The 57671-nt window shown below is 47.1% G+C and carries 39 protein-coding genes (1 of these 39 running past the window's edge); 36 read left to right on the forward strand and 3 right to left on the reverse strand.

Annotation, left to right across the window (positions count from 1 at the left end; genetic code table 11):
• The first annotated feature begins 313 nt into the window (after window positions 1-313).
• From BMX84_RS12500 to spxB, 9 genes are all read left to right on the forward strand, one after another.
• Window positions 314-487 carry a hypothetical protein gene (locus tag BMX84_RS12500; RefSeq protein WP_177165496.1) on the forward strand — a complete coding sequence of 58 codons (174 nt, stop codon included), beginning with the start codon at window positions 314-316 and terminating at the stop codon, window positions 485-487.
• Between the two features lie 235 nt (window positions 488-722).
• Complete coding sequence (locus BMX84_RS06850; protein ID WP_143058689.1) at window positions 723-1901, forward strand: hypothetical protein; 1179 nt, start codon at window positions 723-725, stop codon at window positions 1899-1901.
• An 11-nt stretch (window positions 1902-1912) separates the two neighbouring features.
• Complete coding sequence (locus BMX84_RS06855; protein ID WP_091488349.1) at window positions 1913-3106, forward strand: hypothetical protein; 1194 nt, start codon at window positions 1913-1915, stop codon at window positions 3104-3106.
• Entirely contained in the window at window positions 3103-4050 is a 948-nt protein-coding gene (locus tag BMX84_RS06860; RefSeq protein ID WP_091488351.1) for an ABC transporter ATP-binding protein, read from the forward strand. The genes BMX84_RS06855 and BMX84_RS06860 overlap by 4 nt, the downstream gene beginning before the upstream one ends.
• The gene (locus tag BMX84_RS06865) at window positions 4028-4951 is read left to right on the forward strand and encodes a hypothetical protein (RefSeq protein ID WP_091488353.1); all 924 of its coding nucleotides are present in this window, start codon (window positions 4028-4030) and stop codon (window positions 4949-4951) included. Before BMX84_RS06860 ends, BMX84_RS06865 begins: the two co-directional genes overlap by 23 nt.
• 12 nt (window positions 4952-4963) lie before the next feature.
• Complete coding sequence (locus BMX84_RS06870; protein ID WP_091488354.1) at window positions 4964-5659, forward strand: hypothetical protein; 696 nt, start codon at window positions 4964-4966, stop codon at window positions 5657-5659.
• A gap of 95 nt (window positions 5660-5754) precedes the next feature.
• Window positions 5755-6084: a hypothetical protein gene (locus BMX84_RS06875; RefSeq protein WP_091488356.1), complete on the forward strand. Its 330-nt coding sequence runs from the start codon at window positions 5755-5757 to the stop codon at window positions 6082-6084.
• Between the two features lie 987 nt (window positions 6085-7071).
• Window positions 7072-8778: a purple acid phosphatase family protein gene (locus tag BMX84_RS06880; RefSeq protein WP_218142346.1), complete on the forward strand. Its 1707-nt coding sequence runs from the start codon at window positions 7072-7074 to the stop codon at window positions 8776-8778.
• A 128-nt stretch (window positions 8779-8906) separates the two neighbouring features.
• A complete protein-coding gene (spxB, locus tag BMX84_RS06885; protein WP_091488358.1) occupies window positions 8907-10700 on the forward strand; it encodes a pyruvate oxidase in 1794 nt (597 codons plus the stop codon).
• Window positions 10701-10834: 134 nt separating this feature from the next.
• On the opposite strand, the gene BMX84_RS06890 is transcribed toward spxB, so the two are convergent.
• The gene (locus BMX84_RS06890; RefSeq protein WP_143058690.1) at window positions 10835-13072 is read right to left on the reverse strand and encodes a S8 family peptidase; all 2238 of its coding nucleotides are present in this window, start codon (window positions 13070-13072) and stop codon (window positions 10835-10837) included.
• A gap of 241 nt (window positions 13073-13313) precedes the next feature.
• Here BMX84_RS06890 and BMX84_RS06895 point away from each other — a divergent pair, with 241 nt between their 5' ends.
• The 20 genes from BMX84_RS06895 (at window position 13314) to BMX84_RS06985 (ending at window position 47652) form a co-directional block, all read left to right on the forward strand.
• Window positions 13314-14285, forward strand: a complete 972-nt coding sequence (locus BMX84_RS06895; RefSeq protein ID WP_091488361.1) for a DUF2399 domain-containing protein — start codon at window positions 13314-13316, stop codon at window positions 14283-14285.
• Window positions 14286-14306: 21 nt separating this feature from the next.
• Window positions 14307-16355, forward strand: coding sequence for a beta-galactosidase (locus BMX84_RS06900; RefSeq protein WP_091488362.1), 2049 nt, complete (start codon window positions 14307-14309; stop codon window positions 16353-16355).
• Window positions 16356-16486: 131 nt separating this feature from the next.
• Window positions 16487-17434: a LacI family DNA-binding transcriptional regulator gene (locus BMX84_RS06905; protein ID WP_091488365.1), complete on the forward strand. Its 948-nt coding sequence runs from the start codon at window positions 16487-16489 to the stop codon at window positions 17432-17434.
• A 701-nt stretch (window positions 17435-18135) separates the two neighbouring features.
• A complete protein-coding gene (locus BMX84_RS06910) occupies window positions 18136-20013 on the forward strand; it encodes a glycoside hydrolase family 13 protein (protein WP_091488366.1) in 1878 nt (625 codons plus the stop codon).
• A gap of 33 nt (window positions 20014-20046) precedes the next feature.
• Window positions 20047-22323, forward strand: coding sequence for a glycoside hydrolase family 65 protein (locus BMX84_RS06915; RefSeq protein WP_091488368.1), 2277 nt, complete (start codon window positions 20047-20049; stop codon window positions 22321-22323).
• Between the two features lie 492 nt (window positions 22324-22815).
• Window positions 22816-23478 (forward strand): beta-phosphoglucomutase, encoded by a 663-nt coding sequence (gene pgmB / locus BMX84_RS06920; RefSeq protein WP_091488369.1) that lies wholly within the window; start codon window positions 22816-22818, stop codon window positions 23476-23478.
• 27 nt (window positions 23479-23505) lie between these two features.
• Window positions 23506-25128 (forward strand): glycoside hydrolase family 13 protein, encoded by a 1623-nt coding sequence (locus BMX84_RS06925; protein ID WP_091488370.1) that lies wholly within the window; start codon window positions 23506-23508, stop codon window positions 25126-25128.
• Between the two features lie 210 nt (window positions 25129-25338).
• Window positions 25339-26649, forward strand: coding sequence for a sugar ABC transporter substrate-binding protein (locus tag BMX84_RS06930; protein ID WP_091488371.1), 1311 nt, complete (start codon window positions 25339-25341; stop codon window positions 26647-26649).
• A gap of 160 nt (window positions 26650-26809) precedes the next feature.
• A complete protein-coding gene (locus tag BMX84_RS06935) occupies window positions 26810-28126 on the forward strand; it encodes a sugar ABC transporter permease (RefSeq protein ID WP_091488372.1) in 1317 nt (438 codons plus the stop codon).
• Window positions 28126-29004, forward strand: coding sequence for a sugar ABC transporter permease (locus tag BMX84_RS06940; protein WP_246119121.1), 879 nt, complete (start codon window positions 28126-28128; stop codon window positions 29002-29004). The genes BMX84_RS06935 and BMX84_RS06940 overlap by 1 nt, the downstream gene beginning before the upstream one ends.
• 103 nt (window positions 29005-29107) lie before the next feature.
• A complete protein-coding gene (locus BMX84_RS06945) occupies window positions 29108-34897 on the forward strand; it encodes a pullulanase (RefSeq protein WP_091488373.1) in 5790 nt (1929 codons plus the stop codon).
• Between the two features lie 527 nt (window positions 34898-35424).
• Window positions 35425-37098 (forward strand): glycoside hydrolase family 13 protein, encoded by a 1674-nt coding sequence (locus BMX84_RS06950; protein ID WP_091488377.1) that lies wholly within the window; start codon window positions 35425-35427, stop codon window positions 37096-37098.
• A gap of 404 nt (window positions 37099-37502) precedes the next feature.
• Window positions 37503-39047: a flavocytochrome c gene (locus BMX84_RS06955; RefSeq protein ID WP_091488380.1), complete on the forward strand. Its 1545-nt coding sequence runs from the start codon at window positions 37503-37505 to the stop codon at window positions 39045-39047.
• 427 nt (window positions 39048-39474) lie between these two features.
• Window positions 39475-41181 (forward strand): glycoside hydrolase family 13 protein, encoded by a 1707-nt coding sequence (locus BMX84_RS06960; RefSeq protein ID WP_091488382.1) that lies wholly within the window; start codon window positions 39475-39477, stop codon window positions 41179-41181.
• Between the two features lie 23 nt (window positions 41182-41204).
• Window positions 41205-43388, forward strand: a complete 2184-nt coding sequence (locus BMX84_RS06965) for a PTS transporter subunit IIBC (RefSeq protein ID WP_091488384.1) — start codon at window positions 41205-41207, stop codon at window positions 43386-43388.
• Window positions 43389-43409: 21 nt separating this feature from the next.
• A complete protein-coding gene (locus tag BMX84_RS06970; protein WP_091488386.1) occupies window positions 43410-44258 on the forward strand; it encodes an endonuclease/exonuclease/phosphatase family protein in 849 nt (282 codons plus the stop codon).
• A 304-nt stretch (window positions 44259-44562) separates the two neighbouring features.
• Entirely contained in the window at window positions 44563-44691 is a 129-nt protein-coding gene (locus tag BMX84_RS12505) for a hypothetical protein (protein WP_143058692.1), read from the forward strand.
• A 255-nt stretch (window positions 44692-44946) separates the two neighbouring features.
• Window positions 44947-45258, forward strand: coding sequence for a toxin-antitoxin system YwqK family antitoxin (locus tag BMX84_RS06975; protein WP_143058693.1), 312 nt, complete (start codon window positions 44947-44949; stop codon window positions 45256-45258).
• 197 nt (window positions 45259-45455) lie between these two features.
• Window positions 45456-46934, forward strand: coding sequence for an ABC transporter substrate-binding protein/permease (locus BMX84_RS06980; protein ID WP_177165497.1), 1479 nt, complete (start codon window positions 45456-45458; stop codon window positions 46932-46934).
• Window positions 46927-47652 carry an amino acid ABC transporter ATP-binding protein gene (locus BMX84_RS06985; protein ID WP_091488396.1) on the forward strand — a complete coding sequence of 242 codons (726 nt, stop codon included), beginning with the start codon at window positions 46927-46929 and terminating at the stop codon, window positions 47650-47652. The genes BMX84_RS06980 and BMX84_RS06985 overlap by 8 nt, the downstream gene beginning before the upstream one ends.
• 463 nt (window positions 47653-48115) lie before the next feature.
• Here BMX84_RS06985 and BMX84_RS06990 read toward each other — a convergent pair whose 3' ends face one another.
• Window positions 48116-48745: a trimeric intracellular cation channel family protein gene (locus BMX84_RS06990; RefSeq protein WP_091488398.1), complete on the reverse strand. Its 630-nt coding sequence runs from the start codon at window positions 48743-48745 to the stop codon at window positions 48116-48118.
• A 319-nt stretch (window positions 48746-49064) separates the two neighbouring features.
• Here BMX84_RS06990 and BMX84_RS06995 point away from each other — a divergent pair, with 319 nt between their 5' ends.
• The 7 genes from BMX84_RS06995 (at window position 49065) to BMX84_RS07025 (ending at window position 57045) form a co-directional block, all read left to right on the forward strand.
• Entirely contained in the window at window positions 49065-49349 is a 285-nt protein-coding gene (locus BMX84_RS06995) for a YkvA family protein (protein WP_177165498.1), read from the forward strand.
• 481 nt (window positions 49350-49830) lie between these two features.
• On the forward strand, window positions 49831-50667 hold the full coding sequence (gene licT / locus BMX84_RS07000; protein ID WP_091488401.1) for a BglG family transcription antiterminator LicT: 837 nt from the start codon (window positions 49831-49833) through the stop codon (window positions 50665-50667).
• A gap of 167 nt (window positions 50668-50834) precedes the next feature.
• A complete protein-coding gene (locus tag BMX84_RS07005) occupies window positions 50835-52787 on the forward strand; it encodes a beta-glucoside-specific PTS transporter subunit IIABC (RefSeq protein ID WP_091488403.1) in 1953 nt (650 codons plus the stop codon).
• Window positions 52788-52865: 78 nt separating this feature from the next.
• Entirely contained in the window at window positions 52866-54305 is a 1440-nt protein-coding gene (locus BMX84_RS07010) for a glycoside hydrolase family 1 protein (RefSeq protein WP_091488405.1), read from the forward strand.
• Between the two features lie 388 nt (window positions 54306-54693).
• On the forward strand, window positions 54694-55689 hold the full coding sequence (locus BMX84_RS07015) for an aldo/keto reductase (RefSeq protein WP_091488406.1): 996 nt from the start codon (window positions 54694-54696) through the stop codon (window positions 55687-55689).
• Window positions 55690-55725: 36 nt separating this feature from the next.
• Window positions 55726-56595 (forward strand): aldo/keto reductase, encoded by an 870-nt coding sequence (locus tag BMX84_RS07020; RefSeq protein ID WP_091488408.1) that lies wholly within the window; start codon window positions 55726-55728, stop codon window positions 56593-56595.
• 60 nt (window positions 56596-56655) lie between these two features.
• Window positions 56656-57045 carry a MerR family transcriptional regulator gene (locus tag BMX84_RS07025; RefSeq protein ID WP_091488409.1) on the forward strand — a complete coding sequence of 130 codons (390 nt, stop codon included), beginning with the start codon at window positions 56656-56658 and terminating at the stop codon, window positions 57043-57045.
• 477 nt (window positions 57046-57522) lie between these two features.
• Here BMX84_RS07025 and BMX84_RS07030 read toward each other — a convergent pair.
• Window positions 57523-57671: part of a transposase coding region (locus tag BMX84_RS07030; protein ID WP_177165499.1), annotated on the reverse strand (this coding region is incomplete at its 5' end). 60 nt of the annotated region lie beyond the right edge of the window; the window shows 149 of its 209 annotated nt.

Here is a 57671-nt window from a genome sequence, read left to right on the forward strand (position 1 = left end):
CGCAATAGCATTACTCACTCGTAAAATGACGCGAGTACGTCGAATGAAGGGCGTAAAGGCATTACTCAACTGAGAAATCGCGTGAGTACGTCGAAAGAAGGGCACAATGGCAGTACTCACTCGCAAAACTGCGTGGGTACACCGAAAGAGCACAGCAATAGCCCTGCTCTAAAGCAATCGTCTTTGAGTGAGCGTTAAGAATGATCAACGTATGGTAAGAAAGCTTTAGATCGGAAGATCCTCGTCGCAGGACGAGGATCACCTCTAAATAAAATAAAATTTCACCATACGTGAAAAAGAAAGGAGGGTCAAAATGACGAATTTATGGTTCTCAGTTTTTCCGCTTATAATGATGCTCTTCAGTCTCTTGATTGCTGGGGTGTTCATCTACGCTTTACTGTCTTTGGCACAAAGCAACCGTCAGCAGGCAGAGTCGTTAAGAGAAATCGAAAGAACGCTGAAACGCATGACAAATGTCAAAGACTGATGTAGACGTTCAATAATGATCTTTGCAGGACTTTGTATAAAATATAATCCGATTAATAAAAAACTGATGAGCTTACTGTTCTGCAGTTTTTTTGCGTTATAACCGCTCATATTATGAAGAAAGTATGAAATCCCCTTGAGATTAGAAAAAAATGATAAAATGTCGGTCTTTTATGATTTTTCTGTGATAAACTAGTTAGACAAGTGAAAAAACTATACAAACAAAGGGCGATCGTATGATAAGGCAAGTAATGAGTGAAACGGTCACGTACATGTGGCGGAACAAGAAGAACAGGTTAGTCATGATCTTATGCCTGGGTGCTGTTCTTTTACATAGTTTATTTATTCTACCGAATACTCCGGGAAATGAGGAAGTGAATCTAACGCAGCTGGAACGACAGATGGAAGCGAACCGGCAGACGTTCGAAGATCAGCTGGCCAAAGGGCTCACGGTCCCGACCTTCTTCACCGGGACGAGTGCGTATGAAACAGCACGTAATGAATATGTCAATCAGCGGGAGCTTCTGACAGCTCTGAATAACGGAGACGTCAGACGGTATCTGGAGATCCCTTACCGGCCGACAGCTCAAGGCTCGGAAGAGGGAGGCGGGAATGCGTTCAGTGTGCCCTTTAGAGTCCTCGGAAATGCGAAAGAAATGTTCTTTTCCAGCCAGAAAACAGATTATTACTTGAATGAAGCGGAACCGCTGACCTTTCATATGGTACATGAGCGGACGAGCCTGCAGCAGCTCCATCTCTTTCTGATCGGACAGGGACCATATATACTGCTTCTACTTCTGCTGTTCATGATCAGCGACGTCATTACCAAAGACCGGTCACTGCGGACACAAAAAGCCGGGGTCCCTCTAAACTGGTTTGGCTATCTGTTCATCCAGTCGGTGACGGCACTCGGTTTCGTCACACTGTTTTTTGTGGCATTATCGGGTTTCTTCATTCTCCTGAATGGCCTGCTCCACGGCTTCGGTTCGATAGCCATGCCGGTCGGAGCTCTGGGTGAAGCCGAAAATGCGTATGCCATGCTGCCGTATATCACGATGGAAGTCGGGACTTTCCTGCTTCGAAGCCTGCCGTATGTGCTCCTTTTGATGTACGGCTTTACACGATTGAACACGCTGTTCAGTCTGATATTCAGGCACGATATCGTGACGTTTATTGCATCGGTGTTCGTTCTTTTGTTCCCGCAGCTTTATTACAGCCCCGGAACAGAAGAACTGCTCGGCATCAATCTGTCTTTCTACCCGCAGACCTATTACCATTTCGGTGATGTGGTGACGAGCAGACTGAACGTGCCTTATGACAGAGGCCTGTTGGTCCTGGCAGTCACTGTCTTAGTGATCGAACTGCTGAACGTTGGTGCCACCAAAGTGATCAAACGCCAGAGCTTCGTGAGATAAGGAGGAGAAAAATGAAACGTGTACTGAAATGGAACGGACGGCTGTTACTGCGTGACTGGAAAACGCGCCTGCTGCTCATTGGCTTTTTTCTTTTCCTGGGGACGTTTTCCCTGCTCTACCGCCAGCAGAATGTGGTTTTGCCGGAAACCCAATTGCGTTCGGAATATAGTGACGCGCATAACATATTCCGGCTGATCCCGGATGCTCATTTTGAAGGTGAACTGGGGGAAGAAGTCCAGCAACGTCTCGGACGGAATTCCACATTGATCGGACTGAACCGTTACATACTCACGCAGCGTGAAGGGAATACGGTCGACGGACTGGAAGACGTCGTGTCTGATTACCTTGATAATGGAAGAACCATGGCTGAAAACAATCTGTTTTTACTTGAAGCCACAGAATTTGAATCGCATGACCTTCTGACCTCCGTTTATTTACCGTCTAGAAGTGAAATCGAGCGCGAGATCGCTTTTTACGATGCTTTAGAAGAAAGTGACTTGCCGATCGAATGGAATCCTTATGCGTCGTCTCAGATCCTGGAACAGCAGCTGGAACTGTTCGTGTCGGTCGTCCTGTTTATTGCGATCGCACTTTTAGCCGGCGATCACTTTACAAAGGATCAGGAAAATAATTACAGTGTCACACAGGGCCTGCCTTTGCCGATGAAAACGCAGTGGCGCGGACGAAGCTTTCTGCTCTGGCTGATGACCTGGCTGGCCGCCCTCCTGGGGATCGGTGTGAGCTACGGTCTGTCTTTATTCTTTGAAACGACCGGCAGTCTGAACTATCCGGTGGAACTTTATGTCGACCAGGCTGTCACCTACATCCCGTTATGGCAATACGGCTTACTGCTGACCGGACTCGGTATGATCGTCAGTTATTTGTTCCTTTTGATCATCACCGGACTCAGCTGGATGATCCGAAACATTTACCTGACACTCTTTATTGTCGCCGCGTTCGTCTTTCTGCCTCAAGTATGGACCCTGCTGGACCCTTGGACCTCCTGGCAGCCGTCCTTTTATACTGAAGTGGTTGCGGTAGTCTCAGGACAAAGTGCCATGCAGTTTGATTTGCCAGGGATCGTCTACTGGAAACTGCCGATCGTCGCACTGGGTGTCTGGCTGGCCCTTGAAGGCGTCTTCCACATCATCTTTAAACTGATACCGACCCAGCGTTCCGGACTGAAAAGGAGAGTGATCGAATGACTTTAGAAGTAAAAAATATAACCGTTGCTTATGGCGAGCGGGAAGTGTTGAGCGATATCTCGTTCAAACTCGACAACAGTCAGATCATCGGCCTGGTCGCACCCAACGGGACCGGAAAAACGACTTTATTCAATGCCATCATGCGCTTTATTCCTGTGAAAGCCGGGCATGTGTATGTCGATGATCAAGAATACACGGCAAAAGACAAAGATGTGTTAAAACTGCATCAGCTCATCACCTTTTTCCCGGATCAGGCAGACCTGCATGAGAACTTCAGCGGGACCGAACACATCGAGATGTATGCGGATATGTGGGCCGGCAAAAAGGATCATGTGAGAGACATCATTAATCGGCTGGAAATGGATGATTATGTCGACCGCAAAGTCAGCACCTATTCTTTAGGCATGCGCCAGCGTCTGTGTTTTGCCATGGTGATCGCTTCCGACACACCGATCATGTTCATGGATGAAGTGATGAACGGTCTGGATCCCGAGAACGTTTCTTTAGTCTCCGATATTCTGATCGAACTGAGAGATGAAGGCAAGATCATCATCGTTGCGTCCCATTTGCTGGACAATCTGGATGAGTATGCCAATAAAGTCTTTTTCCTGAAAGACAAGAAACTGCATTTCGTTTTCGATCACAGCGATGAAAAGATTGATTACTTCAAACTCTTATGCACGGAAGAACAGGTGCAGTATCTGGAAACACACGTCACCCTGCCGGAAGAAACGATCCATTTGGGCAACAATGTCTTGTGTATCCCGCTCAACGACCTGAGCGAAGCCGAACAGCTGGCGATCTATAAACATCTGCGTCATTTAAAGGATGTTGAGATCACCGTCGGACCTTTAGGTACATCCGAATATTATTCTCATTTGTATGGGCTGAAAATCCATTCATTCAACAGGGGGCACCAGCATGACGAACCTGTTTCAAAGTAAAAAGTATCTGATCCTGTCACCTTTGCTGCTTCTTATTTTGTCAGGCTGTTCAAATTTTGCCGGTATAAGAACGCCGTTATATGACGGCGAACCGGTCGAACCGAATGAAGAAGCCATCGAAGAGTACGCAAAGACCCAGAAGATCAATGAAGAAAACGAAGCCCATTATTTCAGGTATCCGTTGAGCGAGACATTGTTCGAACCGTCATTGGACTTTTCCGATGAAGAGATGGTCACTCTGGAAAAAGGGATGTATACTGTAGGAGAAGACCTGCCTTCAGGACGGGTCATTTTCGAAGGCCATCCAAGTGACTTCAGCCCCGACGTCTTTATCATCCGGGCCGGGAATGTCACCGTTTATGACACAGAAGGAGTGGTGACCTTTGAAAACCACTTTCAGGAAAACAGCGGAGTGATGCAGGCGGTCGTTGATCTGCGCGAAGGCCAGACCATTCAAGTCGAAGGCGAGACCCCTGAGATCTTTGTACACTATAATGAAGACGCCGCCGGAACTGATCCGGAATCTGAAACGGAAATGGAAGCAGAACCTGACTCGTCCCGGACCGTCGCTTTAATGGCGGGACACTATGAAGTGGGCAGACATCTTGATGCAGGGACATATACTCTGGAGACGATCGAAGCGCCACGTACACCAGTCCTCTATCACTTCACAGACGGGGACATCGAAGTCGTCGAACTCACCCAAAATAGAGGGGCGAGCCCGAGGGTTCCTCCCGATGTCCTGGAAGAGTGGTTCGAACTGGGCCGTATCACGGAAGATGAATATGAACAGAACAAAGAGCTGATCGAAAATAAGCCGGACAAAGCGGTCATCGAATTGACCGACGGAGATAAACTATACCTTCCGATGCTGAACCGGCTGGAACTGGAAAAACACTGAGGAGATAAAAAGATGTATGCATTTTGGATGAGAGCCGAGCAGTTTTATACGTATACGATGCCATTGATCGTCATGATTCTATTGTTTTTAGCGATCGTGTTCGTCTTTGCCTATTCCTATATTGATCCCAACAAGCCTGTGCGCAAATATGTGACAAGAGGCTTTTTGGGTCTGATCGGTCTCTGCGCCCTTTATTTTCTGTGGGGGCATTTGACCTATAATCACTGGGTCGAGCAGAACGAGTATATCACGCCCGGCATCCGTTCCTATCAGACGATATTAGGCATCAGAACTTCGGAAGACCCGTCGATCGTCAAATCATACCGCCGTTCGGATTCTTTGAAAGAGAATCTGCTGGCGCTTGAAATGTATGAAGCGGAACGAGTCACCAGGCCATTCGACTATACCTACGCGGGATCACTGGAGAATAATCACTACTTTACTTACGGTGACGAAGACCAGTATGTGTTCACTCTGCAGGGTGACATCAACTGGACGGACAGTACGCGCGAACTGGTGGGGCTTGAATTCAGCCTGACCGATGAACGGTTTGCAGATATCGGTTTCTATAACGAACCGGATATCATTTTTGATTCCCTTTCCCTGCCGGAATCGGAACAGAAAGAATTATCGGACATCGATACGAACGATGCGTTATCGATCAATGACATGATCGGTGGCTGGAACTTTGGACGCCAGTTCTATTAAAGGCTGTGAAGCGAAAGTGAATAGTGATATAGGCGTTGTGTTTTGCCTTTGAGGCTTGTAAAATAGGAAGAGAAATAAAATCAAAGGAGATCACTATGAATATAGAAGTATTTACACAATTTCGTTTAGTTTTTGGACTCATTCTTGTTTTTCTCGGCCTCTTTCTCGTCTTATCTATTCTGCCAAAAGGACGCGACGCTATCGTTACTTTCTTTTCGGTCCTGGCCGTCTCCGTTACGCACGCGCTGATAGCCATCGCCTTGATCATCACAGAAAACATGTTCCTGGAAGACTTTGCCCTGGAAGGGGATTCCATCACGTTTTACATGTTTCTGGCCATACTGGCACTGGCCATCATTAATCCGATCGTCTATAAATTGCGCAATAGATCAAATCGTCGAGGATCATCCTACTCGTTTAGATAATAGAAAATATAATTTCAAGCGAACGTTTCTCTCACTGTATTGTGAGAGGGACGTTCGTTTTTTTGTCTAGATAAAATGTATCACTGAATTGGAAATATTTAAATAGAATCGCCCTTATAACATTACCAGGGAGCGTCTTTAACCGTAACTCAAAAGGTTTTAAGCGCTTGAGATCCTATTAGTGCGACTGATAACTATAACTCAATAGATTGCTGGCCAACGAGTTCCTGTTATAACGCGCATTAACCCCAACTGGTGAGTTCTAAAGGGGCCAGGTTCCTATTATAAGAGACGATAGCCGGAACTCGCGGACGCTTTGAGTTCTGAGATCCTGCTATAGCGGCCTATAACCTGAACTCGCAAGGCTTTAGGGCTTTGAGTTCCTGGAATAGAACGGTATTCCCTGAAGTGGGAGAGGCAGCAGCGTTTGAGTTCCTGGAATAGAACGGTATTCCCTGAAGTGGGAGAGGCAGCAGCGTTTGAGTTCCTGGAATAGGGCGGTATTTCCGGAAGTGGGAGAGGTAGCAGCGCTTGAGTTCCGTTAATATGACGGTATTCCCGGAAGTGGGAGAGGCAGTAGCGTTTGAGTTCTTGGAATAGAGCCGTATTCCCTGAAGTGGAAGTAACTGTAGGTCTGGAGTTCCGGGAATAAGGACACATTCCCGAAACTGGGACTGACCCCGGTTTACGAGTTACTGTAATAGGCAACAAAACAGCACAGTTACAGCATAATCCTATCTTTTTCAAAGAAAGGATTGAAGGATCACCGGAAAAAGAAAGAAGCAATAAGGATAGAGGTTGAGCCAGCTGGCTCAACCTCTTCATTTCTTGTTCGATCAAAATGAATAGGACATTGACCTTGCTTTCAAGGTGCTATCCTTTTAGAAAAACAGCCATTTTGAGTAAGATATATGTAACGTTAATATGAAGAAATAGAGGTTTTCCATCCTTAGCGACTGATGGCAGAAGGAACAAGGGAGGGCAGTCATGCGGCCTAAAAAAATCTCACATAAAATTTTTCTGGGAAGTGGTGTAACAACGGTGTTGCTGCTGGGTATCGCTGTCTTTGAACACCTGACCAACTCGCCAGATTCTTCCATAGAATTTATGGAAAACAAGCCGGAAGTGGCAGAGGTCCAACCGACTACTGTTCCGAACAGAATAAGCGTGACCTTTAACGGAGACACCCGGACCCGGATGGGGTTTAACTGGTACACCGGAAATCACTATGAAGATGCCAGCGTATGGATCAGCACATCTGACGATCTTCAGGATCCTATCGTTTTTGATGCAGAAGGCGAAGCGGTGACGAGCCGGTATGCTGAACGAACGGAAGACGGTTTTTTTATCTTTTTTGACGATGAACTGGGTTACTATACAGATCAGGATAAAAAAGGACCGGAATGGACAAGCGGAGTAGCGGTAGGCTATCTGGAACTTACAGACGAAACGGAATATGTCTATAAAGCACTGGCGACCGACTTGGAGCCGGACACGACCTATTATTATCAGGTGGGGAGCGAGAGTAGTGGGAAAAGTGCTGTCGGGAAGTTCACGACCTCAGGTGAGACAGGAGATGACTTCACATTCGTTCAATACACAGACACGCAAAATGCCTACTGGAACGAGCATGTGCATAATGAAGCCATTTATGGGGCCGATACACTGGAAAAGGCCATCGACACCGCTGATGGCCCAGAATTTATCCTCCACACTGGGGATGTCGTGGAAACGGCAGAAGTGGAAGACGAATGGGTAGATATCTTCTCAAAATCTCAGCGGCTCTGGATGCAGCAGCCACTGGCCGTCGCTCCCGGCAATCATGATGAGCACGCCTTGCATGAAGGCACACCACTCCAAATCGATGCATTTAATGCCCATTTCAATGTACCGGTCACGAATGATGCCATAGATGGGGGTTCGTACTACTCGTTTGACTATAACGGTGTGCACTTTGTCGTAGCCAACACGAATGACAATAAAGTATCCGCGGACAATCCCGAAGGTCAAGCCTTAGGAGAAGAGCAGCTGAACTGGATCAGAACAGATATAAAGCGGGCCAGAGATGCGGGAGCTGAGTGGGTCATATTGAGCTTTCATAAACCCCTGTACTCCAGATCCTATCATTCACTAGCGGATAATGATGTCCAGAAAGTCAGGGATGAGTTCATGCAGACGATAGACGAATTGGACGTCGATTTAGCATTACAGGGCCATGATCATGTATTTTCTAGAACCGAGCCGCTTGCTTACGTGTCGAGTGAAGAATCTGTGTTCAACGCTAGGGTGAGTGAAGCCGGTGAAATCATAGAAGAGGAGAATAAGTCGACGTATATCAGCCCCGAGGGGACGATTTTTGTGCTGCCTCATGCCGCCGGGACCAAGGCTTACGTCGATTTGTATAGCCGATCACTGGCATACATTCATGATATGCGTACGGATCTACGGTGGATGACACAGGAAAACGTGAATGCGTATAATGATTTATTCGCTTTCGGCGGGCAGCCGCAACAAGAAGAAGTGTTTTCAGACTCTTATGCCAATGAACGGCAGTCACTAGTGCAGAGTTTTGCTGTCTATCATGTTGAAGATAAAATACTTACAGTAGAGATGTATGAAGTGAGTGGGGACCTTTCAGAAAATGTGGAACGATCTGTCGATAAAGTGCATGAATTTGAAATCATCAAAGAGTAATGAATCAAAACCAAATAATTTTATTGAATAAACAGTCATGCTACAGTTGAATTATAGAGCAGTTTATAGAATAGACTTTAAAAGTTTGATCAGACACTAATTAAATCTAACGAAAAGGGTGAAGACATATGACTGAACAGAAGAAAACGATCGAAGCAGGGGTCGCCGCAGTCAAGGTGATGGAAAAATGGGGTGTGAAAAATATCTACGGGTTGCCGGCAGGCACACTGAACTCGTGGATGGATGCTCTAAAAAAAGAAGAAGAGAACATCCGCTTTATCCAGGTCAGACATGAAGAAGTGGGTGCTCTGGCCGCTTCGATGCACGCCAAGTTCACCGGCGAGATCGGTGTGGCCTTAGGATCAGCCGGCCCAGGTGCGACCCATTTAATGAACGGTCTGTATGATGCCCGTGAAGACGGGGTACCCGTTCTTGCGATCATTGGTCAGCGTGCAGAAAAAGAAATCAATATGGACGCTTTTCAGGAGATGAACCACAATCCGCTGTTTGCCGATGTCACGGTGTATAACCGCCGTGTCGCTTATCCTGAACAGCTGCCTAAAATCATTGATGAAGCGATCCGTACGGCTGTTGCCAGAAAAGGGATAGCGGCTGTGGAAGTGCCTGTGGACTATGGCTGGGTCGAGATCGACGAGGACAGCTGGTATGCTTCCGCGGACTCGTATAAAGAGCTGCCGCATCCAGTCCTGAATGAAACAGATATAGACGAAGCTGTAAAGCTTCTTGAAAACGCTGAACGACCGGTCATTTATGCAGGGATCGGCACGCGAGGCAATGGAGAAGCCGTGATGGCCTTGTCCCGTAAATTGAAAGCACCCGTCGCCATCACTGGGATCAATTACGATACCTTCCCGTATGACTTTGAAGCCTTTTTAGGATCAGCTCACCGGGTGTCCAGAAAACCGGCTGTGGAAGTGTTTGAAGAAGCCGATGTGGTCCTCTTTGCCGGGAGTAACTATCCGTTCTCGGAAGTCACGGATATCTTCGACGGGATCGATAAATTCATCCAGATCGACATCGATCCGCACAAACTCGGGAAACGGCACAAAACAGACGTGGCGATTTTAGGTGATGCAGGGGAAGCAATCCGGCTGATGACAGACAAGCTGCCAGAAAAAGAAGAAACGGCCTGGTACCGTGCGAACCTGAAAAATATAGAAAACTGGAAGACCTATACAGACAAACTGGAACAGAAAACAGAAGGCGAGCTGCAGTTCTATCAGGCGTATCACGTCATCAATCAGGTGGCGGACGACGATGCCATTTATTCTGTGGACGTCGGCAATACCACACAGACGTCTGTACGCCACTTGCATATGACACCGAAAAATATGTGGCGGACCTCAGGTGTATTTGCCACGATGGGTAATGGACTGCCGGGTGCGATCGCGGCCAAGGCCGATTTCCCTGAGCGGCAGGTCTGGAACCTGACTGGTGACGGAGCCTTCTCGATGGTCATGCAGGACATCATCACGACCAGACAGTATCAGCTGCCCATGATCAATGTCGTCTTCTCGAATACGGAATATGCCTTTATCAAAGATGAACAGGAAGACACGAATCATGCCTACTTTGGCGTTGACTTCAAAGGGGTGGATTATGCGAAAATCGCTGAAGCCCAAGGAGCCATCGGGTACACGGTGAGAGAGATCGGTGAACTGAAAAAGACATTCAAGAAAGCCGTTGAACATGAAAAAGCGGGCCGTACCGTCGTGATCGATGTGAAAGTCAGTACGGATCGGCCGATCCCTGTGGAAGCACTGGAACTGGATCCGAGACGTTTTTCTGAAGAAGAGATCCGAGCCTTCAAGGAACGGTTTGAAGCAGAAGAGCTGGAACCGTTCCTCACGTTCCTTGAACAGGAAGGTCTTGAGTCAAGAGCACTTAAAGACAACAGTTAAGGAATGAAAAAGAGAACTGCCGCCGGCAGTTCTCTTTTTTATACAAAAAAATGCTCTTAAAAAGCAGGAGAGACAGTTTTCACGTCCCCTTGACTTAGTAAGAGCTTATTTCTTATTCAGTTTATGAGAAGGTGTTACTTAGCTTTGCCGCCAAAGAAGTAAAAACCACCTGACACAGAGAGGATAACGACGACGACACTGCTCAATACAACAGGTAAGCCGGAAGAATTCCCGTCGAGAAAGGCAGATTCATCTTCTTCCTCGGTCTCGACCGGTTCTGTCTCCGGTTGTTCCGGTTCACTGACAGCAGGTTCTTCCTTCTCTGCTTCAGCATCTGCTCGTGCGGACCCCAGTTCTTCCGGGTTGAAGACGGCAAGCGTCGGTGTCTCAGTCGTCACCCCTACGACACCGCCTTTGGTATAGGCATCTCCAAGCAGTTCCCACGATTCATCGGTTTCGTTCCATTGGTATAAGTTGTCCTGATTATATTCCGCTGCCGGGGTAAAGAAGCGGTAAGTCATATGTGACGGGAAGGAAGCCAGTTGCTGGCCTTCCTGTTCGATACCGAAAGTCAGGATCTTGCCTTTCGTGATCTCTTCAAAAGTCACGGCCTGTCGTGTCGGTTCGAAGGTCAGCAGCGCATTGCCTTCTGAGAGATTACTGGTCGGAATGACCCATTCCAGATCGACACGTGCGACTAAAAGGGCGACATTCTTCTCTTTAAGCGTCTGGATCTGATCGCTTGACAAACTGATGCGATCGATATGTCCAAGTGAAGCATCGAAAGATACAGCGAGCACGCCATTTTCAGCAACGGCTTGGATATCTTCTTCCACTATGGTAGCGACACCATTGGTTTCTGACGGACGGATCCAGACTGTTCTTTGTGGTGCCGGTTCTTCGGTTTCTTCACTGTCTTCAGCCGGTGCTTCATCATCAGATGAATCCGCTGGTTCATCTTCGTCAATTTCTTCTTCCTGCTCAGTATCATCACTGCCGGCAGGCTCTTCTTCAGCAGCCTCTTCGGTTTCGGAACTGTCCTCATCCGCCGTCTCTTCAGGAGCAGGGTCCTCGGTGCTGTCTTCTTGTTGAGATCCCTCTGTTTCTTCAGAACCGGTTTCGCCTTCAACCGGCGTCTCATTGTCGGATTCAGGAGCTGGTTCTTCTTCAGAAGGTTCTTCAGTCGGCTCTTCTTCAGGCACCGTTTCGTCAGGGATCTGTTCGGCATACTGAACGAGTCCGTAGCCATAAATGACGTCACGACCGGTTTCGCCCAGGTCAAGGGCCTGATCGGTCATGCGCTGGCGGATAGCACTGGCGCTTTCATTCGGATATTTATCCATTAAAAGGGCTGCCACACCGGCAACGTGCGGAACGGCCTGAGAGGTGCCGGACATTGGGACGTGTGAACCGTCTGTGCTTAAACTTAATATATTCTGACCGGGAGCGGCCAGTTCATTTTCAGAGGCTAGCATGGAATCACTGACATGGGCCTGACTCTGATTGACACCAGAAACGGCAATCACTTCAGGGTGGGCAGCCGGATAATCGATCGATGCATTATCTTCGGTCATATTCCCGCTGGCCGCAATCGTCAGGATGCCCTGACTGGCTGCCAGTTGGATCATTTCGTGGACTTCGTTATTGGGTTCGGCATAGCCTGAACTGATGACGATGATGTCACTCTCGTTTTGAATTGCCCATTCAAGACCGGACAATAAATTTCCGACGCGTGTTTTGCCGCCGTTATCTTCGTGATACACCTTAACACCGTAAAGGTCGATACCTGGAGCTATGCCCTGCGCGCGGGTCCCTTGCTCTGCGCCCAGGATACCGGCGACATGGGTGCCGTGTCCGGAGTGGTCATTCGTCCAGGGGTCCGGGCCCATCTCGTCATCTTCACCGAAAATACTGTAGCCACCGGCATAGGTGATCTCTGGATGCTGATAAAAACCTGTATCCAGTACGGCCACATTCACGTTCTGACCGGTATAGCCGTCTTCCCAGGCATCGAATGTCCCGATCATGTCCTGGTTCCAGTCATCGATGGAGACGTCATAAGTGGATTGGCTTGTTTCCACTTCCTGATTATAGGTGATGCGTCTGACGTTTTCCTGGAGACTTACTTCCTTGACTGCTGATACTGGGACCGACATGGTCTGGATCGGCAGGACGTCCATCGTTTCGATATTTTTAAAACGGGGATCCAAAGAGGCTTCATCTGGCACCGTCTCTTCATAGCGAACGATGATTTCTAAATAGTCTTCATTATCTGTGCGGTCGTCTTCGGCAAAAATTTGTCCGGCCGGTAAAACCGTGGATAAGAGGAATATAAGCAGCGTTCCGACTGCCCCTCTTTTAATATGCTTCATTCTCACTCGATCGGTCTCCTTCTTGTTTTATTGGGTTTTAATTGATCCGTTAGTTGTTTATCTTTGATTCATTTTGCAACATTAATAACATAGTATCATAAGCACAGATGACAGGCGTGTCAAAAGGCCTTCTAAAAGAGGAATACTTGTCGGGAATGTCACATTTTGTTAAAAATCTGAGATATTCACTTAAAAATGGTAGAATAAAAGAGACAGAACAGAGAAGGAAGTGCTTGGAAAGATGTTTAGCCGTGAACACCTCCTCAATGAATTACAAGAGGAATTTCCGCTGGTCAGAGACTGGCTGATTTATATAAGAGACAACGAGGAAGACACCAAATGGATCCATGACTTGATCGATGCGTCTCCGAAACAGTTTGAGCAATGGGTACTTTATTTATCCGAAGGAATCCGCCTGCTCCCGACACGCCCGGTCCGGCTGTCTGTATTCAGCCAGATCATTACACTGGATGCGAATGCCTTTGATCCGGCGTCGTCTTTAGGAAAACTGTGGCTCCACGTCTTAGCTGAGACCAAACGTGTCCATTCGAAAGAACATATTGTTATGCCGACCGATCAGAAAGCTGTCAGCGATCTGCTGGAAGATTATCATTTGTACCGGGAAGATATCTCCGATTCTGTGACAGCCGTGAATTTATTCGCTGAAACAGCCTCCGGTTATCATCCAGTATGGGAAGCGGCAGTCCACAGCCATAGTGTGCTCACCGTTCCTCTGCGAGAAGTCGTGAAGCTGCGTGCCGTTTATCCTGCTCATGAGCAGCCGATCGTATGGATCATCGACAATGCCGAAGTGTTCAGCCGGATCGCCGACAGAGTGCCGACACTGCCGATGATCTGTACGAAAGAGAAATGGACACGTACAGCCTGGGGAGTGTTCGACCGTCTCATCGCCAATGGTGCCGAGCTGCGGTTCGTGGGTGATCTGACTCCACAGGGCATCGTTAGAGCTGAAGAACTGCTGCTGCGTTACCCGGACAGGACACGGACGTGGCAGATGGATGTCGAAACCTATCTCAAGGCCAAAGACGAAACACTGGACCTGACTGACTCAGATTATGCCTTACTCGACAAGCAGCATGTCGACTATCTGGCTTGTCTGAAAGATGAAATGCGCGATCAGGGACATCCGGGACACCTTATGACAGTTATTGATGAATTAATAGAAAAATTGAATCATTATTACCGAAAATAATGAAACGAGAGGACGATTCATATGACTAAGAAACGTGTAACAGATGAACAGCGCCTGCTTCACGGGGGAGATTACAACCCGGATCAGTGGCTGGCTTATCCCGAAATACTGAAAGAAGATGTGGTCCTGATGCAGAAAGCCCACACGAATACCTTCTCCATCGGCATTTTTGCCTGGGCAGCTTTGGAGCCTGAAGAAGGAAAGTATGACTTCGAGTGGCTGGATGAGGTCATCGAACGCATTCATTCTTTCGGCGGCCGTTTTATTCTGGCAACGCCAAGTGGGGCACGTCCGGCCTGGATGTCCAAAGCGCATCCTGAAGTCCTGCGTGTGGATGCCAGCCGCAGGAAACAGCTGCACGGTGGGCGCCACAATCACTGTTTTTCTTCTCCTTATTACAGGGAGAAAACGCAGGAAATGAATACAAAACTGGCTGAGCGCTACGGAGAGCATCCGGCACTACTCATGTGGCATATCTCCAATGAGTTCGGCGGCGAATGCCACTGTGACTTGTGCCAGCAGAATTTCAGAGATTACTTGAAAGATAAATACGAGAATGACTTGGATCAGCTGAATGATTCCTGGTGGGGACCTTTCTGGAGTCACACGATCAGTGACTGGGAACAGATCGAATCACCCTCGCCGATCGGGGAAAGTGCTGTACATGGGATGAACCTTGACTGGCGCCGTTTCGTTTCGCATCAGACGATCGACTTCTATAAAAATGAGATCGAACCATTGCGAGACATCACACCCGAGATACCGATAACGACGAACTTCATGTCGGACAATCCTGAGTTCACGCCTTTTACGGGACTGGATTACAGCAAATTCGCCAAAGAAGTGGATGTCATCAGCTGGGACGCTTATCCGGCCTGGCACAATGATAAGGAAGACACCGCCACGCTGGCTTCAAAAGTGGGCTTTTTGAACGATCATTTCTACGCGATGAAAGATCAGCCTTTTCTTTTAATGGAGTCGACACCAAGTGGCGTGAACTGGCACGACGTCAATAAAGCCAAGCGTCCGGGGATGCACTACTTGTCATCCATGCAGATGCTGGCCCATGGATCGGACAGTGTGCTGTATTTCCAGTGGCGTAAATCACGTGGGTCTTCTGAAAAATTTCACGGGGCCGTCGTCGATCATGACCGTTCGCCTGAAAACCGCGTCTTTAAAGAAGTCGCGCGACTTGGTAAAGCGATGGAAGACATTTCGGATAAAGTCGTCGGTTATCAGCGTAAGGCAAAAGTAGCCATCATTTATGATGTTGAAAACGAATGGGCACTGAACGATGCGCAGGGATTCGGCTTGAAGACGAAGCAGTACGGCGAAACCCTCGAGAAGCATTATCAGGCTTTCTGGGATAAAAATATTCAAGTGGATGTCATTTCAAAAGAAGCGGATTTGAGTAAATATGACTTGGTGATCGCCCCGATGCTGTATATGATGTCAGAAAAAACAGCTGAAAAACTACAGGACTATGTGAAAAGTGGCGGCACGCTGGTGTCTACTTACATCACTGGCCTTGTGAACGAGTCGGATCTGACACATATGGGTGGCTGGCTGGCACCTTTGAAAGAAACCTTTGGTATGGCGCCTCTGGAAACCGATACGTATTATCCTTCTGATGAGAACAGCTTGGAGTATAACGGTAAAATCTATGCTATCAACGATTACGCAACTGTGATCGAAGCGAATGCGGCCAGCGAATTGGCTGTCTACCAGAGTGACTTTTACGCGGGCAAACCGGCCGTTACAGTCCATGCGTATGGGAAAGGGCAGGCGTATTACATTGGCGCACGCCTGGAAGAATCGTTTTTAGAGGATTTTTACGGTGAACTGATCACAGATTTGGATCTGAAACCGGCACTTGACGTCACACATGAACACGGTGTTTCCGTGCAGGCCAGAGAAGCTGATGGACTGAAAACTGTCTTCATCATGAACTTTACAGAGGATCTGCAGGTCATCGAGATCAACGAAGAAGTGACGGACATTCAGTCCGGTGAAACTGTGCATGGGCGCCTTGTTTTGCATCCCTATGAAGTAAGGATCGTTGAAAAGTAAGTGTGATTTTTAGATGGATTTATCCTGAATAATGACGGATCAGCATGAATCAAGCCACGGTTACATGATATAATCGAATGGACAAGTAATGAGACACCCCTGTGCACGAGCAGGTTGAAAGGAGAAAACGTTTGGCTACATTAAACGATGTTGCAAAGAAGGCGAATGTCTCGAAAATGACGGTATCGCGAGTCATCAATCATCCCGAACAGGTCACGGATGAACTGAAAGAACTTGTGTACGAAGCCATGAGAGAACTGAATTATCGCCCGAATGCAGCCGCAAAAGCGCTGGCGAACAATCGCACGCAGATCATCAAGTTACTGATATTAGAAGAAATGGATACCACTGAACCCTATTACATGTTCCTCCTGACAGGGATAGCCAATGAACTGGACAAGCACGCCTACAGTCTGCAGCTTCTGACACATCAGAACGTGCAGATCGGGGATTCCGACGGGTTCATCGTCTGCGGCATGCGTCAGGAAGATGAAGAATTGATCAAGTCTCTGGACAAACCGACCGTGCTTTTCGGCCAGAATGAGATGGGGATCGATTTTGTGGACAGCAATAATGAAGAGAGTATGGCGAAAGCGACGGAATATGCCATTGAAAAAGGTTATGAGAAGATCGTTTATCTCGGTATCGATGTCGATGAGCCTTTCGCCCGTTCTAGAGAAAAGGGCTATACAACGGTAATGAGTAATCACGGAAAAGAACCGTGCATCTTTAACCTTGAAAACCGCTCACGCTACTCGGCGGCCTTCATCCGAGACAACTGGGACAAATTTCCGGCGAACACGCTCTTTTTGTGCGCCTCGGACCGGTTAGGCCTTGGCGTCATCCGTGAAATCAAAGAGCACGATGGTGATATTCCGGGCGATTACGGTGTCATCGGTCATGACGGCGTCTTTCTGGACCAGATCGCCTACCCGAACCTGACGACATTGAAACAGTCGATCACGGAGATGGGGGCGGCCTGTGCCAGGATGGTCCTGAAAAAAGTTAATGAGAACGGGAAACCGCAGGGGGATCAGCTGTTTGAAACAGAACTGAAACTCGGCGGCACGACCCGCTGATAGAATAAAACGTCCAAGCCTGACTGCTCCAGTTGTCAGGCCTGGACGTTTTTGGTTTACAGTTTTGGTGATGGTTCGGTCATTAGAAATAATGGTGGAAAACGTAATAGCCGAAGATTTGAAAATTCGGTCGTTTCAACAGGACGCGCCGATCTAACTTACCGAAGTAGGGCCTGGTTCGGCAGTTTAGATTGGTGCATGTCCGCCTACTTACCGAAGAGGAGCTTCTTCGGTAAGTAGGTGAGGTACAGATGTATCTAAGTGTCGAATAACCGTCAACTTCGGTAAGTTGATCAGAGTGAAGGGAAGCTAAGTGCTGAAGTTAGGGAACTTCGGTCGGTTCGAAAACTGGGCGCCGTCGAATCGACCGAACCTCGGAAAAGTTCAGTTTGTCTGTGAAAAGAATACGGACGAATAAGCCGAACCTTCTGTAGTTCGGCTCATTCAACTGGAACAACACCTTATATGAATAAGCCGAACCGGTTCAATTCCAGCCAGCCGAAACAGTCAACCCGGCAACCGGAGGAAACGAGCTGCAGCTCGTTTCTTCTTAACTAGTCATTCTGTTACCGATAACACCGCGATTAGCCTTGTATAATTCTCTCCAAGTGCTAGAATCAGAGTGAAACCGCTTTAAGATGAATATATAGAAAAATAAATTAATCATAGCGAGAAAACTTAATAGAAGAAGGGGTATTTTTATGGATACAGCAGCAATTTATCACCGTTCCGAGAGTGAATATGCTTACTTATACGAACGCGGGCATTACCATATCCGTATTCGGACGAAAGCCAAAGACGTGGACAGCGTCGAGCTGATCAGTGGCGATCCTTACGCTCTGGATGAACAGAAATGGTATACAGACGGCAAAGAAATGAAGAAAGTCGCTACAACGAACATGCATGATTACTGGATGATCGATACACATGAGCCGACCAAACGCATGGCTTACGGTTTCCGTGTGATCGGCAAAGACGGCATTGAGATTTTTTATTCCGATCAGGGCGTCTATCCGTTTGAAGAGACATTTCTTGAGCAGATGAACTTTTATTTCCGTGTGCCTTACATCCACGAGATCGACGCCTTCCGGGCACCGAAATGGGCCAGCGAGACGATCTGGTATCAGATCTTTCCGGAACGTTTCAGAAATGGTGACGAAAGCAATAACCCGGAAGGAACCCTTCCGTGGGCGAGCAAGGAACATCCTTCCCGTGATGATTTTTACGGCGGGGATCTTCAGGGTGTCCTGGACGGTCTGGATTATCTGGAAGAACTGGGGATCAACGGCATCTACTTCACCCCCGTCTTTGAAGCGCACTCCAACCATAAATATGACACCATCGACTATAAAGAGATCGATCCGGATTTTGGTGACAAGGAACTCTTTAAAAAAGTCGTGGATGAAGCACACAATCGCGGCATGCGTGTCATGATCGATGCCGTTTTCAATCATGTCGGCATCCAGTCGGGACAGTGGCAGGATGTGCTTTTAAATCAGGAAAACTCAAAATATAAAGACTGGTTTTATATACATTCCTTCCCGGTCGAAGACGTCAGCGACCTGAGCACGGAAGAACTGGAAAATGTCGGACGTGTGAATTACGATACCTTTGCCTTTACCGGCCACATGCCTAAACTGAATACAGCCAATCCGGAAGTACAGGAATATCTACTGGATATCGCAACGTATTGGATCAAGGAATTCGATATCGATGCCTGGCGTCTGGATGTCGCCAACGAAGTGGACCATTTCTTCTGGAAGCGATTCTTCAAGGAAACCACAAACATCAAAGAAGACTTGTATATCCTGGGAGAGATCTGGCACTCCTCACAGAACTGGCTGAACGGCGACGAATTCCATGCCGTTATGAACTATGCCTTTACGGATAATATCGAGAACTATTTCTTCAAGAAGATTCTGTCTCCGACGCGTCTGGTGTCCAGCCTGAACAGTCAGCTGATGCTTTACCGTAAGCAGACGACCGAAGTCATGTTCAATCTGCTGGATTCCCATGACACGCCGCGACTATTGACCAAAGCCGGTGGGGATAAAAGCCTCGTGAAATCAGCGATGGCCTTCCTTTATTCACAACCCGGTGCACCGTGTATGTATTACGGGACGGAAGTGGGACTCGATGGCGAAGGGGATCCGGACTGCCGCAAGTGTATGATCTGGGATGAGAACAAACAGGATCATGATATGCTGCGTTTTTCAAAAGACCTGATCCGTTTCCGTAAAAAATATCAGCCGATCTTAAGTTATGGCGAAACCGAGTGGCACGACGTGAGAGACGATGAGCAGTTCCTTGGCTTCAAGCGTAAACTGGGCAATCAGGAACTTTACTTCTTCTTTAATCAGGATGAAGACGAGGCCTTCCTGCCGCTTCTGCCACATGGCGCACATAAAGTGTTCGGTTTTAATGACGAGTCGTATGAAGAGGACGAGATTTTGCATCAGAATGGTTTTTCTGTTTATTACTATGTCGATAACGAAGAAGAGAAGAAACAGCGTCTGATGAAAAAACGCAAGCGTGCGAAAAAACGTAAAGTCCTGCTTGAAGCGATCAAAAGCAGCTAGTTTAAAATAGAGAAAATATAGATTGGGATGTGTATGAGAATGAAGAGAATAGCAAAAATCGACCCGTGGAAAGTCATCACCACCGAGGTAAAGAAAGACAAGCGTGTACAGGAAAGTCTGACGGCCATCGGCAACGGCTATATGGGGCTGCGCGGAAACTTTGAAGAAGGATATTCCGGCGAGTCACATATCGGTACGTACCTGGCTGGTGTTTGGTATCCGGACAAAACACGTGTCGGCTGGTGGAAGATGGGCTATCCCGAATATTTCGGTAAAGTGATCAACGCCACGAACTTTATCCCCGTAACGATCCAAGTCGACGGACACAAAGTCGACCTGGCCGTAGATGACGTGAAAGAGTACCGTTTGGAACTGGATATGAAAGAGGGTGTTCTGAACCGTTCTTTCGTCTGGTCAAAAGACGATACAGAGATCGCCTTCACCTTTGCCCGCTTCGTGAGTGTAGCAACGAAAGAACTGGCGGTCATCCATATCGAAGCAAACGTTTTGAAAGGCAGTCCTGTCATCGAAATGACACCTCACCTGGACGGGGATGTCGAGAATGAAGACAGCAATTACGATGAACAGTTCTGGATCGAGCGTGACCGCGGGTTGACGCCGTATCCTTACTTAACGACCAAAACAGTGGAAAACAATTTTGGTACTGACCGCTTTACTGTGACGACGATGATGAACAGCGACGTTTCTGGCCTTGCTAAAGCAGACAGCAGCGAATCCGACATGCTGGTCGCTGAAAACTATAAAGGCACCGTTTCAGAAGGCGAGACCGTCAGTTTGACTAAACTGGTCTCGGTCATCACCAGTCGTGACGTCGAAGAAACCGATCAGGTCAAAGCGGCCGAAGCTATTTTAGCTGAAGCAAACGCATCGACGTATGCTGATTTGAAAGATGCCCATGTGAGCGAATGGGAAAACCGCTGGAACAATGCCGACGTCGTAATCGAAGGCGACGAAGCCAGCCAGCAGGGTGTCCGCTTCAATATTTTCCAGCTCTTTTCAACCTATTACGGCGAAGATCCGCGTTTGAATGTCGGACCGAAAGGCTTCACTGGAGAGAAATACGGCGGTGCGACTTACTGGGATACCGAATCCTGCATCCTGCCGATGTATCTGTCGATCACTGACGAAGAAGTGTCCAAGCAGCTTTTAGTCTACCGTCATAACCAGCTGGAAGAAGCGCATGTCAATGCATCCAAGCAGGGACTGGAAGGCGCACTGTATCCAATGGTGACCTTCACCGGGATCGAGTGCCATAATGAATGGGAAATCACGTTTGAAGAGATCCACCGTAACGGCGCGATCGCTCATGCGATCTTCAACTACTCGACTTATTTCGGAGACGAATCCTATCTCTTGGACAAGGGGATCGAAGTCCTGACTGGTATTTCCCGCTTCTGGGCCGACCGCGTGCATTACTCAAAACGTAATGAAAAATACATGATCCACGGCGTAACGGGTCCGAACGAGTATGAAAACAACATCAACAACAACTGGTACACCAACACGATGGCCGCCTGGACCCTGCGCTATACTTTGGAATCTCTTGAAAAAGTATCTGACGAGAAAAAAGCGAGCTTAAATATTGGATCCGAAGAACTAGACAAATGGAAAGACATCGTAGAAAATATGTACTTCCCTAAAGACGATGAGCTGGATGTCTTTGTTCAGCACGATACCTTCCTGGACAAAGATCTGCGTCCGGTGGATTCGCTGAAACCGGAAGAGCGTCCGATCAACCAGAACTGGTCATGGGACAAGATCCTGCGTTCACCGTTCATCAAGCAGGCGGATGTCCTGCAGGGCTTGTACTTCCTGAATCATGAATACAGTCAGGGTGAGAAAGAACGCAACTTTGACTTCTATGAGCCGATGACTGTTCACGAGTCTTCGCTTTCGCCATTGGTCCACTCGATCCTGGCTTCAGAATTAGGCAAGAAGGAAAAGGCGTTTGAAATGTATGAGCGTACAGCGCGCCTGGACCTGGACAACTACAACAATGATACGGAAGACGGCCTGCACATCACATCGATGAGCGGCGGCTGGCTATCCATTGTTCACGGCTTTGCCGGCATGCGCACCTTGACGGGTGAACTGTCCTTTGAACCGTACTGCCCTGAAAAGTGGGACGGCTACGAATTCAAGCTGAAGTACCGCGGCCGACTCATCAAAGTCATCGTGGACAAGGAAAACGTTGAATTTGCACTGCAGGAAGGCGATGCTTTAGACTTCAACCTTTACGGGGAATCAGTGACGCTTACAGACAGCGTCAAGCAAGCCATCCGAAAATAAAAGAAGGCGAGATCATCCGCGGATGATCTCTTCATTCTTGAAGTGCTTTGGTTTGGTGTTCGCTGGGTAAAGGGTATGGGATCGAGTGAACAGTTTGTGGTCTGAAATGTCGCACTGGGGAGGTGCTGACTCGCTGAGTGAACAATTTTTGGGCCGAGATGTCGCACTGATGATATACCGGCCTAATGAGTGAACAGTTTGTGGTCTGAAATGTCGCACTCGCGGAGCACCGATCTGGTGAGTGAACAGTTTGTGGGCCAGAATGTCGTGCTCATGAAGCACCGACCCAGTGAGTGGACAATTATCGAACACTGATGTCGTACTCGCAAAGCACTGACCCCGCGAGTGAACATCTTACCTACCCGAGCGCTTAACACCAACCAGAAAGCGCTAAAAATTTAAAACCCCTAAAAGCAGTGATAAAATAAGGAAGAGAGATGGCCATCTCTCTTTTTTCATTATGAAGCAGGCAGACATTATAAGGAGGACATTATGATTAAAGGATTAATATTTGATTTAGACGGCGTGATCACGGATACAGCAGAATATCACTACCTGGCATGGAAAAGTCTGGCGAAAAAGCTGGGTATCGAAATGGACAGAGAATTCAATGAACAGCTTAAAGGCATCAGCCGCATGGAATCGCTGGACTTGATATTAAAACACGGCAATAAAGAAAACGATTATACGGAAGAAGAGAAACAGGAACTGGCCACACAGAAAAATGAAGAATACCAGCACTATATCGAAGAAATCACACATAATGATCTGCTTCCAGGCATCGAAACACTTCTTAAAGAAGCTAAAGAGAAAGGGATCGGGATGGCCCTCGCTTCTGCCAGTAAAAACGGACCCAAAATAATCAGACAGCTGGAGATCGACGAGTTGTTTGACGGAACAGTGGTTGACCCGGCTTCTTTAAGTGCAGGCAAACCGGACCCTGAAATATTTATCAAAGGTGCAGAGGTACTAGGCTTGAAACCAGAGGAATGTGTGGGACTGGAAGATGCCGAAGCAGGCGTTGAATCGATCAATGCGGCGGGCATGTTTTCTGTCGGTGTCGGTTCGGAAGCGGCGATGCACAAAGCGGACTATATCGTTAAAGATACGAAAGAGCTGACACTGGATAAGATCCTGGAAGCAGCAGAGAAATAAATTTTGGATCATTGAGAGGAGCATTCTATGAAGTGGTGGCAGAACGCGGTGATCTATCAGATCTATCCGCGCAGTTTCAAGGACAGTAATGGTGACGGTATCGGGGACATCCCCGGTATCATCAGTCGCCTGGATTATTTAAAAGAGCTGGGGATCGATGCCATCTGGCTGAGTCCAGTTTATGAATCCCCGAATGATGACAATGGCTATGATATCAGTGACTACCAGGCGATCCATCCGGACTTCGGTACGATGGCAGATATGGACCGGTTGATCGAAGAAGCGAAAAGCCGCGGCATACGGATCGTTATGGACCTTGTCGTCAATCACACGAGCGACGAACACCAGTGGTTCGTCGAGGGAAGGAAAAGTAAAGATAACGAGTACCGGGATTACTATATCTGGCGCGATCCGGTAAACGGCGAAGCGCCTAATGACTTGACGTCGACCTTCGGCGGTTCGGCCTGGGAATATGACGAAAAAACAGCGCAGTATTATCTTCATCTTTTCAGTAAAAAGCAGCCTGACCTGAACTGGGAAAACGAAAAAGTCCGTCAGTCGGTCTATGACATGATGAACTTCTGGCTGGATAAAGGGATCGGCGGTTTCCGCATGGACGTGATCGATTTGATCGGTAAAAAGCCGGATGAAGGGATCACCGGGAACGGACCTAAGCTGCATCACTATCTTCAGGAGCTGCATCAGGAAACCCTATTAAATAGAGATGTCATGACCGTCGGCGAAACCTGGGGCGCGACACCTGAAACGGCAATGCTCTATTCCGATCCTCTGCGTCAGGAACTGTCTATGGTCTTCCAGTTTGAACACATGCAGCTGGATGAACAGCCGGGTGGAACGAAATGGGATCTCAAACCACTCGATCTGACTGAACTGAAAAGGGTCCTTTCAAAGTGGCAGGTGGAACTGAAAGACAGTGGCTGGAACAGCTTGTTCTGGAACAACCACGACCTTCCGCGGATCGTCTCCCGTTTTGGAAACGATACAGACTACCGGGTCGAAAGCGCCAAGCTGTTCGCGATCCTGCTTCACCTGATGAAAGGGACACCGTATATCTATCAGGGTGAAGAGATCGGGATGACCAACCGGAAGATCGAATCGATCGATGAAGTGGATGATATTGAAAGCATCAATATGTATCACGAGCGATTAAGTGAAGGGTATAGAAAAGACGCACTGATTCATGCGATCAATGTCAAAGGGCGGGATAATGCCAGAACCCCTATGCATTGGGACGATTCTGAACAGGCCGGATTCACGACCGGGACCCCCTGGCTGCCTGTCCAGTCCAACTATAAACATATTAACGTCAAAGAGTCTCTTGATTCTGAGGACTCTATCTTCAGCATGTACAAAAAGCTGATCCAGCTGCGTAAAGACAATCCGCTTGTCGTCTGGGGCGATTATGAGCTGCTTCTGCCGGATCATCCGTCCATCTTTGCCTATACGCGCAGTTATCAAGGAAACACGTGGCTGGTTGCCGCGAATGTCAGTGGACAGGAAGAAAGATTAGAATTGGATGAGGATAGACGTGTCGGTAAAGTGATCGTCTCAAACTACGGTAAAGAGGAAATCGATTTAGAAATGGCAGTCCTGCAACCTTTCGAAGCCACCGTGGTCGAAATTGCCTAATAGTTAAAATATAAACAAACTATTGGATAAATCCTGATACCGGTAACATTGAAAAAACGATTGAAACCGTTATTAAAAGCTTATATAGTTAGAATGTAATCACTTACAACACCTTTTCTAAACAAACTGGATTTTGGAAAGCCTTTTCCTTTTGTTTGGCAAACTGATGTAAGGAACGAGAAACAAATATAAAAAATAGGAGGCAACACAATGATAGATAAGAAGTTATGGTACAAAGGAATGTTACTGCTTTCAACAGCTGGGGTCCTTGCAGCATGCGGAACAGGCGACAACACGGATTCAGAAGATACTTCAGGAGACACAACTGAAGAAACCTCAGAAGATACAACCACAGAAGGCGAAACAGCAAGCCAGGACACTCCTGAAAAACCTGAATCGCTACATATTTGGGTCAACGATGAAGAAGCACAATTGAACGCCTACGAAGAAATCACTTCAAACTTCACTGAAGAACATGGTATTGAAGTCGAGATCACACCTTACAGCATGCTTGAACAGACAGAAGGAATGAGCTTGGATGCACCAAGTGGACAAGGTCCAGACCTGTTCTTCCAGCCGCATGACCGTATGGGCGATATCCATCTGCAAGGTTTAGCTGCAGAACTTGAGCTGACCGATGATCAGATGGAACGTCTAGGCGAGTATAACGAAGATGCTGTGACAGCATTCAGTTATGAAGGCGCACAGTACGGTATTCCAGCGGTTGTTGAAACTTACGGCCTGTTCATCAATACAGATTTAGTTGATGAAGTACCGGAAACAATGGAAGAGCTGACACAAACAGCAGCTGAACTGACAGAAGGCGAACAATACGGCTTCATGATGAATGCTGCAGACTTGTACTTCACATATCCGTTCATCACTGCTGACGGCGGCTACATTTTTGCACAGAACGAAGACGGTTCATATGACACATCAGATATCGGCTTGAACACACCAGAAGCTGTTTCTGCTGTAGAAAGAATCCAAGGCTGGTTCGAAGATGGACTAATGCCTCAAGGGACTGACCTGGAAGTTGCTAACAGCCTATTCATGGACGGTCAAGTCGGCATGATCATCAACGGCCCTTGGGCTATTCCAGACTATCAGGAAGCTCTTGGAGACAGCTTGATGGTTGCAGAACTGCCAACGCAGGACGGCGAACCATTGAACTCATTCTCAGGAAACAAAGGCTGGTTAGTCAACTATTACTCAGAAGATCAGCACTGGGCAACTGAATTGGCACTTTACATGACGAATGCAGAAAGCTCAGAAACTTACTATGAAGTAGCCGGTGAACTGCCTGCGCATACTGCTGTTGAGATCGAAGATGAATTGATGGCACCGATCTTCGCCCAGACTCAAAATGCTCATCCAATGCCAAATATCCCAGAAATGCAACAAGTTTGGGAGCCAATGAATGACGCATTAACATTCATCCAGCAAGGTGATGATGTACAGGAAGTCTTAGACGAAGCTGTTTCAACGATCGAATCAGAAATTTCACTGATGGGTCAATAATAAGAATCGCAGTTTGACGTCAAGCTAATTTGAAAAGGGAGATTGAGCAATAACAGACTCAATCTCCTTCTTCATCTTAGTTATTTATGTGTATAGAGCTGATTCAGTCAACTCTTTAGACATAAGTGACTGCTATAGGGAGAGTAGAAGGAGAGAGATTATGGCTAGTAACGAGAATCAAAATAAACCGTCTCAGACTCGGGTGAAGAATCTGGACCACAGCCCCAAAAAGGCGATGCTGTTGTCGATCATTCCGGGTATGGGTCAAATATATAATAAACGAAAACTGAAAGGGATTGCGCTGTTCATACTGTTTGCCGCGTTTGCATTCGTGATGTTCGATTTTGTCGCTTCCGGACTGCAGGGACTCATCACTTTGGGGACAGAGGCACGTGTGGATGATTCACGTGTGTTCATGATCGAAGGAATCCTGGCACTGCTTTTCACTGTGTTCTACGCATCACTCTACTGGGTCAATATCCAGGATGCAAAAAATGAAGCACAGAAAATCAGAGACGGGTGGACTCCCGGAGGGGTGATGGAAAACTTCCGCAATTCCTGGGATACCGCTTTTCCGTATGTCCTGATCGGTCCCGGATTTGCCCTCCTAGTGTTTGTGGTCATCCTGCCGCTTTTATTCATGGGATTTTTAGCTTTCACCAACTACAACTTGTATAATGCACCACCGCGTAACCTGCTTCAGTGGGTCGGCTTTGAAAACTTTATTCGTCTAGTGACGCTATCTGAATGGCGTGACACCTTTATCAGTGTTCTGACCTGGACGATCACCTGGACATTCGTTGCAACCACACTGCAGATCGCTCTGGCGATGTTCCTGGCTATCCTGACCAATGATAAGCGGATAAAATTCAAGAAACTGATCCGAACCGTCCTGATCCTGCCGTGGGCTGTGCCCGGCTTTGTTACAATCATCATTTTCTCTGCCTTGTTCAATGACAACTTTGGTGCGATCAACACAGACATCATTCAGCCCTTATTCAATACGACGATACCCTGGATGACAGAAGTCATGTGGAGTCGGATCGCCATCATCATGATCCAGGTCTGGCTCGGGTTCCCGTATGTTTATGCGTTGTTCTCCGGAGTCCTTCAAGGAATATCCGATGACTGGTATGAAGCGGCAGAGATGGATGGTGCATCGCGCTGGCAGAAATTTACAAACATCACGTTCCCGCATCTGATGTTTGCGACAGGTCCGCTGCTCTTGACGCAGTATACCTTCAACTTTAATAACTTCAATATTATTTATCTGTTCAATGAAGGGGGTCCGGCTGTTCGCGGACAGAATGCCGGCGGAACAGATATCCTGATCTCCTGGGTCTATAATTTGACCTTTACTAACTCACAATTCAGTATGGCTGCTGCCATATCACTGATACTGGGACTGATCGTCGCGACCTTCGCATTCTTCCAGTTCAGACGCTCACGCTCATTCAAAGAGGAGGGTAACATGTAATGAAAAAACTTTTCAGTAAAATGCGCGACCGACAATACAGCCGCAAAGAAAAAAGCCGCTTTGAAGTTGCTCTCATCTACTTCATCTTGGCTATCATGTTTGTCATCATTGCTTACCCGCTTTACTGGGCTTTTGCGATGTCGATGAACACAACAAGTAACCTTTATACAGCTTCCCTTTCTCCGGAAACCTGGTCACTGGAAAATTTCAGATGGCTGTTTACGAGTCCAAGAAGTGACTACTTGCTCTGGTACAGAAACACCTTGTTCGTATCCACAGTCGTGACAGTCGTGACCACACTGACAGTCAGTTTTGTCGCTTATGCTTTTTCCCGTTACCGGTTCAAAGGACGCAAGAACGGTTTGTATGCCTTCCTGCTCCTGCAGATGTTCCCGGTACTGATGGCTATGGTAGCCTTGTACATCCTGCTTAATATCGTAGGACTGCTAGATAACTTATGGGGTCTGATCCTCATCTATATCGGCGGAGGGATTCCTATGAATGCCTTCCTGGTCAAAGGTTACTTCGACACCCTGCCGAAATCGCTGGATGAATCAGCTAAGATGGACGGGGCCGGGCACTTCAGGATCTTTTTCCAGATCCTCCTGCCACTGGCCAAACCGATTTTATCTGTTGTGGCCTTGTTCAACTTCATGACCCCGTTCATGGACTTTATTCTGCCGCGTATCGTTCTTAGAAGTCCTGAGAACTACACGCTGGCGCTGGGGCTTTACAACTTCGTGAACGCGCAGTTCTCTAACAACTTCAGCCGTTTTGCTGCCGGTGCTGTACTGATTGCTGTACCGATCGCTACAGTTTATCTGATGCTGCAGAAATATCTGATTTCCGGACTGGCATCGGGCGCGACAAAAGGGTAACACTTATAACACAATTCCATACTCTCCTTACGTTTGTTTGTGGGGAGAGTTTCTTTTTGCCGAAAATGAGAGCGTTAACACTAAAACTATAGGGGAGAATCACATGAACAGAAAAACGAAACCTGCTTTATCCGCATTCTTTGCGGTCGTTCTGCTTTTCCAGACGTTAGCTAATGTTTTTCCATTTGTCACGCTGGTCCAGGCTGAAGAAAGCCGGACGGTCCGGATACATATGGAAACAGAGTCGATCGCTAACGACTTGTCTCTATGGCTGTGGGGAGATGTCGTCACCCCGTCGGACGCTGACGGCAACACTTGGCCGAATGGCTCGCTGTTTTCCAAAGAACAGACCACTGATTTCGGCTACTATCAGGATGTAGAAATCATCGATGACGCCCAGGAGGTCGGGTTTGTGGCTGTTTACGGCGACGGGACCAAGTACATCGATGCAGACTTGACCGCAGAGATCCATGCCCAAGTGGATGAGATCTGGGTCAGTTCAGACGGATCGATCTCGTATTTTGAACCCGTCGATTTTGAGACACCGACGCTTCGTGTGCATTACTTGAATGATGCGGTCAATTATGACGACCTCGGCGTCTGGTTCTGGGGTGATGCACCGAATCAGCCGCAGGAATGGCCGACAGATGCGGTACCATTCTCAGCTGATCAGGTCGGTAAGCATGGAGCTTATGTTGATATTCCCGTCAATGCAGACGCAGGAAGCGTTGGTTTTCTGATCGTTGACCGGACGCAGGATGATGTGAAACTGACCGGTGATCTGTCTTTTGCTTCCTTCGATACACAGAATCAGGTTTTTGTCACCGATGAACAACCTGATCAGACCTTTACGAATCCTTTTTATATCTCTGAAACTGTAGAAGAAGAAACACCGGAAGAATCAGAAGGCACAGCTGACATCACTGTGGAAGCTGCCGTCGACCGCTCATTCAATTACAATGAACACGGTCTTCTTGATGTCACGATAACGAACAACTCAGACCTGGCTATCGACCGTATCGAGGCGGATGCCTCAGCGATCGGCGGTCCAAGCGACCTGGCTATCTCGCCGGAGCTCAACCGAGTCACCCTGTCCGCTGATCATACCGTTCAGCCGGGGACTTATACGATCCCTGTCAGTGTCTGGGACGAGAACAACGGACGCTACAGCACACAGACAGATGTGACGATCGAAGCCAGGACCAAGGCTGAAGGCGAGCGAGACTGGGATGAAGAGATCATTTACTTTATGCTCACCGACCGCTTTGCTGACGGCGATGAATCGAACAATGATCCGTACGGTCTGGATTATGCTAGTGCAGATAATCCGCGCGGGGCCTATCAGGGCGGGGACTTCAACGGGGTCACCGAAAACCTGGACTATCTGGACGACTTGGGCGTATCAACGATCTGGGTCTCACCGATCGTCGAAAACGTGGCGCAGGACGTCAATACGGATGCCTCAGAAGGCAGTTACTATGCCTATCACGGCTACTGGGCGCAGGATTTTGAAGAACTGAATCCGCACCTTGGTACCCTTGAAGAATTTCACACCCTGATCGATGAAGCGGCAGCCCGCGGCATCGATATCATGGTCGATGTGGTCCTGAACCATGCAGGCTACGGCATGCATCCGACCGACGGCATGGAAAATGCGCCCGAGGGCTATCCGACAAATGAAGACCGTCAAGTCTTTGACGGCATGCTGAGAGAAACATCTGGCGCGGGCGACCTGAAAATGGAACTGTCCGGTCTGCCTGACTTTGAAACTGAGCGACAGGACGTCCGCGAACAGCTGGTCCAGTGGCAGTCTTCCTGGGTCGAAAAATCAACGACGGCACAGGGGAATGCTATTTCAAGCTACCGCGTGGATACCGTCAAGCACGTCGACGATACGACCTGGCAGCACTTTAAGAATGAATTAGTCGAAAAAGACCCGTCCTTCAAACTGATCGGAGAATCATGGGGCGCCAACTATATCAGCGACCATGGGTATCTGGAAACAGGCATGATGGACAGCCTGCTCGATTTTGGTTTTAAAGACGTGGCAGCTGCTTTTGCCGGCGGGAATCTGGAAACAGCCAACGATACACTGATCGAACGCAACAACACACTTACAAGCGATGCTACCCTGGGACAATTCCTAGGCAGTCACGATGAAGACGGCTTCCTTCACTCTCAAGGAAATGATGAAGGAAAACTGAAACTAGCTGCTTCCCTGCAGATGACTGCTAAAGGTCAGCCCGTCATTTATTACGGTGAAGAACTGGGGCAAAGCGGTGCCAACAACTGGCCGGAATATGATAACCGCTATAATCTTGGCTGGGACCAAGTCGAAAACAACGGGGTTCTGGACCACTATCAGAAGCTGCTGTCATTCAGAAATGAAAACAGTGAACTGCTGGCACGCGGAAACCGCGAAACTTTCTTGGGTTCCAACGATGACCAGTGGCTGATGGTGGAACGTTCACTTGAAGATGAGTCTGTTTACATGGCTTTCAACGTTTCAGACGAACCGCAGATCATCACAGTGGAAACGGCTACAGCTGAAGCTCAGCTGACCGATCACTATTCACTTGAAACCATGCAGGCGATGGAAAAAGACGGCACTTACAGCTTGACCTTTACGATCCCAGCCATTTCAGATGGCGGGACGGCGCTTTTGACTATCGAAAACGGCGAACTGGTCTCTGAAGAAGTCAGTGTACCGGGAGAAGATGGACAGACAGAAGAAAAGGAAGTGGAAGACGGATTTTTTCGCCTCCATTTTGAAAGCCTTCCGTCAACTGATCCGGAAACTCTGGGTCTTTGGATTTGGGAAGATGTAGCGGCTCCTTCAGAAAACTGGCCGACAGGCGCCTTGTCATTCGGCGATGCTGTTGAAACAGACTACGGCTATTACCTGGACATCGAACTGGCAGAGAATCCTGAACTGATCGGCTTTTTGATAAATGACACAACAGGTGCCAATCTGACAGGGGAGATGAGCGTCCGTCTCCTGACTCCTAATATGAATGAAGCCTGGGTAGATGCGGACTATGCAATCTATCCCTACGAACCTCTGGCTGACGACATTCTGCGTGTCAACTATAGCCGTCAAGAAGCAGATTACGACGGCTGGGCTCTTTGGACGTGGGAAGATGTCCTGGAACCGACAAGCGACTGGCCGACTGGCGCGCATGATCTCGATACATTCGGCGACGACGGCGCTTATTTCGATGTGCCGCTGACTGAAGATGCTGGATCTGTCGGCTTCCTGTTCCTGAACAAAGAGTCAGATGAACAGACCGGGGATTACATGTTCACAGAAGCAGCCGAACACACACAAGTCTTTATTAGAGAAGGTGACGAAACGATTTATACGAATCCATACTATGCCAGCCAGGCCGGCATGGACAGAGCCGAACTGATTTCTGAAACAGAGATCGAGGTCTTCTTCCATACGGTCGAAGGACTGACAGAAGAGACGATCAGAGAAAAACTTGCACTGACAGATGGAAATAACGAAACAGTGACGATCGATGCGATCAGTATCGATGCAGAAAACAATGCAGTCACTTTGACCGGTGACTTTTCAGTAGCGAACGCTCCTTATACCGTCAGCTTTGACGAGAAATCAGTCGACGCACTGATGGGCTGGCGACTGAAAGATGCCCTGTATGCCTATGACGGCGAGTTGGGACTTGATTTGAGAGAAGACGGAACAGCTACACTCAAAGTCTGGTCGCCAAGTGCGGATGACGTCCGTGTCGTCCTTTATGACAAAGACGATCAAGATACTGTCGTTAGTGACGATATCCGAATGACTGCAAAAGATTCCGGTGTCTGGGAAGTTGAACTTAATGCCGACACGACGGGGATCGACGATCTCACAGGCTATTACTACCACTTTGCGATCGAGCGCGACGGCGAGACCGTGCTGGCACTAGACCCTTATGCCCGTTCGATGGCCGCCTGGAACAGCAGTGATCCGGACAGCACGATCGGCAAAGCGGCGATTGTGAATCCGAGCCAACTTGGACCGGAACTGGATTACGCCAATATCAACGGTTATGAAAAACGCGAAGATGCGATCATTTATGAGATCCATGTCAGAGACTTTACGTCTGACCCCGAGATCGCTGATGAACTAAACAGTCAGTTCGGTACGTTCAGCGCCTTTGTGGAGAAACTGGACTACATCGAAAGTCTGGGCGTGACCCATGTCCAGCTGCTGCCAGTGATGAGCTACTTCTTCGCCAATGAATTTGAAAACGGCGAAAGACTGCTGGACTATGCCTCAACAGACACGAACTATAACTGGGGCTATGACCCGCAGAGCTACTTCTCCCTGACAGGGATGTATTCGGAAAATCCGGAAGATCCTGAAAAACGCATTGAAGAATTCAAGAATTTGATCGCTGAGATCCACGAGCGCGATATGGGTGTCATCCTAGACGTGGTTTACAACCATACGGCACGCACAAGTATTTTCGAGGATCTTGAACCGAATTACTACCACTTCATGGATGCAGACGGCACGTCACGCGAAAACTTTGGCGGCGGACGTCTGGGAACGACCCATGCGATGTCCCGCCGGATCCTCGTCGATTCGATCACATACTGGGTGGAGGAATTCAAAGTCGATGGCTTCCGCTTCGACATGATGGGCGACCATGACGCAGAAAGTATCCAGATGGCTTACGATGAAGCGAAAGCATTGAATCCGAACATCCTGATGATCGGTGAAGGCTGGCGCACGTTTGCCGGTGACGAAGGTTACGAAGATGTTATGCCGGCTGACCAGGATTGGATGCAGCACACGGACGGCGTCGCTTCCTTCTCAGACGACATGCGAAACGAACTGAAATCCGGCTTCGGCAGTGAAGGCGAACCGCGCTTCCTGACAGGTGGAGCCCGTTCAGTCCAGCGTATTTTTGATAACCTGACCGCAAATCCTGAGAACTTTACAGCGGATGATCCGGGCGACGTTGTGCCTTATATTGCGGCTCACGACAATCTGACGCTGCATGACGTGATCGCTCAGTCGATCCAGAAAGACCCGGCTCTGCATGAAGAAGAGATCCACGAACGTATCCGTTTAGGCAACCTGATGGTCCTGACGGCACAAGGCACACCGTTCATTCATGCCGGTCAGGAATACGGCCGCACCAAGCAGTTCCGTGATCCCGACTTCATTGAACCCGTGTCTGAAGACCAGGTTCCTTACAAGTCGACCTTCATCACTGATTCTGACGGTGAACCGTTTGAGTATCCGTACTTCATTCATGATTCCTACGACTCAACGGATATCATCAATCGCTTTGACTGGAACAAGGTCACGGATGAAGACGCTTATCCGATCCACACACAGACGAAAGACTATACCGCCGGGCTGATCGCACTGCGTCGCAGCACGGATGCCTTCAGTAAAGGAACGATGGAAGAGATCGCTGAAATGGTTACCTTAGTCGACGTACCTGAAGTGGCAGACAATGATCTGGTCATCGTCTACCGTGCCGAAGATTCAAACGGCGACAGCTACCTGGTCATGGTCAATGCGGACGACAAAGAACGTACGCTGACACTGGACACAGACCTGACTGACGGATATGTCCTGGTTGACGGCAAAGAAGCCGGCACACGTCCGGTCAGCGAGCCGGAAGGTGTCGAAATTTCTGAAAATACAGTCACACTGGATGCTTTGACTGCTTCCGTCGTCTTGTTTACTGAACGAGACATGACTGAAGAACCTGAACATCCTAGTGATTCAGCACCTGGAAAACAGGACGGTCACCCACGTGACTCTGCGCCTGGCCAGCAAGACGGTCACCCGCGCGATCACGCACCGGGAAGACAGAACAAACCACAGAAAGATAACCCGAGCAGCAAAGCGCCGGGTCAAAACAAGTAACGAGATATGAATCATGTGAATGAGGAAAGCTCTGGCTGAACCCAGAGCTTTTTTCTGTTTAAGGGGCTTTTAAGAAGGGAAATAGTCGTCTTTGGACGACTATTGACAACATTGAAAAGAAAGATCCGCCAAATTTCAAGTTCGGCTGTCTTTTTTCAAGGCTTAGATTTTTGAATAGCCGTAACTCGATCAGGAACCTTGAAGCGAGTTCGGGTTATAACGCTCTATAGCCCTAACTCAAGGGCAGAATGGTCAGCGAGTTCCTGTAATAGAGGCTAATAACCGGAACTCAGGGCGAGCATCCAACGCGAGTTCCTGTAATAGAGGCTGATAGCCGGAACTGAGAGTGAGCATCCGACGCGAGTTCCTGTAATAGAGGCTGATAACCGGAACTCAGGAATAAAAATTACTGTTGAATGGATCGCTTTCGGGCTATAAGATAAGTTTAGGAATAAATAAACAGAAAATTTCAAAAAGCTTGATCACACAGACAACAATATCGTCAACATCGGGGAGGAACTAGCAAAATGAAAAAACAGTGGTGGAAAGAAGCCGTTGCTTATCAGATATACCCACGCAGCTTTTATGATTCCAATGGGGACGGGATCGGTGACCTGCAGGGCATTATACAGAAACTTGATTACTTAAAAGACTTAGGGATCGAGGTGATCTGGATCAACCCGATCTATCAGTCGCCCAATGATGATAATGGTTACGATATCAGTGATTTCTATGACATCATGGATGATTTCGGGACGATGGCTGATTTTGACGAGCTGCTTAAAGAAGTCCATGACCGCGGCATGAAGATCATCCTGGATCTGGTGATCAATCATACTTCAGATGAACACGAATGGTTCTTAGAATCCCGTTCGTCTAAAGACAATCCTTATCGTGACTTTTATATCTGGCAGCCGGGCAAGCCGGATGGATCGCCAGTCAACAACTGGGAATCCTTTTTCGGCGGCTCGGTCTGGGAATATGATGAAAAGACTGAGGAATACTACATGCATATCTTTTCGAAAAAACAGCCCGACTTAAACTGGGAAAACCCGCAGGTGCGAGAGCGCTTGTATGAGATGGTCAACTGGTGGCTTGATAAAGGGATCGACGGCTTCAGAGTCGATGCAATCACGCATATCAAAAAGAGAGAAGGCTTTCCTGATTTGCCAAACCCGCTCAAAAGAAAGTATGTCCAGTCAAATAGAGGTCATGCCAATCAGCCTGGGATCGATGAGTTTTTGAGCGAATTTGTTGAGAGGACGATTAAAAACTATGATGTGATGACTGTCGGAGAGGCCGGGGGAGCTAAGTTTGAAGAGGCAAGACACTGGATAGGAGAAGAAGACGGGTATTTTAATATGATTTTCCAATTTGATCATCTTGGACTGTGGAAAGCCAAAGACGGCAAGCTGGATATGGAGAAGTTGAAGACAGTCATGACGAAATGGCAGAAAGGGCTTGAGGGTGAAGGCTGGAATGCGCTCTTTATCGAAAATCATGATCAGCCTAGAAGTGTTTCGACCTGGGGCGATGATACTGCTTTTAGAAAAACATCGGCAAAAGCCTTCGCGACCTTCTATTTCTTTATGCAGGGGACGCCCTTCATCTATCAGGGCCAGGAGATCGGCATGACGAATGTGCGCTTTGACTCGATTGAAGCTTACAATGATACGGGTCTGATCAACTTGTACGAACATGAAACAAAGAACGGCATGTCTCATGAAGAAATGATGAGCTATATCTGGAAGAATGGGCGCGATAATGCGCGAACACCCATGCAGTGGTCAAATGCATCCCAGGCTGGCTTCACGACCGGGACGCCCTGGTTTGGTGTGAACCCTAATTACCCAAATATCAACGTCGAAGAAGCGGTAAAAGATCCGGATTCGATACTTAATTACTATAAAAAAATGATCAAACTGAGGAAAAGTTTGCCTGCCCTTATTTATGGGTCATATGAATTGATTGCAGAAGAACACCCGCAGGTTTTTGCTTATCTGAGACTATACAAGGATGAGCGTTATGCTGTAATCGTTAATCTGTTCAATGAACCCACTGAGATCAGTCTTGATGATGATCTGGAAATGGAAGAGCTGCTTCTGTCTAATTACGCATCCGAGGATGTCTTGAATCACACGATGCAGTTGTCACCCTATGAAGCACGCGTGTATAAGCTGTCAAAACTGGAAACATCCTAAAACTGCCGGAGAATAATGTCTGACCGGTGTAAGTTTAATTGAAAAAGGTCTTTTACAAGCGTTCTTAATTAGACATGCAGTAAAGGCGTAACAGTAACATATGGAAGGTTCCTGCCTAAAGCGGGAACCTTTTTGGTTGTACAACAATGGACGTTGGTGAGACAAAATTTCACTAACGTCCTTTTTATGATATAAGGCGTGATGACTTAACATCGGAATAGTACTGGAAAATCAATGGCTTTGTCTTAAACAAGGGTCTAAAGGCAGGATATAAAGCAGTAACGTAAACCGGTTTCGTAACACTTTATAACTAAATTACCATTTGTCTTTAATGTTTAATCAGTTCATATATGGTATTCTTTTTTAAGTGATTTTATTCACAATTAAAAAAGGGAGATTTTACAATGAAAAATAAATTATTACTTAGAAGTTTGTTAGGGATTTCGCTATTTCTTACAGGGTGTTCAGATTCTGAGGATACAGCCGCAACAGATTCTGCTACAGATGAAACAGCCAGTGAAGTAGAAAAAACTGAAACGGGTAGCGAAGAAAGAGACGTTGTGACATCTGCGACTTACCGCGAGTACACAGATATTTCAGAACTAGAAGACAGTTATGACGTCATCATTGTTGGATCCGGTGGAGCGGGATTATCAGCAGCCATTGAAGCAAAAGATGCCGGAGCCAATCCGGTCATATTCGAAATGATGCCTGTTGCGGGTGGGAACACTAAAAAATCTTCTGCTGGCATGAATGCCTCGGAAACAAAATTTCAGGAAGCAGCAGGAGTTAAGGATACAAACGCTGCCTTTTTCAATGAAACTTTAGCGGGCGGTAACGAAACAAATAACGAAGAATTACTACACTACATGGTTGACCATTCGGCAAATGCCATCGACTGGCTGGATTCCATCGGCATTACATTGGATAACTTGACCACGACAGGTGGGATGAGCGTTGAACGTACGCACCGCCCATCCGACGGTTCTGCAGTTGGAGAGTATTTGGTCAACGGACTTTTAGACAACATCGAAGAACGTGAAATTCCAGTGTTCGTTAATTCTCAAGTAACGCAACTGTTGGAAGAAGACGGCAAAATCACTGGAGTGGAAGTTCTAGTCGGTCAGACAGAGGAGAGAACGGTCAATTCTGAAGCAGTAGTTGTCGCTACAGGTGGATTTGGTGCCAATCCGGAGATGGTCGTCGAATACGATCCGGATCTCGAAGGATTCGTAACGACAAATCACGAAGGAAGCACGGGTACAGGAATCGACATGATTTCCGCTTTAGGTGGGGATGTCGTTGATATGAGTGACATCCAGATCCACCCGACCGTTCAGCAGTCTTCCGGCTATTTGATCACTGAAGCTGTGCGAGGTGAAGGGGCGATTCTGGTATCTAAAGAAGGTATACGCTTTACCAATGAGATGAATACGCGGGATATCGTTTCTGCAGATATTATCGCACTGCCTGAGCAGAAGGCTTACCTGATTTTTGACGATGGCGTCAGAGAACGCGTGAAAGCAATTGAAAAATACGATAGTGAAGGATTTGTGATGACAGGAGAGTCGCTTGAAGCGCTTGCCGAGGCCATGTCCTTACCTGAAGAAGCTTTGAAAGAAACAGTCGAAGCGTGGAACACTGCCGTAGCTGAAGGCAAGGATGAAACCTTCAACCGCAGCACAGCCATGGATGAAGACTTGTCTACGGGCTCGTATTATGCCATTGAAGTTGCGCCAGGTGTTCACCATACAATGGGTGGCGTACGCATCAATACTTTAACAGAAGTATTAAATACTCAAGGAAATAAGGTAAACGGCTTGTATGCTGCCGGTGAAATGACAGGCGGCATTCACGGTTCAAACCGTATCGGCGGGAATGCCGTTGCAGATATTATTATTTTCGGAAGACAAGCCGGTAAACAAGCAGCCGGTTATGTGACAGAGTAATCTTTTTATATCAAGAGGCTAAGATAAAAGGCCTCTCAAAAAACGCACTTCCAACCCTACTGAACAATTTTTTCCAGTAGGGGGAGTGCGTTTTTTTCGTTTATTAAAGCTAACGAAAGTGGGACGAATTTTTCCAGAAAAACACTTTTGTTTCAGCCTCATTATCTTTAAAGAACTTTTAGGGAGAACTATTGATTATTTGTTCACCCTAAGTGCTATACTGTAAGCTATTTGATGCCTTTTAAATCCGTTGACTATCTTATTCTATCACTTTAAGAACCTGATACCGATAACAATGGAATTAGTGTTGAATGAAACCGATTCAGCCTATATGATTAGTGATGTTGAAAAAACATTACCAGATGTCTAGACAAGCTTAACCAAACAGAAAAATATTAACGTTTTCATAGGAGAGTGAAAAAGAGGAATGAAGAAACAATGGTGGAAAAAAGCCGTGGCGTACCAGATATATCCACGCAGTTTTTTTGATTCCAATGGCGATGGGGTCGGTGACCTTCGCGGGATCATAGAAAAGCTTGATTACATAAAGGACCTGGGCATCGATGTGATCTGGGTCAGCCCGATCTATCAGTCGCCCAATGATGATAACGGATACGACATCAGTGACTACCATGCGATCATGGATGAATTCGGTACCATGAGAGACTTTGACGAGCTGCTGGAAGAGACCCATAAGCGCGGCATGCGTATCATTATGGATCTCGTCATCAATCACACGTCGGATGAACACGACTGGTTCGTCGAAGCCCGGTCATCAAAAGACAGCCCATACCGGGACTATTATATCTGGCATCCGGGGACACCCGATGGCTCCGATATCAACAACTGGGAATCGATCTTCGGCGGTTCGGTCTGGGAATATGACGAGCAGTCCAAAGAGTACTATATGCACGTCTTTTCAAAAAAACAGCCGGATCTGAACTGGGAAAATGCGGAAGTCCGCGAGAAATTGTATGAAATGGTGAACTGGTGGTTGGACAAAGGGATCGACGGCTTCCGTATCGATGCAATATCGCACATCAAGAAGAAAAACGGCTTTCCGAATATGCCGAATCCTTTGAATAAAAAATACGTGCCATCTTTTGATGGACACATGAATCAGTCCGGGATCGATCTGTTTTTATCAGAATTTGCTGAACGGACGCTGAAAAACTATGATGTCATGACGGTCGGTGAAGCGAATGGTGTAACGATAAAGGATGCAGACCGATGGGTAGGTGAAGAAAGCGGATACTTCAACATGATCTTCCAGTTCGAACATCTGGGGCTCTGGGGATCGAATGGTGACGGTCTGGATATCCATGAACTGAAAGAAGTGATGACCCGCTGGCAGCGCGGTCTGGACGGTCGCGGTTGGAATGCCTTGTTTATCGAAAACCACGATCTGGCCCGTTCTGTATCAACCTGGGGCAATGACGGCGACCTGAGAAAGACGTCGGCCAAAGCGCTGGCCACCTTCTACTTCTTCATGCAGGGCACGCCCTTTATTTATCAGGGACAGGAGATCGGCATGACGAATGTCCAGTTCGATTCGATCGAGGACTATGATGATGTCGGCATGAAAAACATGTATGCGATAGAAACGGAGAATGGACAAACGCATGACGAGATCATGGCCTACATCTGGAAAAACGGGCGCGATAATTCGCGGACACCGATGCAGTGGTCCAATGAACCAGAAGCCGGTTTCACGACAGGCACGCCGTGGTTTGGTATAAATCCAAATTATCCCGATATCAATGTCGAACAGGCGCTGAACGATCCGGATTCCATTTACTACTACTATAAAAAGATGATCCAGATGCGTCGAACCACACCCACGCTGATCTACGGGCACTATGAACTGATCGCCAAAGAACATGATCATGTCTATGCCTATCTGAGATCGTTTGACGGCGTGGAATATGCTGTCATCGTGAACCTTTTCAATCAGTCAACATCGCTTGACCTGACGGAAGAACTGGAACTTGGTGAGATGAAACTGAGTAATTATAAAGTGAGAGATGAATTAAATACGCGCATGGTATTACGTCCTTATGAAGCACGGGTATATAAAGTAGCCAAACAGAAAGTCTGGCACGATCCAAACTACTATACTCTGGACAACAAATAATTATAGAATAGAGGAGAAGCATCATGAAAAAGATTATGAATTTTGAATTCTGGCAGAAATTCGGCAAGGCCCTGATGGGTGTTATCGCCGTTATGCCGGCAGCGGGACTGATGATCAGTATCGGTGGGTCGATCCCGCTGATCGATCCGGATCTGCAGGCACTTGTCGCTGTAGGAAGTGTCATTGAAAATATCGGCTGGGCCATTATCGGGAACCTGCACATCCTCTTCGCTTTGGCGATCGGAGGAAGCTGGGCGAAAGACCGTGCCGGCGGGGCCTTTGCGGCCGGGATCAGTTTTATCCTGATCAACCGCATCACGGGAGCAATCTTCGGTGTCACCGGGGACATGCTGGCCGATGAATCAGCAGTTACACAGACCCTGTTCGGCACAGAGATCCCTGTAGACGGCTACTTTGTCAGTGTGCTGGAAGCCCCGGCTCTGAACATGGGTGTCTTCGTCGGGATCATTGCCGGTTTTATGGGAGCTATGGCGTTCAATAAGTACTACAACTTCAGAAAACTGCCGGATGCCTTGTCTTTCTTTAACGGCAAACGCTTCGTGCCTTTCGTCGTTATCCTTTGGTCGCTGATCGCTTCGATCGTATTAGCTTTTGTCTGGCCAGTCATTCAGGGCGGCATCAACAGCTTTGGTGTCTGGATCGCTGAATCACAGGATACGGCACCCGTTCTCGCACCGTTCTTATTCGGGACGCTGGAACGCCTGCTCCTGCCGTTCGGCCTTCACCACATGCTGACGATCCCGATCAACTACACACCGCTTGGCGGAACGTATGAGATCTTAAGCGGCGCACAGGAAGGCGCTTTGGTCTTCGGACAAGATCCCCTGTGGCTCGCCTGGGCAAGAGACTTAGTCAACCTGGATCAGGCCGGCGACACGAGCACGTATCAGTATGCTGTAGAAAACTTCGTTCCCGCACGATTCAAAGTCGGCCAGATGATCGGTTCTTCAGGAACGTTGATGGGGCTTGCTTACGCCATGTATAAGAACGTGGATGCTGACAAGCGCAAGGCGTATAAATCCATGTACCTTTCAGCTGCACTGGCTGTCTTCCTGACGGGTGTCACAGAACCGCTGGAATTCATGTTCATGTTTGCCGCCATGCCGCTTTATGGTGTCTATGCCCTGGTTCAGGGGCTGGCATTTGCCATGGCAGATATCGTACCGCTGCGTATCCACGCCTTTGGTAACATCGAACTGCTGACCCGAACCCCTCTGGCTCTGCGGGCCGGACTGGGCTGGGACCTGATCAACTTTATCTGGGTCACCCTGCTGTTCGCTGTGGTCATGTACTTCATCGCAGACTTTTTGATCAGGAAGTTCAAGTATGCGACGCCCGGCCGTAAAGGGAATTATGAAAACAACGGGCAAGGCGAAGCTTCGGGAGAAAAAGTAGATGCGTCTCAGCAGGTCTATGATGTCATTCACCTGCTCGGCGGGAAAGAAAACATCTCTGACGTCGATGCCTGCATGACTCGCCTGCGTGTCACAGTCAAAGATACCGCTAAAGTCGGTCCTGAAGCCAGCTGGAAGAAAGCCGGCGCAATGGGGCTGGTCCATAAAGATACCGGCGTTCAGGCCATTTACGGACCCAAAGCCGATGTGCTGAAATCTGATATCCTGGATGTTCTGGAGTCTAGTGCAGTGATACCGGCATCGTCGATCGGTTTAGACGCGTCTTCAGAAAAACCGGCTCATACGGATAAAAAAGAAGCCAAGCCTAGTGTTGAAACCAGCACACAAACCATTTATTCTGTAGCTAACGGTCGCGTCCTTCCTATTACAGAGGTCAATGATCAGGTCTTTTCTCAGAAAATGATGGGTGACGGCTTTGCAGTCGTTCCTTCCGACAACGATGTCGTTTCACCGGTTTCAGGCACAGTGAGCAGCATCTTCCCGACAAAACATGCCATCGGACTGGAAACAGCTGAAGGCCTTGAAGTGCTGGTCCACATGGGGATCGACACGGTGGAACTTGAAGGGGCTGCCTTTGATGTGAAGGTCGAAGCAGACCAGACTGTTGAAGCCGGCCAGTCCCTGGCGACCATGTACCGCAGTAAAGTAGAAGAGGCAGATAAAGACACCTCTATTATGGTCGTCTTCACGAACCTTAAAGAAAATCAGTCGTTCGAACTGACTGCTGACAATGATGTGAAAGCCACAGACCGTATCGGTCGCGTGAACTAATTTAGTCAAGGAGAGTGTGAAATGAAGGTCCTGACTCTGAATACCCATGCATGGATGGAAGAGGATCCTTATGATAAAATCAATAAAATCGTCGACAGAATTCAGGCGCAAGCCTATCGTTTCGTCGCGCTTCAGGAAATCAACCAGTCACTGGATGCAGAAGTGACAGCGGATCCCGGCTTCATCAAAGCGGGAGGCGATGACCCGAGTGTGCCTGTCAAAGCCGACAACTTTGCCCTGCTGATCGTTGAAGGATTGAGGGCGAGAGGTCTGGATTATTACTGGAGCTGGACGGCCAATCATATCGGGTATGACATATACGATGAAGGTGTCGCGATCCTCTCGCAGCTGCCTTTTGAAGCAGAAAGCTTTCTTGTATCAGATTGCCAGGATTACGCGCATCACTATACCCGCCGTGTCCTGAAGGCTTCGGTCGAAGCAGCGCCTAACACATGGACGTTCCTTTCCTGCCACTATTCCTGGTGGAAAGACGGGGAAGGCCGTGAATTGTTTAAGAACGAATGGACTAAAACGCTGAGCCTGCTTGAAGACGATAAAGAAACCTCACTCTTAGTCATGGGTGACTTTAATAATGAAGCATCGATACGAGAAGAAGGTTATGAGTTGGTCAACGTGACGGCCCCTTTCATATCGGACAGTTATACTGAAGCGATGGAAAAAATCGGAGACGCGACAGTGATCAGCGCCATCGACGGCTGGAATGATCATCCGGACGAAAAGCGGATCGATTACATCTTTACAGATAACAGAAAAAGGATCGACCGCTACCGTGTGGTCTTTGATGGTCAGAACGGTCCAGTCGTCAGCGATCATTTCGGCATCGAAGCAGAAATTACTGAAAACAACTAAATAAAAGCTGAAACCTGCAGCGACTTAGCAAAGTCATCCTGCAGGTTTTTTTGCCGCAATAAAATGGTCTGGGGATAGTCGGAGTGATATACTAAATGTATGAAATCGTTCGATGAAAAATTTAGAAACAAAAACACTGGGCGGTAATGCCTGTGCCCTCACGACCGAGAAGATGACTGGAACTCAGCCCGGATCAGGAGGCTTGATCTTTCATCCGTAGTTATCGGGCGGATGTGCGCCGTCACGGAATGCCAACGCAGGAGAGTCTTTCTACGGACTGGCCATGTATCATAAGAGAGAACAGATGCTGCGTGACGTTCTTGAAGGCATCAATATGAATTTATATACAGTCTTTAGAGCTCTTGAAGAAGTCATCGGCCGGCCCACCAAAATATATGCCACCGGCGGCTTCGTCAAATCAGACACTGGCTGATGTCTTTGACCAGGAGGTGCATTTTTCGGAAACAGTTGAAAACGCCTGTCTGGAGCTGCTGTTCTTGGCTGGTATGTTTAGGAGAGATCAAGGACTTATCTGAAGTGGAAAGATGGTCGATACCAGGACAATCACTGAACCGTATCCTGACAGTTTAGCTGCGTATCAGGACCTATTGTTCATTTAAGCAAGACTTAGCCGTCTGTTTGAAGTGGAATATGACAGTCTCACTTCCTTTCGGGAAAATACAAGTAAGTGAAAAGGAGAGAAGAAGGGAACCCTTCGACTAATATGCCGGATAAACAAACGTATGCCAACGGACAGAAAGTTTATGAACTGAACGGAGACACCCTGACGTATTACTTCATCGATGGTACAGTTAAATCCAAAGGAACCTATAATGATGAGCAGATGGAGGGGGAATGGGTCTTTTACCGCAAGACCGGGGAACTGTGGCAGGTCGGTCAGTTTAAAGGCGGTCAGAAACATGGACGCTGGATCCGTTACTCTAGAGACGGAGAAATCGAATATGATGAAGAATTCAGAGCAGGGAAACAAATCAAATAATAAAAAACGGAAAAGGAATGAGCTCAGACTCATTCTTTTTTTTGCATGTTTATTTAATTTTATACATTAAAAATACATATAAAGTATGAAAACGTTATTAATTATTCTTTTTTAACTTATATATTGCATATTTATATCGACGATGGTATGATTCTTTCTAAGTTGCTCAACGAAGGACAACAAAGGGGAGAATAAGAATGAAAAAAAGTGTTTATGTCGTACTTACTTTATTACTTGTTCTGACAGGACTGTTTATACCGTCAGAAGAAGTTGCAGCAGAAGATGGCGCCGCTCTGAAACGTGTTCAGGACGAAGGCGTACTGGTCGTGGGGACCAGCGCGGACTTTCCGCCGTTTGAATTTTATGCTGAGGTAGACGGGGAGCGTCAAGTCGTGGGGATGGACATGATGATCGCCCAGAAGATCGCAGACGATTTAGGCGTTGATTTGGAAATACAGGATATCGGCTTTGACAGTCTTTTGCCTGCTCTGGAAGCACGAAATGTCGATATCGTCATTGCGGGGATGACACCGACAGCAGAGCGCCGTAAGAGTGTCGACTTTTCAGAGATCTATTTCAAGACCTTCCAGAATATAATGATCAGAGCTGAAGATAAGGATGTTTATACCTCCATCGAATCGCTCAAAGGCTTGCCTATCGGTGTTCAGTCCGGCTCGCTTCAGGAAGGCTTGGCGGAACAGATAGAAGATGCTGAACTCATGAGCTTGACTAGCCTGAGCGATTTGCTGCTGGCTTTGAAAACAAATCGTATCGAGGCCATGGTCATGCAGGGGCCTAATGCGGAAGCACATGCCGGTAATGATGAGGATTTATTTACCTTTGTCGGCGAGTTTGAAATGGAAGACGACGATGCAGGGTCAGCTGTCGCTTTCAGACAAGGCGAGGATTCACTGGTCACTGCAGTCAATGAAAGCCTGGCTGAAATCGCAGAACAGAACCTGACAGACGACTACTTGGTCGTGGCCGGGGAATACATGGTCCAATCCGAAACGGATGAAGACGGCGAAGAAGTCGAAACAGGCTTTGCTTCAGATTACTGGCAGTACTTCTGGGACGGGACGAAAATCACCCTGCTTATTTCGGCAGTTTCTGTCTTCTTCGGACTTATACTTGGAGCGATCCTGGCTTTGATGCGTCTGTCCAAAACAGCTCTGTTCAGATTTTTCGCTACCGCTTATATCGAATTTGTCCGCGGGACGCCGATGCTGATACAGGTCATGTTCATCTATTTTGCTTCAGGCATGTTTTTCAATCTGCCGGCCTTGACCGCGGGGATCATCGCCGTGTCACTGAACTCGGGGGCCTATATCGCTGAGATCATCCGAAGTGGTTTGAATTCGGTAGACAAGGGACAGGAAGAAGCGGCTAGAAGTCTTGGCATGGGTAAAAACGATGCGCTGCGTCATATTATCTTCCCTCAGGCTTTAAAGAACATCTGGCCCGCTCTTGGGAATGAATTCATTACGATCATTAAAGAGTCTTCAATCGTGTCGGTCATTGGTGTCGGAGAACTGATCTTCCAGACTCGTGTCGTCCGTTCGATCTCCTTCCAGGGGATCCTGCCTCTCTTTATAACGATGATGGTCTACTTTGTCTTGACCTTTAGCCTGACTAAACTACTGAACTTCTATGAGGGGAGAATGAACCATGATTAAAGTGAATCACCTAAAGAAATCATTTGGAAAGAATGTTGTCCTGAAAGATATCAATGAGGAATTCAATCAGGGGGAAGTCGTCGTGGTCATCGGGCCATCGGGTTCGGGGAAATCAACGTTTCTGCGCTGCCTGAATCTGCTTGAAGAACCGACTGATGGGGAAGTCGTGTTTGAAGGAACGGCCTTGACTGGACTGAAGGAAAAGGACTTGAACGAGCTGCGTCAGAAGATGGGCATGGTTTTCCAGCAGTTCAACCTGTTTCCGCATAAAACGGCACAGGAGAACCTGACGATCGCCCCCGTCAAGTCAAAAGGGGTCTCGCAAGCTTCTGCTGAAAGGAAAGCAGTGGATCTGTTGAACCAGGTGGGACTGGGCGATAAAGTCGCAGCCTATCCAGCGAGTCTTTCCGGCGGTCAGCAGCAGCGTGTCGCAATCGCCCGTGCTTTGGCGATGGATCCGGATGTGATGCTGTTTGACGAACCGACCTCGGCTTTGGATCCGGAGATGGTCGGCGAGGTCTTGAAAGTCATGAAGGATCTAGCGCAGTCGGGCATGACGATGGTCGTCGTCACGCATGAAATGGGCTTTGCAAGGGAAGTGGCAGACCGCGTCCTGTTCATGGATGACGGCTATATCGTGGAGCAGGGAACGCCTGAACACATTTTCACGCAGCCGACGCATGAACGTACCCAGGATTTCCTGGCAAAAGTATTATAATTCTGATGGAGCACAAAGTCTTTAACTGGACTTTGTGCTTTTTTTGAATAAGGTAGTGCTTACTGGGAATAGGTATCTTAGATTGAGTAAGTTTGTCTGCTTATAGCGAACGAACAGGCCGAAGGTGAGCCTGTTCGGTCATTAGACGTTTCTTGACGCTATTGACCGACCGAAGTTGGCCCCGGTTCGGCAACTAGGAGATGCAGGACTGAACAAACATGTCGAAGACGCTCATCTTCGGTAAGTAGAGCTGGTTATTCTTTGTGTATCAGCTGAAGTTCCAAGCCCACGATTCCAAGATCCCAGCTCCAGTCCCCCATCCCTAATACCCCGATTCTAAGCCCCCAGCATGCCTCTTATCTCTCCACTAGGAAAATAGTTTCTTAAGCATAAGAAAAGCACTTTTGCCTGAACCAATTCTGGTCCGAAACAAAAGTGCTTGCGTAGTCAGTTTGTTAAAACGTTATTCTTCGGGATCGAAGCCGATCCGCTTCTGTGCAGAGAAATAATGAGGAAGCGTCCATTTATAGTAGACAGAGGCAACTCGAAGCGCGATGAGAGCAACGAAGAGGACCGTTACGACGTAGGGCCCGCTGATCCAGCCAAGTCCAATAAACAGACCAGCAAAGGCGGCCCACAAAGCATAGATTTCTGAATAGAAGATCATGGGTTTGCGTCCGGTGAGCAAATCCCGCACCATTCCTCCGCCGGAACCGGTCAAAACAGCGGCAGTCACGACGGCAACTAATGGCGCATCGATCGAGACGGCATAATTGGCACCCTGAATAGCAAACGCAGCCAGTCCTACGGCATCGAAAAAGACGGCAGTGTGTGTGAAGTGTGATTTCCATTTATGCGGGAAGAAAAAGGCAAAGGTAATTGAAACAAAAGCGATGATAAATAAGTTTCTTTGTATCCATATCCCTTCGACAGAAGCTCCTAAGAGCAGGTTCCTTATCGTCCCGCCGCCAAAAGCTGTGGTGAACCCGAGGATATAGGCTCCCAGCAAGTCATAGTTTTCTTCTGAAGCAACCAGCGTCCCGCTTATCCCAAACGCGATGGCACCCAATATATCCAGTACAGCCCAATTCACTTGACCACTCCTTAATCCTTGATTATTTAAACTTATTCGCAGCAGTACAGTTATTTATGAGTCAAAATAAATCATAACTTAAGTCACGCTCTAACTATTCTAGCCCTTTACGATGAGAAAGTCTAATGGGAAGCAGTCGAAGGAGCGATAAAGAAGGACTGAGCTTTCAGTGGTGAGGTCATGAAAGATAGTCCTTAAGACTGATTTATTCTATCTATGGTTGAGGTATACTAATACTGTACAAAAAAATGCCTAGGATGCTGGTAACCAATAACTAGCCAACTGACGCGTATCACTACGCATGAAAGGATGCTGAATGATGAAACTTCACAAAAAACAGAACAAAACACCGATGAAAAAAATTAAATCATTAGCTATGTCTCTTTTTGATGCCAAAGTCGAAACGAAAAAGAAAGTGATGGTCGCAGGGATCATTCTATATATCCTGAGTCCTGTCGATATCATTCCAGACTTCATTCCAATGGTGGGTTATGCAGATGACATCATCCTGCCGATCCTGCTGCTGGTCGCAGAGAGACTTCTTTCTGGAGACGATGAATCCGAACCTGTCCGTGTCCGTAAAGAAGCAGAAAAAGTCGACTGATCATCACTATGGAGCTCCTTCTATACTTAAGAAGGGGCTTTTTTTATGGATAACGTTTTATCTTAAGGACTGAAGCCGGATAAGAGGAAAACTCCTTAAGTTTCACCGGAATCTTAAGAAGCAGCCGGCAAAAGTGAAGCAACTGCTTAAGTTTGATGCTAAACTTCAGGAGTCTGTATAGAATACGGGATCACTCCTTAAGTTAATGAAATGAAAAGGACGCTGAGTGGATAAAGCGGAACCATGAAATCAGAAATTTATAAAAAAACGCTTGCAAGATTATTTTCCGCATGCTATAGTGTAATCACAATCAAATAAGAGGAAAATAGTTGGATTGTTACTGGTCTTTTAAAGATGCAGGCAAAACCTGAATTGATCCGAGAACGCTGCTTTGGGAAATGTATACCCAAAGGAGGTTTGGGATGAGTTTAGGTTTATTTTTTTGCTATAATCGACATTTAGGGGGTGTCAGTATATTGGAATGAAAATCGAAAAAATATTGAACAATAATGTCATACTCACATTGAACGAGTCCAATCAGGAAACGGTCGTTATGGGGAGAGGGATCGCGTTTCAGAAAAGAGTAGGAGACATTATAGAGTCTGAAAAGATCGAAAAGACCTTTATCCCTGAAGGTCGGGATGTCATGGAACATTTATCGGATCTATACCGCGATATCGATCCAGATATCCTCGAGGTAGCGACAAACGTTATCAAATATGCTCAAAGTGTCCTCAGATTAAAATTAAGCAATCATATTTATTTAACCTTACCTGATCACTTGAGTTATGCGATCAGTCGTACCAAAGAAGGGCTTGAAATCAAGACGCCATTGATCTGGGAAATCAAGCGTTTTTACAAAGTGGAATATGAAATCGGAAAAAAAGCGATCGAACTGGTCAAGAAAGAAATGGATATCCAGTTGCCGGAATCGGAAGCAGCTGCGATCGCCCTTCATATCGTGAATGCGAGAGAAGATGATTCTGACCTGGGCGTAACGATTCGTATGACTGAGATCGTTCAAGACATTCTCAATATCGTTCATTTCTATTATGGCCAGACGTTTGATGAAGAGTCGTTTCAATACACGCGATTCATCACCCACCTGCAGTATTTTGCAAGGCGCCTCCTCAATCAAGAACGGCGGGAATCGAACGATGATTTTCTCTATAAGCAGATACAGCAGAAATACAAGAAAGCGTTTAAATGCACAGAGCGGATCAACGATTACCTGAAAAAGGTAGAAAATACCTCTCTGACAATGGATGAACAGCTGTACTTAGCGATACACATCCAGCGCGTCACAACTGAAAAATAATCTATCAATGATGGATTGTTACTGGTTCGACCAGGCAAAACCTAAATTGGTAGTCAAGACACTTATCTGCCTGGAGCAGACGTGTATCCTTGACTATTGATTTGGGTTTTTTGATTATATGGGAATAAAATTTAAAAATAAAAACAAAAAGAAAGAAGGAAAACGAAATGGCATATGAAGAATTAGCCAAAAAAATCATCGACAATATCGGTGGTACAGAAAACGTCATTAGCGTCACACACTGCATTACGCGTTTACGCTTTAAGTTAAAGGATGAAGAGAAAGCGAATACAGAAACGCTGAAAAACATGGATGGTGTTGTTACGGTCATGAAGAGCGGCGGACAATACCAGGTCGTTATCGGAAACCACGTACCTGATGTCTATGAACAGGTATTAAAAGAAGGAAACTTAGGAAACGCAGCTGAATCATCTGAGGATTCCGGTGAAAAAGGGAATCCGTTTGACCGATTCATCGATTTAGTGTCAGGCATTTTCCAGCCCGTACTTGGCGTACTTGCTGCAACCGGTATGATCAAAGGGTTTCTGGCATTATTTGTTGCCGCAGGATGGCTGTCTAATACATCCGGTACCTATCAGATTTTAAACGCCACAGGAGATGCACTGTTTTACTTCTTCCCTATTTTCTTGGGTTATACAGCTGCCAAGAAATTGAATCTGGCACCCTTTATCGGTATGGCGATTGGTGGAGCACTGGTCTATCCGAGCATGGCCGGATTATCTGGCGGAGAAACCTTATACACCCTTTTTGAAGGAACTGTTTTCGCTTCACCGGTAGTCCTTGAATTTATAGGCATACCAGTCATCTTACCTCAAGGTGGATATGGCTCTACGGTTATCCCGATTATTTTGTCAGTGATATTCGCTGCTAAAATCGAAAAACTGATGAAAAAAGTAATTCCAGATGTTATTAAACTGTTTATCGTTCCATTCGCAACACTGCTGATCGTTGTGCCATTGACATTTATCGTTATCGGACCTATAGCCAACATTGCAGCAAACATGATCGGTGCAGCCACTTTAGCAATATATGACTTCAGCCCTATCGTTGCCGGTCTGGTCATTGGTGGGTTATGGCAAGTACTCGTTATTTTCGGCCTGCACTGGGGACTTGTGCCAGTGGCCATCAACAACTTGTCTGTATACGGATTTGATCCAATCTTGGCGTTATCATTCATCGCATCATTTGCACAAACAGGTGCCATCATCGGTGTCATGCTTAAAACAAAAGAGCAGAAAGTTAAAACTCTGAGCATCCCGGCTATCATTTCTGGACTCTTTGGTGTAACGGAACCAGCTATCTATGGTATTTCATTACCACTTAAAAAGCCATTCATCATCAGCTGTATTGGTGGGGCGCTTGGTGGAGCAGCACTAGCTGTGATCAATGCGAGAAGTTTCATCATTGGGGGTCTGGGTATATTCGGTTATACTAACTTCCTGAACCCGGCTGAGCCTGGACTGGGTATGGTACCTTGGATCATTGTTATCAGTGTTGCCGGTCTGATCTTTGGTGCAGTCGTCACTTATATCGTTGGCTTTGGTACATTATTTGAAGAAAACAAAGTTGCTACAGCCCAAGGCGTTGAATCAAAACCTGTAACTGAAGGTGCTGTGATTCAGGCTAATGGCGAAACATATATTGAAAAAGAAGTATTGGCAAGTGTTATGGAAGGACATGTTATTCCTTTGAGTCAAGTCGAAGATGAAGCCTTCTCTTCAGGTGCAATGGGTAAAGGTGTGGCTGTAGAACCAGTCAACGGAAAAGTTGTTTCGCCTGTTACTGGTGAGGTGACAGTACTCTTCCCGACACATCATGCAGTCGGTATAAAAAGTGATGAAGGTGTCGAAGTACTGATCCATATCGGTATGGATACTGTACAACTTGACGGTAAAGGCTTCACGCCACATGTCAAAGTGGGTGACAAAGTGACTGCCGGTCAGCTTCTTATCGAATGTGATCTGGATGTTATAAGAGATGCAGGTTACAGCGCAGTGACACCAGTCATCGTGACCAACTCAGATGAATATCTGGATGTCATCACAACAGATGAAAAAGCAATTAAATCTGCTGATCATCTGATGACTGTCGTAATCTAAAGAACCAGCTTTATAGAAGAGGCAGAGAAGTTTACTGCCTCTTCATTACTTAAAAAAGAGAAAAGGGGAACGTTTATAATGAATGAAAAAGGATTTAAAGATGACTTTTTATGGGGCGGCGCAACAGCTGCCAATCAATTTGAAGGTGGATTTGATGAAGGCGGCAGAGGACTGAATTTGGCCGATGTCCTGCCTGGCGGAAAAGAACGCCTGAAGCTGCTGGCTTCTTCCGGCTTTGATTTTGAAATGGATACAGAAAAGTATTCATATCCCAACCACGAAGGCATTGATTTTTATCACCGCTATAAAGAAGACATCGCTTTGTTTGCGGAAATGGGCTTCAAAGTCTTCCGTCTGAGTATTGCCTGGAGCCGTATCTTTCCAAAAGGGGACGAAATGGAGCCAAATGAAGAAGGACTGGCCTTTTACGACCGTGTCTTCGACGAACTGGCAAAATACGATATCGAACCTTTAGTGACCATCGCGCATTACGAAACACCGCTGCACTTGATCAAAGAATACGGCGGCTGGAAAAACAGAAAACTGGTCGAGTTCTTCGACCGTTACGTTGAAGCAATCTTCACGCGCTATCAGGATAAAGTAAAATACTGGCTGACATTCAACGAAATCAATGGCGCAACTCATATGCCGTTGTTTGGTCTGGGTTTCTCTCCTGAAAGTGAAGAGACACGTCTGCAGGAAAGCTTCCAGGGACTGCACCATCAGTTTGTGGCAAGTGCCCGTGCGGTTCAGAAGGGACATGAGATCATCCCTGAATCACAAATCGGCTGCATGCTGATTTATGCACCGGTCTATCCATATAATTCAAATCCTGAGAATGTGATGCATGCCAGAAAAGAAGCAGATCTGTTCAACTTCTTCTGTGGGGATGTTCAGGTACGCGGTGCGTATCCGTACTTTATCGACCGCTACTTCGAAGAAAATGACATTTCAATCGAGATGGAAGACGGCGATCTGGAAACTATAGCTAATGGAACGGTCGACTTTATTTCATTCAGCTACTATATGTCCCGTACAGACAAGAAAGAAAAATCACCTGAAGAAATGGGTCAGGGCAACCTGATCGGCGGCGTTAAAAACCCATTCCTTGAAGCCAGTGACTGGGGCTGGGAAATCGATCCGGTCGGTCTGCGTATTTCATTGAATGAACTATACGGACGTTACCAGAAACCACTGATGATCGTTGAAAACGGTCTGGGTGCTTATGATAAAGTTGAAGAAGACGGATCCATTCAGGATGACTACCGTATCGATTATTTGCGTGAACACATTGCTGAAATGAAAGAAGCCGTCAAAGATGGCGTCGATGTCATCGGCTATACCTCTTGGGGATGTATCGACCTGGTCAGTGCATCGACCGGTGAATACTCTAAACGTTACGGCTTCATCTACGTCGACAAGCACGATGACGGCTCCGGAACAATGGAACGCAAGAAGAAAAAATCATTTGACTGGTACAAACAAGTCATCGAGTCAAACGGTGAAGATCTGAAGTAAATAAGTATGAACGCAGCACTGATGGATCTGACTCGACGGTCGGGTTTGTCAGTGCTTTTTCAGAAAGATCATACACGCTGTTCAGCGCGTATGACCACTTGTATAGAATCAGGGTCAGCAGTCCGAAACGTCAGGAGTGAGACTGAAAATGTCGTCCACTTCTGACGTTTCAGACCGAACTTCAGGAGTCTGGAGAATATAAAGTGAAACTCCTGAAGATCAGGCATTATCTTCAGGAGTTTCAGAAGAAACAGCCGTCACTTCTTAAGATAACGGGTAGGGACAAGAAAATCTGGTACTTATCTTAAAAAAGGTCAGAGTCTCAGTTGACTTAAACCCGACTTTAAGTGGTACAGTTAAGCTATTAAATCAAAGGAGAGTGCGATACATGAGAACGGTAAAATTCGGAAATACAGGAATGGACGTCACACCGATCTGTCTGGGGGCAATGAGTTTTGGGGATCCGGAAAACTGGATCCACGACTGGGTCTTGAAAGAAGAGGACAGCCGCAAGATCATCAAGCATGCCCTGGACGCGGGCATCAATTTTTTCGATACGGCCAATGTCTATTCCAAAGGCGAAAGTGAACGGATCTTAGGCAAGGCACTGAATGATTTCGCTGAGCGCGAAGATATCGTGGTAGCCACCAAAGTCCACGGCTCGATGCGGGACAAACCGAACGGCGGGGGATTGTCACGAAAAAATATCATGCATGAGATCGACCAGTCGCTCGAGCGTCTTGGGATGGATTATGTCGATTTGTATATCATCCACCGCTGGGATTACGATACACCGATCGAAGAAACGATGGAAGCTCTGCATGATGTGGTCAAGTCTGGGAAAGCACGTTATATCGGTGCATCCGCCATGTTTGCCTGGCAGTTCCAGAAAGCCCAGTATGTCGCTGAGAAGAATGGCTGGACGAAATTTGTGTCGATGCAGAACCACTATAACCTCTTGTACCGTGAAGAAGAACGTGAGATGAATCCGCTTTGTGAAGATCAGAAAATAGCTTTGACGCCATACAGCCCGCTGGCATCTGGACGCCTGGCGCGTGACTGGTCTGTGGAAACGGAGCGTTCAAAGACAGATAAAATTCAGGAAATGAAATATGGCGAAACAGAAGAGAAGGACAAGCGCATTGCAGATCGCGTAGGCGAATTAGCCGATAAAAAAGGCGTTTCCCGTCCTCAAGTCGCTTTAGCCTGGCTGCTCCATCAGCCGCAGGTGGTATCTCCTGTTATTGGTGCAACAAAAGCCAAATACATCGATGATGCAGTCGCCGCACTTGACGTAACTTTAACAAAAGAAGAAAGGGACTATCTGGAAGAGCTGTACGTACCGCACAAAGTTGTTGGTGCTATACCTTATCCGACTAACTAAACTCAACGGTAAGAATATCTAAGGAGGAAAAGAATAATGGAAACAATCAAACTGAACAATGGACTGGAAATGCCTTTACTTGGCTTTGGGGTCTTTCAAATCCCGGATGAAAACGAATGTGAACAGGCAGTACTCGATGCACTCGAAACCGGGTATCGTCTGATCGACACGGCGCGTTCATACACGAATGAAGAAGCGGTAGGCAGAGCGATCAAAAAGAGTGGCGTGCCAAGAGAAGAGATTTTCCTGACAACTAAACTCTGGATCGAAGATACCGGATACGAAAGTACCCTGGCTGCGGTCGACGAAGCACTGGAACGCCTGCAGGTCGATTATATCGATCTCTATCTCATTCATCAGCCATACGGCGATGTATACGGTTCATGGAGAGCGATGGAGGAACTGAATAAAGAAGGCAAACTTAAAGCAATCGGGGTAAGCAATTTCCATTCAGACCGCTTAGTTGATCTGATCCTGCATAATGACGTGACACCGGCAGTCAATCAAATTGAAACCCACCCATTCTATCAGCGTAAAGAAGATCACGCTGTCATGGAAGAGTATGGCGTTGTTCATGAGTCATGGGCGCCTTTTGCAGAAGGAAAAGATGATATTTTCAATAATGATACGCTCGTCGAGATCGGTAAGAAGTACGATAAGACAGCGGCTCAGGTCATCCTGCGCTGGCTGACTCAGAATAACATTGTTGCGATACCAAAATCTGTACACAAAAACAGAATCGAACAGAACTTTAACAGTCAGGACTTTACTTTGTCTGAAGAGGACATGAACAGAATTTCTGAACTGAACGAAGGACAGTCCCTCTTCTTTGATCACCGTGATCACGAAATGGTCAAGCGATTTTCAGGTGTATCGATCGCAGACCGTGAACAGCAGAAAAAATAGAACGTCTAGACGCTGCGCTTAACGGATAGACTTAAAGCGAAGGTTAAGGAGGAACGATATATGAATATATCCACGGTCGCCAAAGAAATGAGTTTAAGTCCCTCAACCATTCGCTACTATGAAAGCATTAATCTGCTTCCACCTATTACAAGGAACAAAGCGGGGGTCCGTACATTCAGTGAAGAAGATTTGAAATGGATCGACTTTATTGCCTGCATGAGAACGGCGGGACTGTCGCTGGATGTGCTGAAGCGCTATACGGACCTTGTGCGTGAAGGCGACGATACCCTTTTAGAACGCAAAGAGATCCTAATAGAAGAAAGAGAACAGCTTTTGAAGAAAAAAGAGGAAATGGAAAAAGTCATCGACCGTCTGGATTACAAGATCGAAGACTACGAAGGCAAACTGCTGATTAAAGAGCAGCAGATGCTGCAAACAGACGGAGAATAAGAAAAATCATTATTTCCTAAAAATATAATTTTTTAAAAATTGTATAGCTTGTTTTAAATAGACGTTGTATTAATGGGAAAATATCTAAACGTTGAAAGATGAAAGAAAAAAGTATTATCAAAAAAGCGAGTGAAACCAGAAAAGTATTCTGATCAGCACTTACACTAGCTGTCCAGAGGAGAAGGCGACAACCTGTCCTGAAAACTACAGCAGGTAGGGGCAGGTTGCTCTCCGAATGTTCCCATCATTCATTATATACAGGTCCGTCTCAAATCGTATCAAGTCTATAGATGTATGTTTAAATACAATAACGTAACTGGTGAAAATCCCAGTCTCGTTGCTAAAATCAAAACCACCAGTGTGAACTGGTGGTTTGCTCTGCGGCTGAAAGCCTCTCTTACCGGCCTTGGCCTGAAAGGCCCACTGAGTGAGTTTCCCTTATGCACCACATTCACTCACTGATTCTAAAAGAATCGTCTATTTCTTCTTGTTCTTATGTCCCGTAAACGGATCATATTCTTCGAATAATGTTAGCTGATCGCTCATATAGTCTTCTCGAAGCTGATTCCTAATATACTCTTCGATCTGTTTCCTATTTCGACCGACTGTGTCGACAAAGTAGCCCC

This window comes from Alkalibacterium putridalgicola, assembly GCF_900109825.1.
Classification (GTDB): Bacteria; Bacillota; Bacilli; order Lactobacillales; family Carnobacteriaceae_A; genus Alkalibacterium; species Alkalibacterium putridalgicola.

Coding starts and splice junctions, on each gene's coding strand:
- BMX84_RS12500 (WP_177165496.1), top strand. CDS start 314: ATGACGAATTTATGGTTCTCAGTTTTTCCGCTTATAATGATGCTCTTC.
- BMX84_RS06850 (WP_143058689.1), top strand. CDS start 723: ATGATAAGGCAAGTAATGAGTGAAACGGTCACGTACATGTGGCGGAAC.
- BMX84_RS06855 (WP_091488349.1), top strand. CDS start 1,913: ATGAAACGTGTACTGAAATGGAACGGACGGCTGTTACTGCGTGACTGG.
- BMX84_RS06860 (WP_091488351.1), top strand. CDS start 3,103: ATGACTTTAGAAGTAAAAAATATAACCGTTGCTTATGGCGAGCGGGAA.
- BMX84_RS06865 (WP_091488353.1), top strand. CDS start 4,028: ATGACGAACCTGTTTCAAAGTAAAAAGTATCTGATCCTGTCACCTTTG.
- BMX84_RS06870 (WP_091488354.1), top strand. CDS start 4,964: ATGTATGCATTTTGGATGAGAGCCGAGCAGTTTTATACGTATACGATG.
- BMX84_RS06875 (WP_091488356.1), top strand. CDS start 5,755: ATGAATATAGAAGTATTTACACAATTTCGTTTAGTTTTTGGACTCATT.
- BMX84_RS06880 (WP_218142346.1), top strand. CDS start 7,072: ATGCGGCCTAAAAAAATCTCACATAAAATTTTTCTGGGAAGTGGTGTA.
- spxB (WP_091488358.1), top strand. CDS start 8,907: ATGACTGAACAGAAGAAAACGATCGAAGCAGGGGTCGCCGCAGTCAAG.
- BMX84_RS06890 (WP_143058690.1), bottom strand. CDS start 13,072: ATGAAGCATATTAAAAGAGGGGCAGTCGGAACGCTGCTTATATTCCTC.
- BMX84_RS06895 (WP_091488361.1), top strand. CDS start 13,314: ATGTTTAGCCGTGAACACCTCCTCAATGAATTACAAGAGGAATTTCCG.
- BMX84_RS06900 (WP_091488362.1), top strand. CDS start 14,307: ATGACTAAGAAACGTGTAACAGATGAACAGCGCCTGCTTCACGGGGGA.
- BMX84_RS06910 (WP_091488366.1), top strand. CDS start 18,136: ATGGATACAGCAGCAATTTATCACCGTTCCGAGAGTGAATATGCTTAC.
- BMX84_RS06915 (WP_091488368.1), top strand. CDS start 20,047: ATGAGAATGAAGAGAATAGCAAAAATCGACCCGTGGAAAGTCATCACC.
- pgmB (WP_091488369.1), top strand. CDS start 22,816: ATGATTAAAGGATTAATATTTGATTTAGACGGCGTGATCACGGATACA.
- BMX84_RS06925 (WP_091488370.1), top strand. CDS start 23,506: ATGAAGTGGTGGCAGAACGCGGTGATCTATCAGATCTATCCGCGCAGT.
- BMX84_RS06930 (WP_091488371.1), top strand. CDS start 25,339: ATGATAGATAAGAAGTTATGGTACAAAGGAATGTTACTGCTTTCAACA.
- BMX84_RS06935 (WP_091488372.1), top strand. CDS start 26,810: ATGGCTAGTAACGAGAATCAAAATAAACCGTCTCAGACTCGGGTGAAG.
- BMX84_RS06940 (WP_246119121.1), top strand. CDS start 28,126: ATGAAAAAACTTTTCAGTAAAATGCGCGACCGACAATACAGCCGCAAA.
- BMX84_RS06945 (WP_091488373.1), top strand. CDS start 29,108: ATGAACAGAAAAACGAAACCTGCTTTATCCGCATTCTTTGCGGTCGTT.
- BMX84_RS06950 (WP_091488377.1), top strand. CDS start 35,425: ATGAAAAAACAGTGGTGGAAAGAAGCCGTTGCTTATCAGATATACCCA.
- BMX84_RS06955 (WP_091488380.1), top strand. CDS start 37,503: ATGAAAAATAAATTATTACTTAGAAGTTTGTTAGGGATTTCGCTATTT.
- BMX84_RS06960 (WP_091488382.1), top strand. CDS start 39,475: ATGAAGAAACAATGGTGGAAAAAAGCCGTGGCGTACCAGATATATCCA.
- BMX84_RS06965 (WP_091488384.1), top strand. CDS start 41,205: ATGAAAAAGATTATGAATTTTGAATTCTGGCAGAAATTCGGCAAGGCC.
- BMX84_RS06970 (WP_091488386.1), top strand. CDS start 43,410: ATGAAGGTCCTGACTCTGAATACCCATGCATGGATGGAAGAGGATCCT.
- BMX84_RS12505 (WP_143058692.1), top strand. CDS start 44,563: ATGCTGCGTGACGTTCTTGAAGGCATCAATATGAATTTATATACAGTC.
- BMX84_RS06980 (WP_177165497.1), top strand. CDS start 45,456: ATGAAAAAAAGTGTTTATGTCGTACTTACTTTATTACTTGTTCTGACA.
- BMX84_RS06985 (WP_091488396.1), top strand. CDS start 46,927: ATGATTAAAGTGAATCACCTAAAGAAATCATTTGGAAAGAATGTTGTC.
- BMX84_RS06995 (WP_177165498.1), top strand. CDS start 49,065: ATGAAACTTCACAAAAAACAGAACAAAACACCGATGAAAAAAATTAAA.
- licT (WP_091488401.1), top strand. CDS start 49,831: ATGAAAATCGAAAAAATATTGAACAATAATGTCATACTCACATTGAAC.
- BMX84_RS07005 (WP_091488403.1), top strand. CDS start 50,835: ATGGCATATGAAGAATTAGCCAAAAAAATCATCGACAATATCGGTGGT.
- BMX84_RS07010 (WP_091488405.1), top strand. CDS start 52,866: ATGAATGAAAAAGGATTTAAAGATGACTTTTTATGGGGCGGCGCAACA.
- BMX84_RS07015 (WP_091488406.1), top strand. CDS start 54,694: ATGAGAACGGTAAAATTCGGAAATACAGGAATGGACGTCACACCGATC.
- BMX84_RS07020 (WP_091488408.1), top strand. CDS start 55,726: ATGGAAACAATCAAACTGAACAATGGACTGGAAATGCCTTTACTTGGC.
- BMX84_RS07025 (WP_091488409.1), top strand. CDS start 56,656: ATGAATATATCCACGGTCGCCAAAGAAATGAGTTTAAGTCCCTCAACC.